Source organism: Methyloceanibacter caenitepidi (assembly GCF_000828475.1).
Classification (GTDB): domain Bacteria; phylum Pseudomonadota; class Alphaproteobacteria; order Rhizobiales; family Methyloligellaceae; genus Methyloceanibacter; species Methyloceanibacter caenitepidi.
The window spans coordinates 2,999,690-3,054,955 of record NZ_AP014648.1; the positions used below are offsets into that span (position 1 = coordinate 2,999,690).

Sequence of the window (55,266 nt, forward strand, 5' to 3'; positions counted from 1 at the left end):
GCGCCAGCGGCGGCGCCAACAGCGGCGCCCGTGGCCGCTCCGCCACCGGTAACGGCACCGACCGCGCCGCCGATCACGCCGCCTTTGACAGCGCCTTTCGCGGCACTTGGATCGTCCTCCGCGCTCGCAGGCGTTACCGCAAGGGCGGCAACCGGCAGCGTGGCGCCGAGCGCCAAAGCACGAAACGCTTTACTCATCGTCATTGTCCGTTTCTCCTTTTTCGTATGGCGCAAGGATTAAGATACCCCCCGGCGCAATCGCGGCCGTTGGGAAACCAACGCGAAAGCGCGGTTTTTAGTCCTTGTGCGTCCTATTGAAACGCGCGGCGCTGCGATTGGTTGCAGCCGATGCCCCCTGACGCACCGGGCTCCTTGGCTCTCACCTCACCCACCAGGGTGACCACGGGGCCGAAAACGCGGTATGCTGATCCGAGAAGACGACGCGGCAAGAAGGCCACGCGGTAAGGGCATGGAAGCACCCAGGTCACTCTCGCTCCCCTACGAGTTCGATGGGGCATCGGTCGGCGCGATCGCGCATCTGTATCGCGGCGAAGTGTACCGCAGCACGATCTGGCGAACCCGTCTCGACAACACGACAAACTGGGCCGTGGTCACGCTCGGCATTGCGCTCTCGATCACCTTCTCCAGCCGCGAGGCCTCGCCGCTGCCGCTCCTGCTCGCAGGCATTCTGTGCGTCGTGTTCCTGATCTTCGAAGCGCGGCGATACCGCTACTTCAACGTCTGGCGCGCCCGCGCGCGCTGGATGGAGAACAATTTCTATGCGCCGATGCTGGACCGGGACCACATGAAGCCGGCCACCGGCTGGCGCGAGGTGCTCGCCCGCGATTATCGCGAGCCGCATCATCACATCACCTTCGCGCGCGCCATTGGGCGGCGCTTGCGCCGCAACTACATCTGGATCCTCGGCATACAGACCATCGCCTATTACGGCAAGATCGCCATCGACCCGACACCGGTCACAAGCTTTTCCGAGCTCGTGCAGCGCGCGACCCTCGGCCCCGTCCCCGGCGAGCTCGTCCTCGTCGGCGGCGTGTTCTTCAGCGGCGGCTGGATCGCGTTCGCGTTGTGGACCCTCTACCGGGACCGCGCCAAGCACGGAAAAGGCCCCGCCCGCGTCGCCATGGGTTAGGACGGGGTGATTCAGCCCCGGGTGGCCATCCACGTCTTCTCTGCCGCCTCTCAAATTCGTGGATGCCCGGATCAAGTCCGGGCATGACAGGTCAGAAGACAATCGGGCACGCCAAGGCATCCCGTCGCGTAGACACGACAAGGGCTCGGCAGATTCTCTACGTCTCCTAAATCAGACCCGCGAAGCGGGACTTGCGGGGCGCTGGTCGGCCGCCGTCCTGTATTAGTATTGGGCAGCCTTCCGGCGCCCCGCATGGCGTATCGAAGTCGCCCCGCGACATGATTCACAAGCCGTGAAGCGACGCCTCGACGCCGCGGCGATATTGCAGCCCCCATCTCCACTTATCTCCTGCCGTTCGGTATGGACCCTTCGAAGGAAGGGCACGCCCGCATGGTGGGACCTTGGATGACTACGCCCAAGGCGGGAGGTAAGGGACCCCTGAGGCCGTTCCGTTGCTCATGATGCGGGGGTCCGGGGTGTTAGCCCATCTTTACCGCACCTTCCTCAGGCGCCGCGTCCCCCGCCCCGAGAGCAGACGGTCTGCAGCTCGCGTCCTCATCGAACGAGGGATGAAGGCAGTATACGGCAGTTTTTGGGGGTGGGGATAAGGTTTGGGCGCGCAGGCTAATCAAGTCCGGAGTGACACTTTCTTTCTTGCGCTACTAGCCTCCGGCCTACTTGAGCGCGCTCCTCTCTGCCTTGTCATAGCCCGGCTTGACCGGGTGATCCGATAACAACTGCCATTTCGGATCACGACGGGCGCCATCTACTGGATGGTCGCGTACGCGGGCATGACAGCCGACATCCGAGGGCGGGGATGACGTACTTGGCTGATTTCCGTTTCGTAGCAGAAGCAGATGGTGCCGAAACGTTGCACCTGCTCCACTTACGGGGACTTGCGCGGATCGTCGCCGGGATTGACGTAGGTGATGTCCCAGGGACCAGTCGCAATCAATAGAACGACGGACTCTTCATCGTTCCACAGATAGTGCGGATGGTCGGCCGGCAATATGAAGCTCGAACCTATATCGAGCAATTCGCCCTTCTCTCGGTCAAGCCGGTCCCCAAAGCCGTTTCCGACTCTCCCTTTCAGCACGGTCACGACCTCGGTGAAGGGGTGCGTATGAGCCGGGATCACATAGTTGGCGGGAAACTTGAGATACGCGATGAAGACGCCGGCTTTGCTGGGATCACCGACCACCAGAGCACTCCGGGCGCCGCGGGGGAGGATCGGTTCGTCTTTCCAATCAATCGTACCTTCTTCGAATACTTGGTGAGCATCTGCAACCATGCGTTCGATTTGCTGATCGCCCGCAAACGACGGGCTTGCCAACAAGCACAACATTGCGGTCGTCGCCAAAGTCTTCATCGAGTTCTCCTGATCCTGTCGTGTTCCACCTTCGTCACGCGCCAGTGGACTTCCATCATGCAATTACCAGTCGCGCAATTTTGTCGCCTTCCAACTGAAAGGCATGATCGAGTTCGACCGGACTGCCTGGGAACTCGCCCGAGATACGGCAGGTAACCACCGCTTGGTCTCCGCGGCGATCCAACGCGAGCACATCTTGCCGGAAGCTGATTTGTCCCACCTCTTCACGCCAACGCAGTATGTCGCGTCGTCCGCGATAGCTACGCCGCTCGTCGGTAACAACACCCTCATCGGTGAAGCAGTCAGCGATCTGTGTCGGTGTCGTGGCAGAGAAATAGCGAGCGATCGGTGCTGGGAGTTCGTCTGTCATCGCGCTGTTCCGTGTCATTGTTGTTGCGGCTATCTGTGATTAATCTCACCAGAAGACAAGTACGCACGAAAAAGTTGGGTACTCACCACTAGGTAAGGAAGATGGCCGCCAAGACATACACGCGCTTCACTGCCGCCGAGGGCGTCGAGAACGCCCTGAAGATGCTGGAAGGGCGCTGGAAGCTGATCATCCTGTTTCACCTGTTCGGAGGGCGCGTCATGCGGTTCTCCGAGCTTGAGCGCGCGATTCCGGAAGTATCCCAAAAGATGCTGATCCAGCAATTGCGGCAGATGGAGACCGACGGGATTGTTTGTCGAACCGTCTATCCGGAAGTACCGCCGAAGGTCGAATACGGCCTGACGGAGTGGGGCCAAGCCCTATGTCCGGCGTTGGACGCGCTGCTCACTTGGGCTGAGGAAGGCCCGGCAATCCCGGCTGGCGCGCCCGATCACTCATCGCGCTCAATCACATGAAGGCGGCGGACGGTCAGGTCGTCGATCTCCACTTCGCCGAGCTTGAGCTTGTCCGCCTGCGCCTCGCGGACTCTTAAACGGCCGATCGCGAGCGCGCCGATTGCCAGGGCACCGATAGCCAGCGCCCCGACCGCAAGCACGCCGAGCGCGACAGAGCCCGCGGCCACACCGCCCGCGGCGACGCCTTGCACCCGGACCGAGGGCACTTCGATATCGCGTGTCTCGTCACGTCGCTTCCACATCGCCCGCCTCTCAGTCGCCGCCCGGCGCCAAGAACGGCAGCATGTCCGTGTGGTGGCCGATCATCTTCCAGGCGCCGTTCTCCTTGCGGAAGACGTTGGTCGCCCGGATCGACACAGTGCCGGGCTTATCGCCCGTGTTGATGTTCTCGCCCTTCTCGTAGTTGTGCGTCACGCCGAGATCGCCAAGAACGGTGATGCGCATCTCCGCAGGCTCGACACGGCCGCCGAGTCTCTTCGCCGCCTGTATCTCCCACTCGGCGCGGATCGCGGGCCAGCCGTGCTGATAGCCGCCGTCCGGACCCATGTATGTGACATCGTTCGCATGGGACCAAACCGCGAGCATCGGGCCCGCATCGCCCTCGAACATGGCGTTGAGCGCCGCGTAGAACCCGGCCGCCGCCGCCGCGATCTCGTCTTGATCGGTCATTCCTGGGCTCCCTCGATGTAAATCTGCCCGCCCGTCCCGCGAGCCGTGCCCTCCTCCACCGCCCAGAACGCCCTGGCGGCTGGGGGCAAGCTCGACAGGACGCGCTCGAACGCCTGCGGTTCGACCGCGCGCCGGAGCGCGGCGGACACGTCGGAGATCGCGGATGGCGGCGCCAGATTGTGGTCGGGCCGGATCGCCTTGACCTCTCGGGTCAACGCAGCGCACGACGGAAACGGCGCAGGCGTACCCGACGGCCGCCAACCTTCCACGAAGATCGCGCGCGGCACTGCCGGCAGCACGCCGGCGAAGGTCAGCGCGTCCGCGACGCTCACATGATCGCGGAAGACATGCAGCACGGCGCGGAGCGTGTGATAGGCTTGGTTCACGGAGCTGAGCATGCAGGTGTCGCGCACGTCGACAAGCAGCGCCTCGAAATCCTTGGACGCACGCAGATATTCCGGCGGCACCGTCATCGGTCAGCGCCGCGGCGGATCGTTCTGGTCCACATAGACCTCGGAGCCCATCTCGCGGAACTTCTCGCTCATCTCGTCCATGCCTTTCTGGCGTTCCGCGTCGGTCAAATTGCCGATGCCGCCCGCATCGTTCAGCTTGGCGGCGTAGTCGCGCACCTGCTGGGTGATCTCCATGGAGCAGAATTTCGGGCCGCACATGGAGCAGAAATGGGCGAGCTTGTGCGCCTCTTTCGGCAGTGTCGCGTCGTGGAACTGTCGCGCCGTGTCGGGATCGAGCGAGAGGTTGAACTGATCCTCCCAGCGGAACTCGAACCGCGCGGTCGAGATGGCGTCGTCGCGGGCCTGCGCCGCCGGATGCCCCTTGGCGAGGTCGGCGGCATGCGCGGCGATCTTGTAAGCCATCACACCGTCCTTGACGTCGTTGCGGTCGGGCAGGCCGAGATGCTCCTTGGGCGTCACGTAGCAAAGCATGGCCGTGCCGAACCAGCCGATCATGCCGGCGCCGATCGCAGAGGTGATGTGGTCGTAAGCCGGCGCAATATCGGTGACGAGGGGCCCGAGCGTATAGAACGGCGCCTCACCGCATTCCTTGAGCTGCTTCTCCACATTCACCTTGATCTTGTGCATGGGCACGTGCCCCGGCCCTTCGATCATCACCTGGCAGCCCTTGTCCCAGGCGATTTTCGTCAGCTCGCCGAGCGTTTCGAGTTCTGCGAACTGCGCGCGGTCGTTGGCGTCGGCGATGGAGCCCGGACGCAAGCCATCACCGAGGCTGAAGGACACGTCGTATTTGCGCATGATGTCGCAAATGTCGCCGAAGCGCTCGTAGAGGAAACTCTCCTTGTGGCGCGACAGACACCACTTGGCCATGATCGAGCCGCCGCGTGAGACGATGCCGGTGATGCGATCCGCCGTGAGATGGATGTAGCCCAGCCGCACGCCCGCATGGATGGTGAAGTAGTCGACGCCCTGCTCGCACTGCTCGATCAACGTGTCCTTGTAGACCTCCCAGTCGAGTTTCACGGGATCGCCGTCCACCTTCTCCAGCGCCTGATAGATCGGCACGGTGCCGATCGGCACCGGTGAATTGCGGATGATCCATTCGCGGGTCGTATGGATATTACGGCCCGTGGAGAGATCCATGACCGTGTCGGCGCCCCAGCGGATCGCCCACACCATCTTCTCCACCTCCTCCTCGACCGACGACGTCACGGCGGAGTTGCCGATATTGGCGTTGATCTTGGTGAGGAAGTTGCGGCCGATGATCATCGGCTCGGATTCTGGGTGATTGATGTTCGCGGGGATGATCGCCCGCCCCCGCGCCACCTCGTCGCGCACGAATTCGGGCGTGACGAAGTCCGGCACGGCCGCGCCGAAACTCTCGCCATCGTCGAGCCGGGCTTGTGCCTCGTCGGCGGCGTGCTGCCGGCCGATGTTCTCGCGATGGGCGATGTAGACCATCTCGTCCGTGACGATCCCGGCGCGGGCGAGTTCCAGCTGGGTCACAGGTTTGCCGGGAAGACCGCGCAACGGGGCGCGCGTCACCTTGAACGCTTCGGCGAGGTGCTTGTCGCCCACGCCGCCGTTGTCCTCAGGCTTGATGGCGCGGCCTTCGTAGGATTCGACGCCACCGCGTGCGGCAATCCATTCCGAACGCACGGGATCAAGCCCGCGCTTCACGTCGATCTTGACGTTATCATCCGTATACGGCCCGGAAGGGTCGTAGACTTTGAACGTCTCGCCATTGCTCAAGGCGATCTCGCGCAAGGGAACCTGGACGTGGGGATTGCCTTCCGGAGCCGAATGCACCTTCCGGCTTCCGATCAGCGGACCGGTGGTCACTTGCGGGGACTGGATGAGGCGATGGCGAATGGAGTCGGGACGGTTCATGTTTTCATCTCAAGCAAAATATCCAAAGTAGCAGAGCACGGCGCCGATGATCAGCCAGACCACGCCGCCGATGGTTGCAGCACCCGGTTTGTCCAGCATGGCATAGCCGATCTTCTTGACCGCGCTGAAACAAAGCATACGGATGGCGCCGCCGATGACGGCCATCCAGCCGAACAGCGTGATGATGAGGCGCCAGTCTAAGGCCCACACATTGTGATTGAGCACAACGGCAAGACCCGCGGTCATCACGATAAAGCCGGTGACGTAGATCAGCGGAGGACTGTCGAGAAACTGCCGCGCCATGTCCCGCTGCGCCTCCGGGTTGACCAGAAGGCCGATCGCGGCCACGAGCATCACGGGGCCCATGAGCTGCGCCAGAAAGACCGATGTGTTCACCGCAAAATCTCCTGTCCCTTCGCCGGTGCAAGCCGGATCAGGTTCTAAGGGTCTCCGCAGGTTTGCGGACTCTCAGCCCAGCATGGGGCTCCCCTCGGATGAGGTTCACCTTACGCCGACCGCTCGCGCTTCGAAAGGGGGCAGCACGATCGTGATCGAAAAGCTCTGCCTTTCGCGCTCGCTTGGCGCTCCAGGAGGCTCATAGACCGGGCACAGACCAAGGTTCCGGCCCGCGACTTGCGGCCTTAGGCCGCTGGGTCTAAGGCTGGCCATGAATATGCCTTGCTTCCCGCCGAATAACGGGCGCTAGACGACGCCGGATTTCATTGGCCGCCGCGCAATACAGAGTGGACGAGAACGTGAGTCAGACCGCCAAGAGTTCCGAAAAAGCACAAGATAATTCCGAGGATGCCGAAAAGACCTCGAAGAACGGGGGCGCCAAGCTGCGCTGGATCGCGCTTGGTGTCCTGTTCGCGATCACGGTCATCGGCGTTTTCGGCTATTGGCGCTACGCGGAGATCTACCCCTCGACCGACAATGCCTATACGGGCGCCGATATCGTGCGGATCGCGCCGCTTGTCGCCGGCCAGGTGATCGAAGTCTATGTCGAGGACGACCAGAAGGTCTCCAAGGGCGATCCCCTGTTCGACATCGACCCCGTGCCCTATGACGCCGCCCTTCGCGGTGCCCGCGCCCAGTTTGATGCAGCCGCGGATGCGGCCGGAACCGAAGGCGAACCGCTGAAGGAAGCGGCGGGAGAGATGGAAGCTAAGCGCGTGGCCCTGGTCGACGCCTTGGGCCAATACCGCGCGGCCGAAAAAGCCCAGCGCGCGAAGGGCTCCTCGGACGCAGCGCCCAGTCCCGCCGTCGCAAAAGCCCTCGTCACGGTCCGCGAAGCGGAAGCCGCCTTTCAGACTGCCCATAAGGCGTTCAGCGAGGCGCAGGACAAGAACATGGTCGTCACCGTTCCCACGGCGAAGCTCCGCGGGGCTGCCGCGCAGCTCGACAAGGCGACCGAAGATCGCGTGAAGACACATGTGCTCTCGCCGGGTGACGGCTGGGTCTCCGATGTGCGGATCCGGCCGGGCGCGGTCATGGATGCCGGCACGCCGGCATTTCCGTTGGTGGAGGCCGGCCCTTGGTGGGTGAATGCGAACTTCAAGGAAACCGACCTCCAGCGCATCCGGAAAGGGCAGCCGGCGACCATCAAGCTGGATATGTATCCGGGCTACGCCATCGAGGGCACGGTTGAGAGCATCAGCCCCGGATCGGGCGCCCTGTTCTCGGTGCTGCCGCCGGAGAACGCCACCGGCAACTGGGTGAAGGTGACGCAACGCTTCCCGGTGCGGATCAGGATCGACGGCAAGCCGGATCCGAAACGGCCCTTGCGGGTCGGCGCCACCGCCACGGTAACAGTCGATACGACGGGCGACGATAAGACGGCGGGGGCACAAGCGGAACCCGCCCCGCAGAACACCGCGAGTGCGGGCACGCAATGACCGATCGGCCGCGCGGGGGGACCGGCGGCCGAAGCGCCGGAGGGCAGCGTCGGCCGGGCCGTACGCCGAGAAAATCGGCGGCGAAGACGGAATCCCTCAACTCCCAAAGCCCAAAGTCTCAGAGCCCAAAGTCTGAGAGCCCAGAGGCGGCGCGAGCGTCCGCACCTGCCAAAACGGCCGCCAAGACGCCACCCAAGACATCGGCGAAAAAGCCGCGCAGCAAGACGAACGCCGCGAAGCCTGCAGGCGGCGGCACCCGCCCCCCGGCTCCGAAACAGACCCCGCTCCCGCGGCCGCCAAAAGATCCGGACTCGCCTCCCGTGGCGCTTGTCGTCGCCGTAGTGCTGACGGCCATTCTGGAAGTGCTGGACATCACGATCGTCAACGTCGCCGTGCCCCATATGCTCGGCGCGTTCGCGGCCACGCCCGATCAGATCACTTGGATCCTGACCTCATACATTGTAGCGGCGGCCGTCGTCGTACCGCTCACCGGCTTCCTGTCGAACTGGCTCGGCCGCAGGCGGCTGCTGCTCGGATCGATCACCGGCTTCGTCATCTCCTCGGTCCTGTGCGGACTGTCGTGGAATCTGGAGAGCATGGTCGTGTTCCGGCTGGCACAAGGCGTGTTCGGCGCACCGCTCGTGCCGCTCAGCCAGGCCATTCTGATGGATGCCTTCCCGCGCGACAAGCAAGGCCAAGCGCTGGCCATCTTCGGCCTCGGCATCATGGTGGCCCCGGTCATCGGACCCTCCTTGGGCGGCTGGCTCACCGAGACCTATTCGTGGCGCATGGTGTTCTACATCAACATCCCGGTCGGGGTGTTGGCGCTCCTGCTTTCGGTCGGCTATCTGCCGAAGCGGTCCATCAAGGACATTACGACGGACTGGATGGGGCTCGCCCTCCTCATCGTCGCCGTGGGAACACTGCAATTGGTGCTGGACCAGGGGCATATGCGCGACTGGTTCGATTCCAAGCTCATCGTCGCTCTCACGATCATCTGCATCTTCACGACAATCGCCTTCTTCATGCGTGGCTGGAACAAGACGAACAACATCATCGATCTTTCGCTCCTGAAAGATCGGAGCTTCGTCGCCGGAACGCTGGCGATCACGCTGTTCGGCATCAGCCTGTTCGGCTGGATGGCGATCATGCCGCTCCTCACGCAACGTCTTCTCGGCTATCCGGCCGACCTCGCCGGCATGCTGTTCATTCCGCGCGGCCTCGTGAGCGCGGCCATGCTCGCCATCACGGGCGGTCTCCTAATGCGCTTCGTCGACCCGCGCTGGCTTATCGGCTGCGGCCTGATCCTGACGGCTGCAGGAACGCTACCGATGGCCTTCTTCAACCTTCAGGTGGATCCCTGGGCCATCATTGCGCCGACGCTGCTGGCGGGAGCGGGGACCGGCCTCTTCTTCGTGCCGCTCACGGCCGTTGCCTTCGCGAACGTGCCGAATTCAAAATACGACGAGGCGGCGGGAATCTATGCCTTGATGCGTGGAATCGGCGCATCGGCCGGCATCGCCATCGTGAGCTGGCTGTTCGTGCGCCAGGCGCACATTCACTTCGCCGAGCTCACCGCTCACATCACGCCCTATAACCGCGATCTCCTGCCCTATCTCACCGAGCGCGGGCTGACGCCGCAGGACCCGCAAGCGGGCGCAGCCGTGATGCAGGAGATCGCGCGCCAGGCGCAAATTCTCGCCTTCGACGATATCTTCTGGTTCATCGGGATCTGCACCATCGCCATCGTGCCGGTGATCTTCTTCATGTCCCGGCCGAAGACCACAGGTGTGGTGGTCGCGCACTAAGGGCGGCGCGGTCCGTACAGAGCGGCTAACGGCACCCCGGCTCATACGCCTTCACTGCCCGGCTATCGCTACCAGCAGACTTTGGCGCCCGACGTGCAGACCGATGGCGACACGACGCCTCGCCAGCACGTCGTGTGGGCGGTCGATGTGATGATGTCGGGCTTCTGGTAGAGGTCCGGCGTCACCTCCCCGCGCCAATATGGATTGGGCTTTGGCTGAGCCGGCGAGAGCGTGACCTGGCTCACACGCCACTTTGCCTTGACGCCTTCGATCTCGTTCTTCAGAGCGGTCAGAGACGCCTGGACGGCGAATGACTTGAAGGGCCCGTCATCTGTGGCAAACACAGTCGCACACCGAGCCTCAGCGCCTCCACTTTGTGCCATGACGAATCCAATCGCCGCGATTGTCAGTGCAAGAGCACGCCGATACGACCCCATCGAAGCCTCCTTGGAATGCGCTGGTCGCTACCAGCAGATCTTCGCGCCGGACGTGCACACCGTCGGCGAGACCACGCCCGACCAGCAGATCGTGTGTCCCTGCGATGTGACCACATCGGGCTTCTGATAAAGGTTCGGAGACACGGAGTCGCGCCAGTAAGGCTGCGGCTTCGCGCGCATGGGCGAGATGGACACGCTGCGGAGGCGTTTCGAGGCCTTGAATTCCGCAATCGCTTCCTTGAGGGCGTTCTGAGACCGGGCAACCGCCGTCCTCTTGTCGACGCCATCGGCTGTCCCGGACAACCCAACGCAGCCCGCTTGCGCGCTCGCGCCAAGAGACAGGCAGAACCCAGCCGCCAAGAATGCCAGTGCAACGGCGCGCCAATACGACCTCATCGAAGCCTCCTTAGGACGTGTAGGATGGGAAAGTTGTACGAGCCGCAATCACCCGATTCCAGCCGCTTGCGCTCGCGGCAAATGGGTTCTCCACTTCCTGTTACCCATCTGCCACAGTCTAAGGCCGTTTTTTAAGCGAATTGGTCGTCAGCGCACGTCCTGCGCTGCAATATGAAGGTAGGTCGACATGTCCTCCAAGCTCGTTGTTGTGACCGGCGCTTCCAGCGGGATCGGAGAAGCCACGGCGCGGCGCTTCGGCCAGGCCGGCGCGCATGTGGTGCTATTGGCTCGCAACGCCGACCGTCTGGAGCGCGCCGCGCACGAGGTGCGCGCCGCCGGCGGCACGGCGACCGCGCTCGCTATCGACCTGCAAAACAGGGCCGAAACGCTGGACGCGGCAGCACGCATCTCGGGCGATATCGGAACGCCCGACCTTCTCGTCAACAATGCCGGCATCGGCCGCTGGCGGCCCCTCGTCGAAACCGGCCCCGACGAAGCCGCGGCCATGATCGGCGTTCCTTACCTTGCCGCCTTCAACCTGACCCGCGCCTTCGTGCCTGCCATGATCGAGCGCGGCTCCGGCGGCATCGCCTTCGTGACTTCGCCCGCTTCCTATCTCGCCTGGCCCAACGCGAGCGCCTACATCGCCGCACGGCGGGCTATCGCCGGATTCGCAGAGTCGCTGCAGAGCGAGCTGAAGACGGCGGGCATCGTCGTCACCATCGTGGTGCTGGGAACCGTCGAGACCCCCTATTTCGACAACAATCCCGGGAGCCGCGAAAACATCCCGGAGCTCGACTCCCGGCTCGCGCCCGTGTTGACGGCGGACCAGGCGGCGGAGGCTCTGTTCCAAGGCACGGAGCAAAGGAAGCGGTTCGTCGTGAAGCCTGGAATTTACCGGGCCTTGTTCGTCATGAACGCGCTGTTTCCGAAAACGGTCGCGAGCCAAATCCGCCGCGCCGCCAAGAAGGGACGACGAACCGGCGCCTAGCGCCGCAGCATGCCGAGGCGCTTCAAGATCAAAAAGACCAAGCCCGACGCCCCGAAAAGCAGCAGCAGGGTCACGATGAAGCCCGAGCGGTCGTGTTCCAGCGGCAAACCGCCGACATTCATGCCGAAGATCGACGAGATCACGCCGGCAGGCAAAAACACCGTCGTCACGATCGTCAGCAGTTGAAGGTTGCGGTTGGTCTGGTCGGTCATACGCAGCGAAACCTCTTCCTGCAGCAGGTGCGCGCGGTCCCGCAAGGCGACCATCTCATGATCGAGCCAGTCGAGCCGCTGCGCGATAGGGCTCGTTTTCAGCACATGGGCTTGGCCCGCCGTTTGCGAGGTGTTCTGCTCGTACCGTCCAATCACGGACCGTTGCGTCGACAGCAGCCGATGCAGCCGCACCGCAAGACGCCGGCATTTGGCCAGACGCTTCGGGATGTCGTCGTCGAGATCGACGATCAGCCGTTCCTCGATGAGGTCCAGCTCGTCGCCGATAGTCTCGTACTTCTCCTCGACCCCTGAAGCGACTTGCATGAGGATCGACTCAAGCAGGGCCGTATGGCTCTTCGGACCTTGGCCCGAGCGAAGCGATTTGCGCACGGCTTCGATCGAATGCAGGCCGTCGCGACGCCCCGTGATCAGAAGCTTTTCCGTCGCCACGAAATGTAGAAGACCGAGTTCGTTGGAAAGCCCCTCGAGCCGGCGGACCAAGTCGCCAAAAACCCCATAGATGCATGCACCGTCCGCATGCAGCTGCTGGCGATCCTCAACCGACAACAGGAGAGACACGGCCGCCTGGGGAACGTCTTCGAGACGCGCACGCAGGTACGGCCCGACACGCGCGTCCGCCAGGTTGACGTGCACCCAAAGCCAGCGACCGTCTCCCGTGTCGCCGAGCCCGTTGGGCGGCAACATGCACTCGGAAAGTTCCTGCGATGTCCCGTCGGCGCTGAAGCGGAATGCCCAAACAAGCCCCGGGCAATGGTCCAGAGACGGTTCTGCGGCGGGAGGCTGTACCGAACCTACTGCGGACTTAGCGGCCTGAGTTTGCGACATGTTCTCCTCTTAAGCTGTGAGGAGAGACTCCAAACATTGCACTCTTGTGACAGTCGTTGGCCGCCCTGCCGGCGGGTGGAAGGCCTTAGGGCGCCGCGGGAATGGCGAGCAAGGACTTGAGGGCCGAGCGAGGCCTGGCAAGGTCGGCCAAGGTGTAGCCGTCAAGAACCTCCAGAAAGGCCTCTCCCGCTTTGTGAAGGGCTTTGCGCAGCACGCAGCACCGTTCGATGGCGCAGCCTTCGTCCAGCGGCGGGAAGCACGGCACCAGCGCCATATCCGGTTCCGTATGGCGCACCACGTCGCCCAGAGAGATGCGCTCCGGCCGGCGGGCAAGGCGCAAGCCGCCGCCCCGCCCCCGCACAGTCTCCACGTAGCCGGCAACGCCAAGTTCATACGCGACTTTTGTCAGATGGTTCTTCGAGATGCCGTACGCGCCGGCAACTTCGGCGATGGTCGCCAGATCCCCGTCCTTGACCGCGACGTACATCAGCAGCCGCAGCGCATAGTCGCTGTAGACGGTGAGACGCATGGCCATCTCCTTTCGGCTTAAACATATATTTCAAATATTGCTTTATCTCAAGCCGCGCGATAAAAGGTGCATCTACAGTATATCTTTCCGGTCCTGCGATGGAGTTGAATATGACGGACTGCCCCGGCGTGGATTGTATCCCCCAAGAGTCTAGCGAGGCTCCGCTGACAGAGAACGGCATCCGGCTTCTGGTCGACCGCTTCTACGACAAGGTGCGTCAAGACGCGTTGCTCGGTCCTGTCTTCGCGCGCGCCATCCCCGACGACGCATGGCCGGCACACCTGGCCACCATGCGCGACTTCTGGTCGTCGGTGATGCTCACCTCCGGCCGCTACCATGGGAACCCGGTAGCCGCCCATCGGCGCCTCGACGGCATCAAACCGGCACACTTCGAGCGCTGGCTCGCACTGTTCGGCGAGACTTGCCGAGAGCTGTTCGGCGACAAGACGGCGGCGGCGTTCGTGGACAAGGCAAATCGGATCGCCACGAGCCTCCAGCTCGCGATGTTTTACCGGCCCGAGAACGATCTGCTGGCGCCTCAGCGGAAGCTCGCCGGCAGGGCCTAGCGATGCTCCTCGACGCTCGTGGCGATGAGTTCTTTGTTGAAAGCCCGCAGCGCATGGGCCTGGGAGATCCTGCCGACGATCCGGCCGCGATCGTGCGGATCCACGACGGGCAGAGCTTCGGCGCCGAGCGTGTCGAAGGCGCGCAAGGCCGTTTCCAGCGTCTCGTTGGACGGGATCGCGTGTTCGCGATCGCTCTCGGGCAGTTCGGTCGGCTCGCCCTCTGCCAAGGGGCGCATGATATCCGACACGCGCAGATCCTTCATGATCGTGCGGTGAGGGCCCTCATGGAGGACAATGCCGCGCGATTCCAGCTGAGCCTGGAACAGAGAGCGGCCGAGGACGGCCTGGTTGATGCCGTTGGCGACGGCGACCGTGAGAAGCAGCGCAAGGCTCAGTTCGAAGCCGCCGGTGAGCTCGAACACCATCACCGTCGTTGAGATCGGCGCGCCGAGCACGGCCGCGGCTACGGCGCCCATCCCGAGAATGGCATAAAGACCCTCGCTGGAGCCGACCTCGGGGACAGCTGCGGCCGCGATCAGACCGAAGGCGCCGCCCGTCATGGCGCCGAGATACAGGGCCGGAGAAAACACCCCGCCGCCGAAACGCGAACTCAGCGTGATGGCCGTCGCCACGGTCTTGAGCCCAATCAGCAGCAGCATCATGCCGATGGTCAGCTGGTCCTTTAGCGCCGCATCCGTCGTGTCGTAACCAACACCCAGCACCTCAGGGAACCAGATGGCGATGATGCCCACCATCAGACCGCCGATCACCGGCCGCATGACAAGCGGGATCTTGACGTTGCGCGCCGCCCAGTCGGTGCTGAGGATGGTCAGCTGAAACACGACGGCGACGGCGGCCGCGACGATGCCGAGCAAGATGAAGGCCGGCACTTCGAGATAGGAGGCGATGCTGTAGCTCGGGACGATGAACGCCGCGACATTTCCGAACCAGGCTTGCGACACGATCGTGGCCACGACCGACGAGAGCACCAGCGGCACGAAGGTCCGGATCGAAAAGTGACCGAGGATGACCTCCTGCGCGAACAGCACGCCCGCGATCGGCGCGTTGAACGATGCGGCGACCGCACCTGCGGCGCCCGAGGCGAGCAGCGTCCGCCGCGCCGCGTTGGGAAGATTGAGGTTCTCCGAACAGGCGACGGCAATGCTGGCGCCGAGGTGGACGATCGGCCCCTCGCGGCCGGCGCTGCCGCCGCAACCGAGCGAGAGCGCGCTCGTCACGGCGCTGATCAGGCCCTGGCCGAGATGAAGCCCGCGTCCGCCGTTGACGCGCGCTTCCATGACGTCGGGGACCGCCACGGTTCGTTTGGCCGTCAACGCATAGCGCAGCAGCAGCCCGACAAGCAGACCGCCGGCGGCGGGGGCCAGCATGACGACCCACCACGGCTGGTGACGCGCCGCCGCCGCCACATGTTCCGACATGGTATGGAGCCACGGCAGTTGGAAGACGCCGATGGCGAGGCGGAACAGGATGGCCGCCACACCCGTCGCCAACCCGATCAGCGGCGCCAGAAGCCAGACGGTCGTCTGGCGTGTCTCCTGGAAATGCTTGAGATTGGGGATCGTCCAGCGTCGTGCCGTATCCAGGAGTTGGGCGCGTCTCAAAGCCATAGAATGGGTTTAAGGTTGCGCGCCTCCCCACTCAAGCAATTGTGGCGCTCCGTTCACGGATTCCGCCGCAAACGCAATGGCCCAAAGCCGCGTCCTATGGTGCCCCGGGAGGCATCTCCGCGAAGGTGGGGATATCCGGATCGAGGTAGCGCCAGGACGGGGCGCGACTCGCATAAACGATCATCTGCGGCTTGGCGATCTCCAGATCGTCGAGGCTGGACGCCCGCACAAGGATCTTGCCGGGCATGTTCGAATTTCGCGAAAAGATTGGGGAAGCGCATTCGGGACAAAACCCGCGACTTACGATGCTGCCGCTGTCGGCCGGGAAATCGAAAAATTTCAGCGTGCCGGTGACCGTGAAGCCATTCTCCGGAACCATCAGATGGGTAACGTGGTCGGTCCCGCTGGTCTTTCGGCAATCTTCACAGTGACATTGGCCAACGATAAGCGGCGGCGCCGCGCTTTGATAGCGAACCGCGCCGCACAGACAGCCTCCGGCGAAGCCGTCCGCGTTTTCCGTCGTCGATTCATCGTCCGCCATCGGTCCCTCCTTGCGTTTCCGGCGATGCCGAAGCCCTTTTCTCTGTCTCAGTCAGAGATACGGAGCCTGGGCCATGATAGCTCGTCACTTGTCACTTGCAAGTTAAGAGTGACATACTGGATTTCATGGATGATTCGCGATCAGGCTGCCCCGTCGCCATGACCCTCGATATTGTGGGGGACCGCTGGACGCTGGTGATCCTCCGCGATCTCTTCATGGGGAAGCAGCGGTTCTCCCAGTTCCTGGACTCGCCCGAGCGGATCGCCACGAACGTTCTCACCGATCGTCTGGTCATGATGGAACGCGAAGGGCTGGTGACGAAAGCGCTCTACCAGGAGCGGCCGAAGCGCTACGAATTCCGGCTTACGGAACGGGGAGAAGCGTTGCTGCCGGTGCTCCAGGCCATGGCCCGCTGGGGCAATCGATTCTTTCCCGACTCCTGGCGCGTGCCACAAGAGTTCCTTGACCGCAAAGCGCCTTGAATCCCCGCGCCTTCCCATAAAAAGCCCCAAAAATGGGGCCCATCCGACCTTAGTATTGTGCAGTGCACAATGCCCTTGAACTTCATTGTGCAGCGCAATATATACAGGCCGTGGTTCACCGGCGCTCACAATAGGAAAGGAGCACTGATATGTTGGAATTTGACAAGACGGCCCTCGACAAGGCCACCAAGGACTTCCAGAAACTGGGTAAGGACAACTACGAAGCCGTGGTTAAGTCCTATGGCCAGATGAACAAGGGTTTCCAGGACATCGGCACCAGCTTCACCGACTACACGAAGCAGGCGTTCGCCGAGGCGACCGCGACCTTCGAAAAGCTCGTCGGCGCCAAGTCGCTCGAGCATGCCATCGAGATCCAGTCCGAGTATGCCAAGAAGGCGTATGAGACCTGGTTGGCCGAGGTCACGAAAATCGGCGAGATGTATGCCTCCGTCGCGCGCGACGCGTACAAGCCGGTTGAAAAGGCCGTGGAGAAGACCACTGCCACGGTGACCGCGTCCTAATCGGCGGCTACCGCACGCAGTTGAAAAGGCCTGGAGGCTCCGCCTCCGGGCCTTTTTCTTTGCCGTATTTGTATGGGCCTGACTGGGACTGCGGCTCCGGCGCGCGTGCCCGCTAGGACGCCAGCTTCAGCGACTCGTCCTTGGCCGGTGACGGCGGCGTGCTCTCACCCATCGTGCGCATCTCGCCTGCCGGCAGCGCGTTGCCGCCGAACTTCTTCAGTAGGCGCTTCATGTAGCGGCGGAAGCGCAGGTGATGAATCTCAAACCGGTGCCACGGCGTGTCCTGGCGTTTGATGCCGTGGCCGATATCGGGGGCGCCCTGTCTCTTCAAATCCCGGAACCAAGCGGCGCGCTCAGGATCGTTCTCCTGGGCCCTGATGAAGGCGGCGATCAGACGCGCCTGGTGGTCCGCGACCTGCCACACCCCACCCTCGGCCGGATCAAACAGGCCAACCGCGAAAAAGTCGTCCCAGTCGCGGTGGAAGGTGTGGATGAACAACTTCGACCAGCCGTGCTCGTCCAGCACGTAAGAGTCGTCCATGAACGGGAAATGGACTTTGAAGCCCGTTGCCCAGATGACCATGTCGACTTCCTCCGACGTCTCGTCGGTGAAATAGACACGGCGGCCTTCCAGACGGTCGACGCCCGGCTTGGCGACCACGCGCCCGTGAACGAGATGGTCCAGATAGGTGTTGGAGGCAGTGGGGTGGGCCTCGAAGAGATCGTGGTCGGGCTTCGGCAGACCGTAACGCTCATGGGACCCGATCAGGACAAGCATCCCGAGCTTGTAGACCTTGTACATGATCTTGCGCGGGATCGGCGCACGGCTGATCCTGTCGATCACCGTATCGGTCGGCTTCCCGAATAGAAGCTTCGGGAAGAAATAGTAAGTGCGGCGCATGGAATGGATCGCCGCCTTCCCGCCATGCACGGCATCGTCCAGGATATCGACGGCAGAATTGCCGGCGCCCACCACCAGGACCCGCTTGTCCTTGAGCTGCGCCTTCGATTTCACGTCGTGGGAATGCAGCATCTCGCCTTCGAACGTGCCGGGATATGCCGGTACGGACGGGTGCCAATGATGGCCCGTCGCCATGACCACGCCGTCGTAGCGGCGAGGCTCGGCTTCTCCGGCAAGCGTGACCAGCCATCCCTCGTCGTCGCGTTCGATATGGTCGACCCGGGTGTTGAACGTGATGTGGTCGTAGAGACCGAACTCTTCCGCATAAGCTCGAAAATATGCCTGCGCCTGCGCCGCGCTCGCATAGACCGGCCAGTCCTCGGCGAAGTCGAAGTCGAGATAGCGGGTCAGCTTCTTGGAGGAATTGAGGTGGGTCGAGCCGTACACCGCATGGGGACTGTCGAGGTTCCAAATGCCCCCGACGTCGCTCTCCGCCTCGAAACAGTCGAAGGCGATGCCGCTCTCCGCGAACCGCTTGACCACGGGTAACCCGCAAGCACCGGCGCCAATAATGCAGTATCGCCTCACGTCACCTCCAAGAGCGTAGGTGCGGCAAAAGCACCCGAGACTAGCTCCATATTACGGCAGACCAAAGCACTCCAGACCCTGCGCATCAACCCATAGGAATTTGGTTCTGGCTCATTGATTTGGCTCAAGTCGCAGCCTCTCCGGGGAAGCTCTCTAAGGGAAAAGGGGCATTTCGCTTGTGCCTGAATTCGATGGAAGTTACCCGTATGGTCACCGGCCGCAATACCCAGCACCGCGAGTTGAGGGATTTTCATGGACAGTGAGCAGGACGTCACTATCAAGAACTGGGACGGCACTTGGACCTACCACCCCCGCGTGAAGGCCAGGCCCGAAAGCGTCGAGGATCTCATCGAGATCGTCACCGACCCGGTGCGCTTTCCCTCCCCCGTTCGCCCCGCCGGCTCCATGCACTCCACCGCGCGCATGAACGGCGACGACGAGGGCGGCACCATGGTCGACATGACGGCCATGAACCGCATCCTCCACTTCACGGACGACACGGTGACCGTCGAGGCCGGCGTGACCCACGGCGACCTCGCCAAGGCCCTCAAGGCGCGCGGCCTCCAGCCCTACATCACCACGGAAATCGGAAACACGACCCTCGCCGCCTTCGCCTGCGCCGCCACAAAGGACAGCTCCTTCCCGGGCGAATATGGGCAGGTCAGCTCCTACGTCGTGGGAATTCGCTACGTGAACGCCGACGGCGAAATCAAGGAGATCACGGAGGCGAACGATCCTCAGGAGATGCAGCTCTTCCGGACGAGCTACGGCATGTTCGGCCTCATCTTCGAGGTCACCATCAAGGTGCGTCCCACGCAAGCGCTCGAGGTGCGGCACTACGGACTCAGCATCGACGAGTTCCGCAAGTTTCTGCCCGTCTACAAGGCGCGCGGCCACGCGGTCATGTACTACATCTACCCCTACGCGCGACGGGTCGTGGTCGAGTTGCGCAAGCAGCACCCCGACAAGAAGCCCACCTCGCGGCTCCGCTGGCAGTACCGCAACAAGTTCTGGAAGCAGTGGGCTCCCGCAGTCGCGACCTGGATCGACACCAACATCAAGAACAAGAAGTGGCGGGCCTCCGCGCACGATGCCTTCTTCTTTCTGCAGCGGCAGTTGATGGTGCGGCTCATGCGCTACAATCACAGCTGGCCGCATGCGCAGATCATCACCTACCCCCGCAAGCCGAAGGTGTTTTACCTGTTCAGCATGTGGTCGTTCCGCGAGACCGACTTCTTCGACATCCTCGAGCGGTATTGCGACTTCTGCATCGCCTACGAGAAGGGCACAGGCTTCCGCTGCAACCTGCCGTCCGTCGGCTACGTGATCAGCCGGGACTGCGAGGCCTTGTTCTCCTACACCTGGGAAGGCCCGGGCATGAGCATCGATCCCGCCTCGACCGGAGGGCGGGAGTGGGAAGAGTTTCTCCACGCCTATAACGATTTCTGCAGCGAGCATGGCGGGACGCCGCTCTTCAATCAGACGCCGTTCCTCACCCGTGAGATGGTGCGCCACTCCTTTGGGGCGCGTCTGCAGAAATTCGCCGCCGCGCGGGCCGAGCGCGATCCCAAAGAGCGGTTCCTCGACCAGCACTTCCGCGATCTTCTATCTTAGCGGCCGAACAAAACGCCACGACCACGAGGCCTGCACCAATGGAGCAGATCAGCATTCCGGGACTTCCCTTTGCCGCATCGCGCATCGCGCTCGGCACCTGGGCGATCGGCGGCTGGATGTGGGGCGGCCCCGACGATGACAATGCCATCGCCACGATCCACCGCGCCCTCGATCTCGGCATCAACCTCGTGGACACGGCGCCGGTCTACGGCTTCGGCCACTCCGAGGAGATCGTCGGGCGTGCGCTCGAGGGACGGCGGGACGATGTCCTGATCGCCACCAAGGTAGGACTCGACTGGAGCAGCGGGCGCCCGCGCCGCAATTCAACACCGGAACGTCTGCGTCAGGAGCTCGAGGATTCGCTGCGGCGGCTCCGAACCGACGTCATCGATATCTACCAAATCCACTGGCCCGACGACGCGACGGCGTTCGAGGTCACGGCCGAAACGCTCGACGAATTCCGGCGCGAGGGAAAAATTCGCGCCATCGGCGTCAGCAATTTCGATGTCGCGCAAATGGAGCGCTTTCGGACCAGGGCGCCGATTGCGACAGTCCAGCCGCCCTACAATCTCTTCGAGCGCGGCGCTGAGGATGCGGTGCTGCCCTACGCCAAGACCCACGGCATCGTGGCGCTGACTTACGGTGCGCTCTGCCGCGGGCTGCTGAGCGGGAAGATGACCGAAGACACCACGTTCGAGGGCGACGACCTGCGCAAGATGGACCCGAAATTCAAGCAGAGCCGGCGCGGGCAATACCTCGCCGCCGTTGCCGAGCTCGACACGCTGGCGCGTGACAAGTTCGGCAAGTCCGTTCTGGCGCTCGCCGTGCGTTGGATTCTGGATCAGGGCGATACGGTCGCGCTTTGGGGCGCCCGGCGGCCCGCCCAGCTCGACGCCGTGCCCGAGATCATGGGCTGGCATGTCGACGCCGAGACCATGGCGGAGATCGACGCGATTCTCGCCAAGACGGTCACAGACCCCGTCGGCCCCGAGTTCATGGCGCCGCCGCGCACGAAAGTCGCCTAGGTCGGGCGGAGAATGCTCAGCCTGATGTAGCGGTTCGGTCGAGGCCGATCCCGGTCTGACGCTGATAGAGGATCAGGTCGAGCGAAGGCGCCTCGCCCGTGAGCTTGGTCAGCAGGCAATGCGCCTGGCCGCGGTGATGGGTCTGATGATTGAACACGTGCGACAAAGCGGAACTGAGCGGCTGCACGACCCTGGCGGGCTGAACGATCGTGCCGTAGTGGACGTCGCTCGCGGCGTCAGCGTCAGTCAGACCGCCCACATAGGCGGCGATGCGCTCATCCTCCACACGCCGCGCTTTGCGCAACGGCTCGAACTCCTCATACAGGATCGCATCGAGCGACGGCGGCAGCGCGCCCTCGCCCGTGAAACGGTGCATCCATATGCGGTCCGCCACCAAAATGTGGTTGAGCGTGCCGTGCATCGACTTGAAGAAAGCACCCTGATCGGCGCGGTAATCCGCATCGGATAGGCGCGAAGCCGCATCGTAGAGTCGCTCGTTGGCCCACGCGTTGTAGCCAGCGAACATCACGAATGTCTGGCGCATCGCTACGCCCCCGTCGCCTTGATGAACCAGCGCACGAGCGGGAAAGACGCCGCGCGCGGCAGGTTGCGCACCGTCTTGAGGAAGAGCGCCACCTGGGGCGGAAAGGCGATCTCGTAAGGCCGCTTCGGCAGCTTCTCCAGGATCTTCCGCGCGCAGCGCTCCTTCGACATCACGAACAGCTTCTTCTTCGGGTCGTAGGAGGCATTGAGTGGCGTATCGACGAAGCCCGGATTGACGAGCGTCAGATCGACGCCTGTGCCCCGCAGCTCCAGCTTCAGGCTCTCCGCGAGATTGATGACCGCCGCCTTGCTCGCCCCGTAGCCGCCATTGCCCGGCCAGCCGGCATAGCCGAACAGCGAGCCCATGATGGCGAGATGGCCCTCGCCTCGCTCCAGCATGGCTGGCAGCACGGCCGCGACGCCGTTCAGCACGCCGTCCACGTTGAGCGCCATCGTCTGGCGGAAGCCCTCCGCGTCGATATTGCGGATGTCGAACGGCACGTACATTCCAGCGCCCAGCAGCGCCAAATCGATCGGCCCCAGCTCGGCCTCGACCTTGGCCGCGCAGGCCTTGAGCGCTTCGACGTCCAGGACGTCCGCGGGAAAGGCCGTGATGTTGGCGCTGGACGCCGCAAGCGCATCGAGCTTCTCGCTCGGCCGTGCGGTCGCCGCGACTTTCACGCCCGCATCGGCCAGGCGCCGCGCGATCTCTCCGCAAATCGCGCCCGATGCGCCCGTGATCCAGGCGGTTTTCCAAGGATAGGTCTTGTCGGCCATAGGGTCCCCGTTTGGCTAAGTGTGGCGCGCCCCGGGATCGATACTGCCCGGCCGCATCGTGCGCAAGGCGGCATCATGCCCAAGGAGGTATCATGCCAAAGCCGGGTTTTCCGCCGCGGCACGCGGTCTTGCCCTACTGCTTCCCTGTCTGAGAAAGTCCGTCCCAGTCGGCGGGCGGTGGCGACTTGGCGAAAGCTTCGCAGCGGGCGCGCATGATCCTCGCCGGCTCGTCCTCCGGCTTCTGCTTCAGGATAGCGGCAAAAGCGGCCGCGGCGGCTTCCCACTCCCGGCTGAAATACAGGTCCATGGCCTCGGTACAGGCCTGCGCCAGTGCGATCTCGTCTTCCGACAAGGCGGCGCGCTCGCCGATCAGGGCGTAGATCACAATCCCCTCCTGACGCCCCTTGACCGCGACCTTGTCGATCGGCCGGGTGACGATGACATCGTCCACCGCGCGCCGGGTCACGTCGCTGATGAGAATGTCCGTCCCGTAGATCTGGTTCAGGCCTTCGAGCCGGCTCGCGACATTGACCGTATCGCCGATGGCCGTGTAGTCGAGCCGGTCCGGACTGCCGAAATTGCCGACCATCGCCGAGCCGGTGTGAATGCCCGTACGGGTGCGCAGCGGGGGAAACCCCTCCTTCGCCCAAACTTCGCAAAGACTTTCCAGCTTTCCACGATTGGCGAGGGCCGCACGGCAAGCGCCCAGCGCGTCGCGGCCGTGGGAACGCGGCGCGCCCCAAAGGGCCATGATGCCGTCGCCGATGAATTTGTCGACCGTTCCGCCATGATGAAGAATCTGCCCCGTCATCTCGTCGAGATAGCGTGCGAGAATTTCCACGAGCGTGTCGGGCGGCAGAGTCTCCGACATCGAGGTGAAGCCCTCGAGGTCGGAGAAATAGACTGTGATCTCGGTGCGGGCGCCACCGAGCTTCGCCTCTTCGCCGGACTCCAGCAGTAGACGGACCAAATCGGCCGGCACGTATTTTTGAAACGACCTGAGGCCCGTCTTCATTTCCTCGACAGCCGTCGCAAGCGTGCTGATTTCGCGAATGCGGCTCTGTACGGGCGGTTTGGGATCGAGGCGGAACTGTCCGATCCTGCGGGTCTCGTCCGCGATGGCGCGGAGATAGCCGGCGATCCGCTTCGATAGAAGGACGGACAGTGCCGCTGCGACCAGCACGCCCCCGAGGCCGAGATAGACCATGAGTTGGGCCATGCGTTGAACGTCGCCGAAGATCTCGTCTTCGGGCAGCGCCATGCCGATGATCCAGTTGGGTCCGCCTTCGCGGCCAAGATGCCGATAGCTGCCGAGATAGGTGCGGCCATCTGCTTCGAACGTGATGTCCTGCAACGACGCGGGAACGCCGGTCAGATCGGCGCCGAGCGGCTTGAGGAAGTTGGCGACGCGCGGGTCCGCAATGTCCTCGGCGCGGATCGTGACACGGCCGCCGCCGTCCGGCGCCGGTTGCGTCAGATCGATCCGCTTCGCTTCGTTAGGATCTGCCGCGGCCGGATGGGCGATGACGCGTCGCGCGCCGTCGTTCGTGACCTCCAATAGAAAGGAAATGCCGGCCGAGCCCAGCTTTATGTCGCGCAGGAACCGGCTCAGCGCGTAAAGGTCGAAATCGGCCGTCAGGACGCCGACAAACTCCCCGTCGGGCCCCACGGCCGGCACGGCCCGGCTGACCCCCGGAACGTCGAGCGCTTCGCCCGAGCCGAGGAACACATACGACTCCGTCCAGATCGGCTGTTCGGCCTTATACGCTGCCAGGTAATAAGGCCGCTCATAAGGAGGCGTCCGCTTAGAATTGGGAATGTCCCGCAGCTTCGACCACGTCTCTCCGGGCACCACCGTGAACTCCCGGAGATATCGGCTTCCGTCATCCTTCGGCGTCAGCCACAGCACGCTGAGATCGCCGTTCTTGTCTCGGAAGGCGTGGTAGTACTTCCCGCTCGGCATGCCGAAGGACATGTAGGACAGGCTCGGACGCGCCTCCAGCGCCGCCGCGAAATAGGTGCTGAGCCGCTTCTCGTCGTCCGGATCAATCCAGCCTTCGGTGATGAGCCTGCCGACGGTGTCCGCCTCGTCCTCGGCTACGTCCAGCGCATGCTGCACGTGCTGTTCAACCCGCTCGGACGCCTGAGTGAGAACCTGTGCACCGAGATCCTGCACAGCGAAGCGCGCATACAGATACGCCGCCGTCCCGAGCAGCGCTACGGCCGTCAGCAGCACGGCCAGCATCAGTGTGAGAAGTGTGGCCCGAAAGCTAATGCGCACGATTTGAGGACCTTGCACTGACACCGCCGTCCCGGCAATTGCGATTAAGACCTCGATTTCGTACCGCGCCCGCTCCTTAGGACGCAACACGGAGCAGTTGCGTGTCTCGGCTTGGCCGCTCTCCTACCCGGCGAACGGATCGCGCACGAGGATCGTGTCGTCGCGCTCCGGGCTCGTGGACAGAAGCGCCACGGGCACGCCGGTCAGCTCCTCGAGCCTGCGGACATATTTGATGCATTGCGCCGGCAGTTCCGCCCAAGACCGCGCACCCTGCGTCGACTCGGTCCAGCCGTCCATTTCTTCGTAGATAGGTTCGACACGCGCCTGCGCCCCTTGCGCCGCCGGCAGGTAGTCGATCTCGGCGCCGTCGAGCTTGTAGCCGACGCAAATCTTGAGCTTGCCGCCCGGAATGTCATCCAAGACATCGAGCTTGGTGAGCGCGATCCCCGTGATCCCGGCGACCTTACAGGTCTGCCGCACGAGGCACGCATCGAACCAGCCGCAACGGCGTGCCCGGCCCGTCACTGTGCCGAACTCCGCACCGCGCTCGCCGATCAGCTTGCCCGTGTCGTCAAACAGCTCGGTCGGAAAAGGTCCCTCGCCCACGCGCGTCGTGTAGGCCTTGGTGATGCCAAGCACGAAGCTGATCGCGCTCGGCCCGATGCCCGAACCGGTCGCCGCTTGCGCCGCCACCGTGTTGGACGAGGTCACGAAGGGATACGTGCCGTGATCGATATCGAGCAGCGCCCCTTGCGCGCCCTCGAACAGGATTCGCTTGCGGTCGGTCTTGGCCTTGTCGAGCAGCGCCCAAACCGAATCCATGTAGGGAAGGATCTTGTCGGCAACCTGGGTGATTTGGTTGCAGAGCTCGTCCGCCGAGATCTCCGGCTCTCCGAGGCCGCGCCGTAGCGGGTTGTGATGGGCGAGGATGCGTTCCACCTTCGGCTTCAACACCGACAGGTCCGCCAAGTCCATGACCCGGATCGCCCGGCGTCCCACCTTGTCCTCGTAGGCGGGACCGATGCCGCGCTTCGTCGTGCCGATCTTCCCGGCGCCCGCGGCAGCCTCGCGCAGCGCGTCCAGTTCCCGGTGCAGCGGCAGGATCAGTGTGGCGTTCTCGGCGACGCGAAGATTGTCGCGGGAGATGGTCACCCCGAGTTCCTCGACGCGCGCGATTTCCTCGGCCAAGGCCCAGGGATCGACCACGACGCCGTTGCCGATCACCGAGAGCTTGTTCTGGCGCACCACGCCAGAGGGAAGCAGGGAAAGCTTGTAGGTCTTTCCGTCGACCACCAGCGTATGACCGGCGTTGTGTCCGCCTTGAAAGCGCACCACGACATCGGCGCGCTCGGACAGCCAGTCCACGATCTTGCCCTTGCCCTCGTCGCCCCATTGGGAGCCGACGACCACGACGTTGGCCACGATGAAATCCCCTAAATCCTGGATGAAACACAGAAACGGCCCCGCGAGAGCGCAGGGCCGTATGCCGTTATAGCCCGGCTCGCGGGCCGATGCGAGCCTTGGGATGCGAGCCTTGGAACGAACCTTAGGCCAGCTCGCCCAGCGCCTCCTTCTCGCACGCGAAGGCCCAGTCGAGCCAGGGCAGCAAGGCTTCGACATCAGACCGCTCCACCGTGGACCCGGTCCAGATCCGAATGCCCGGCGGTGCCGTGCGGTAAGAGGCGATATCGAAGGCGACGCCCTCTTTCTCGAGCCGCTTGACCATACGCTTGGCGAACCCGGCCTGCTCGTCCGCCGGGAGCGCTGTCACGGCCGGATCGACTAACGTCAGGCAAATCGATGTGTTGGAGCGTGTCTCGGGATCGACGGCGAGAAAGTCCACCCATGGGGTCGCAGCGACCCACTTCGATATGGTTGCCGCGTTGGCGTCTGCGCGCGCGATGGTGCCCTCGAGGCCGCCGACGCGCTCAGCAAACGCAAGGGCCGCCAAATAATCTTCGATGCACAACATGGACGGCGTATTGATGGTGGAGCCCTCGAAGACGGACTCCATCAGCTTGCCGTCCTTGGTCATACGGAAGAGTTTCGGCATCGGCCATGGCGGCGTGTAGGTTTCCAGCCGCTCGACCGCGCGCGGCGAGAGGATCAGCATGCCGTGCTGCGCTTCGCCGCCGAGCACCTTCTGCCAGGAATACGTGGTGACATCGAGCTTTCGCCAATCCATGTCCTGCGCGAAGACGGCGGACGTGCCATCGCAAATCGTCAGGCCTTCGCGCGTTCCTGATATCCACTCAGCGTTCGGCACCCGCACACCCGAGGTGGTGCCGTTCCAGGCGAATACGACGTCGCGCGCGAAGTCGACTTGGGCGAGATCGGGAAGCTCGCCGTAGGGGGCCGTGAGAACGCGCACATCGCTCAGCTTGAGTTCGTCGACGATGTCCGTCACCCAGTCCGCGCTGAACGCTTCCCAAGCCAACACATCGACCCCACGGGGACCGAGCAGATTCCAGAGCGCCATCTCGACCGCGCCCGTATCGGACGCCGGCACCAGCGCGATTCTATAATCGTCCGGCAATTTCAACAGCGCGCGCGTGCGATCGAGCGCCTGCGCGATCCGCCCCTGCGTGTCTTTCTGCCGGTGATTGCGCCCCAGCAACGCCCCGCTGAGCGCATCGAGAGACCAGCCCTTATGCTTGGTGCACGGGCCGGATGAGAAGCGCGGATTTTCGGGACGACGGGTAGGCTTGTTCGACGATGTCACGGGAAGGCTCCAACAGGGTCATCACCAAGCGGCCCCTGTTCGCGCTGCTTGGCGGAATGCCGTGCACTTATCGCGCCGCCATTCGGCCCGTCAAGCTGACCTTTCGGTCGCGCACCCCGCCAGAGCAGACGGCCGAAAGAAAACCGCCCGTCGCAAGCGACGGGCGGTCAGGCTGTCAGTCGGCTGGACGATGGGCTACTTGAACGCGACCGGCATCGGGGCGGGAACAACCGGTGCGTGGCCCAGTTTCCAGCGCATGCCCAACATGAGGTCATGCGAGGTCACACTGCCGAGATCCACGCCAGCATAGGAGCTGGTGCCGTCGTACGCCGTCACGGTCCCGCTCTTCGCTTCTCCGAGATCGGTGTAGCGATAGGACAGGTCGAGCGTCACGGACTCGTTCACGTCATAGGCGATACCGCCATAGACGGCCCAAGCGAAATTCGTCTCCGTGTTGTCGGCACCGTAGGCAACGCCGCCGTTCGGGACGTTGACGTCCTTGAGGCCAAGCACGGAAACCGAGGCGATACCGATACCGGCACCGACATAGGGCGTGAAGCACCAATAGGTTCCGAGATCCGCGTAGGCATTCCACAGACCGACCCAGCTCTCGATGTCGGCTGTGTATTCATTGGTGCCGGGCAGGAACGTACCGTCGGCGTCATTGCTGGCCCGGCTGAAGGTGCCGTTGCCGCCCGGATATTTGTCCTGGGCGATGAAGAGTGATTTGCCGCGATACTCTGCCGTCATGTCGAAGCGGAGCCAGTTGTTGAACTGGTAGCCGACACCGAGGCCGAACAGCGGCGAGCTCTTGATGTCTTCATGGACGACCGTGAAGTCGTTGAACTGGAAGAGTTCGGAGCTGATGCCATCCACAACGGGATTGGCGGCGCCGATGAAGCCCCTCAAATAGATCGGTCCCGTGCAACCGACGCACGGCGCCTCGATAACGGGCGGCGGCGGCGGAAGGCCGAGATCGGCCGCATGCGTCGCCGTGATCGGCGTCATGGCCAATGCACTGGCGAGAAGTAGTGAACGTGTCTGTCCCATCTGATTACCCCTTTCGACTGCAGCCCTGGCGAAGCTCGGCCAGTCGGGCCGATTCGCATTGGCTGTCTCGTGTGGGGACTATCGAGGGGTTTGGTTAATGGACCCCTAATGGGCGGCTCAAACCGGCACAACCTGAGCGCACCCGCGCGCGTGTGCGGCCAAAAATGCCGGTTTTCCGAGGTATTTCAGGACACGGAGGGTTCTCAAGCGGCGGCGGCGTCCGAGAGGGCATGGACGATGTCGGAGACCACCGTTTTGACGAGTCCCTCGTCATCGCCTTCGGCCATCACACGAATCACGGGCTCCGTACCAGACGGACGAATGACGAGACGGCCGGCGTTGCCGAGCCTCGTCTTCCCGTCGTTGATCGCGCGCTGCACGCCGACATTGTCGAGCGGCTGGCTGTTCTTGTAGCGCACGTTCTCGAGAACCTGGGGAAGCGGCTCGAAGCGCTTGCAGACCTCACTCACCGGGCGGCCGCTCTGGACCACCACGGCCAGGATCTGGAGCGCCGTGACCAGGCCGTCGCCCGTCGTCGAGAAGTCGGACAATACGATGTGTCCGGACTGTTCGCCGCCCACGTTGTAGCCGTGCTGGCGCATGTGTTCGGTCACGTAGCGGTCGCCCACGGGCGTGCGGGCCATGCCGAGACCGAGGTCTTCCAGGTAACGCTCGAGACCCAGGTTGGACATGACCGTGGCGACGATGCCACCGCCGGCGAGCCGTCCGCGCCGGAGCCAGAATTCGCCGATCACCGCCATGAGCTGATCGCCATCGATGATGCGGCCTTTCTCGTCAACGATCACGACGCGGTCCGCATCGCCGTCCAACGCGATGCCGATATCGGCGCGAACCTCCTGAACCTTGCGGATCAGGTTTTGCGGCGATGTCGAACCGCAATCCTTGTTGATGTTGAGACCGTTCGGTTCGACGCCGATCTTGATGACCTCGGTTCCAAGCTCCCATAGCGCCTCTGGCGCGACCTTGTAGGCCGCGCCGTTCGCGCAGTCGATGACAGCCCGGATTCCATCGAAGCGCAGATTGCGCGGCAAGGTGCGCTTGGCGAATTCGATATAGCGTTCGCGGGCGCTCTCGATACGCGTCGCACGGCCGATCCGTTCGGCCGATGCGAGCAGGCTCATCGAATCGCCCTCGATCAAAGCCTCGATCTCGCCCTCTTGCTCATCGGAGAGCTTATAGCCTTCCGGCCCGAATAGCTTGATGCCGTTGTCGAGGTAGGGATTGTGGGAGGCCGAGATCATCACGCCGAGATCGGCGCGCAGCGAGCGCGTCAGCATCGCCACGGCAGGCGTCGGCATCGGCCCGAGCTGAAATACGTCCATCCCGGCCGCGGTGAAACCGGACACGAGCGCGGACTCGATCATGTAGCCCGAAAGGCGCGTGTCCTTGCCGATCACCACACGGTGGCGATAGGAGCCGTTGGTGAACAGCTTGCCAGCGGCCATGCCGACCTTGAGCGCGACTTCCGACGTCATCGGATGCGCATTGGCGCTGCCACGGATACCGTCCGTGCCAAAGTAGTTTCTGGCCATCCCGGTTATTCCCCCATCCTTGCCGCCTGGCATGCGCTCCCCGCCGCCCAGCTCATTCTTTGGAATATACCACTCGCCCGACGCGAGACGTGTCTCGGCGGTACCCTCGTGCGAGAGGACGGATTATGCGCTCGCGAATGGCCAAAATGGGTTCAAAAAATGTAAGCAAAAGTTACATTCCGAAGGACCCAAAATGGCGGTTTTCCCTTAGTTTTCAGCGCCAAACATTGCAGCCCGCCAGACGCCGAGGGCCTGGCTGGTCCCCGCCACGTCGTGCACCCGGAAGAGTTGCGCCCCCTGCGAGGCCGTGGCGATAGCGGCGGCGTGGCTTCCCGGCTCTCGCGACTTTGGTTCGGCTCCCTGACCGAACCCGCGAATGAACTGCTTGCGCGACGCCCCGATCAGAAGCGGCACGCCCAATCCGTGGAAGAGACTGGTATTGGCAAAGAGCGCGAGATTGTGCTCGAGCGTCTTGCCGAAGCCGAGACCGGGATCGGCGGCGATGCGCGCTTTCGGGATGCCGGCGGCGACGCAAGTCTGGATGCGGGCCTCGAGATAGTCGAACACCTCCAGTACCACGTCGTCGTAGCTGGGGTTGTCCTGCATCGTCTTGGGCTCGCCTTGCGCATGCATCAGCACCACGTCCATGCCCATCTCCGCGGCCGCCTGCAACGAGTCTGGATCGTAGGTGAAGGCCGAAACGTCGTTGAAGATCTTGGCGCCCGCCTTGGCTGCCGCGCGGGCGACATCGGCCTTGCGCGTGTCGATGGAGATGATCGCGCCGTTGCCTTTCAGGCCCTTTAGTACGGGAATGACACGGTCGAGCTCTTCGTCCACGGCGACAGTGTCGGAGCCCGGCCGCGTGGACTCCCCGCCAATGTCGACGATAGCCGCCCCGTCCTTCTTCAGCTGCGCCGCATGGGTCACCGCGCCCTCGGTCTCGTCGTAGAGGCCGCCGTCGGAGAAGGAGTCCGGCGTCACGTTCACGATACCCATGAGGGCCGGGCGTGACAGGTCCAGACCCGCGAAAGGCGGGCGCGGTTGCATCACCTGGTCGAGCCGCGCACGTAGGTCAGGATCGCCAGCCTCGCTCAGCATGGGCACGGAGAACATAAAGGCCTTGGACTTCTTGGGCTCGCCCTCGATCAGCTCGACACTTGTGAAGGCGATGGCACTACCGGCAAGAGGCAGCGCAAGCCCGTCCTCAATGGCGGCATAGGCCTGCGGTCCATAGAGAAAACCGAGCGGCCGGAGATAGATCTTTCTGTCTGACATAGGTGAGCCTTAGCACAAAGCATCATGCCCGGCTTGGGGCCGGGCATGACTGAAAAAAATTGCCTGTGAGCGCGTAGAGCGGCCTAGGTCGGCTGGGGCTCCATGCCGCCCGCATCCGGTGCCGGCGGCTTCTTGCTCCGACCCGCGACTGGCACGGCAGACTGCGGCCCGCCCTTCTCGGTGTCGTCGGCGGGGAAGTCCCGGACCGGCGGCTTGCCGTTCAGCAGATCCTTGATCTCCTGACCGGAGAGCGTCTCGTACTCCAGAAGGCCACGGGCGATCGTGTGCAGATCGTCCAGGTTCTCGGAGATGACTTTCCGGGCCGTCTCGAAGCCCTCGTCCACGATGCGGTGAATTTCCTCATCGACCATGGATTGGGTCTCGTCGGACAAATGCTGCTGCCGGGCGATGGAGTGACCGAGGAAGACTTCCTCCTCGTTGTCGCCATAGGCCAAAGGTCCGAGCTTATCGGACATGCCGAATTGCGTGACCATGGCCCGGGCAAGCTGGGTCGCCATCTTGATGTCGGAGGACGCGCCCGAGGTGACCTTGTCGTAGCCGAACACGACCTCCTCGGCGACGCGGCCGCCCATGGCCACCGCGACGTCCGCCTTGAGCTTGGCGCGCGTGTGCGAGAGCAGGTCGCGCTCCGGCAGACGCATCACCATGCCCAGCGCGCGGCCGCGCGGAATGATCGTCGCCTTGTGCACCGGATCGGACGCAGGCTGATGCAGCGCCACGAGCGCATGACCGCCCTCGTGATAAGCCGTCAACGTCTTCTCTTCCTCGGTCATGGCCATGGAGCGGCGTTCAGCGCCCATCATGACCTTGTCCTTGGCATCCTCGAACTCGTGCTGCGTGACGAGGCGCTTGGACCGGCGCGCGGCCAGTAGCGCGGCCTCGTTGACGAGGTTCGCAAGATCGGCGCCCGAGAAGCCCGGCGTACCGCGCGCGATGACGCGCAGGTCCACGTCCGGCGCCAACGGCACCTTGCGCACATGAACCTTGAGGATTTTCTCGCGGCCGATGATGTCGGGACGCGGCACGACGACCTGACGGTCGAAGCGGCCCGGACGCAACAACGCGGGATCGAGCACATCGGGACGGTTGGTCGCGGCGACAAGGATGATGCCCTCGTTCGCCTCGAAGCCGTCCATCTCGACCAGCAACTGGTTCAGAGTCTGCTCGCGCTCGTCGTTACCGCCGCCGAGACCGGCGCCACGGTGACGGCCGACCGCGTCGATTTCGTCGATGAAGATAATGCACGGCGCGTTCTTCTTCGCCTGATCGAACATGTCGCGGACGCGGCTCGCGCCCACACCGACGAACATCTCGACGAAGTCGGAGCCCGAGATCGTGAAGAACGGCACGTTGGCCTCGCCGGCGATCGCGCGCGCCAGAAGCGTCTTACCGGTGCCCGGAGGGCCGACCAGCAGCGCACCGTGCGGGATGCGCCCGCCGAGCTTCTGGAACTTCTGCGGGTCGCGCAGGAATTCCACGATCTCCTGCAAATCTTCCTTCGCCTCGTTGACGCCGGCGACATCGTCGAAGGTCACGCGGCCATGGCGCTCAGTGAGCAGTTTGGCCTTGGACTTGCCGAAGCCCATGGCGCGGCCGCCGCCGGACTGCATCTGGCGCATGAAGAAGATCCACACGGCGATGAGCAGCAGCATCGGGAACCAGGAGATCAGCACACCGAACAACGAGGGCACGTCCTCTTCGGACGGCTTGGCCGTGATCTTCACGCCCTTCCCGTGCAGCGTTTGAACAAGGCTCGGATCGTCTGGCGCGTAGGTCTGGAAGGTGCGGCCGTCGGAGAAATGTCCGGTGATCTTGTTCCCGGCGATGGTCACATCTTGAACGCGACCGCCTTCGACTTCTGAAAGAAGCTGAGAAAAGCTGATTTCGTTGCCGCGGACCTGGACGCTGTCGCTTTGGAACAAGTTGAACAGGGCGACCAGCAACAGGCCGATGAAGACCCAGACGATGAAGTTACGGAAGTTCGAGTTCATACAGTGACCTGATGGATTGAATGTCGCGGCACACGGGGATGAGGGGTTATCCGGCCCCCGCACGGGACGGCATAGTTAAGCCCGATTAACATAGGAACGGGCAGCACTTTTGCCAAGTAAAGCTAACGGCAAGTCATGGACGCTTTCTGAACGATTCCAGCGGGAAACGCCTGAAATTTAGCCAGCGGGGACCGCCGCACACCCCGGCAAGCGCGCCGGAGCCTAAGGCGTCCTCCAAAGGAATGTCGCCCGGCAGTCAAACCCTGCTTCATGGCGCGACAATGGCGCGGGCAGCGGAGCGCCGCCTTGACCGAAATCAGGCAACAGCAGCCGCCCATCTCCAAGGCGGCAAACCGGGAGCGTACAGACCGCCAGGCGAGGCAGGCAGAGCGCCCCCTCCTCGTCTTTCAGGAGCGCCTCGATCCCGCCCTCGCCCAGCGCCTCGACGGTTACGGCTTCCGGCTCGCCCGCACCGAGCTCAAGGCGGAATCGGTTGTCCCAGAGGAGGCGCTCGCCGGGCCGAAGCGCGCCGCGCGGCAGGCCTGCTTTGCGAACCTCGCGGAACACAGCAACCCGCCCGCGGGCTGGAACGATCCGGCAGCGCCCCAAGGTCTGCGCCTTGTCCGGCTCCGCGCGCAGCCCGTCGACGAGCGCTTCGAGCTTGGCGAGCCGCAAGGGCTCGCTCGAACCTCCGACCGCGGCAACGAGCCGGTCAAGCGCCCGCAGGCCCACCTCCTCGGGCGCTTCCAACAGTGCGGAGAGGGAGACCGACGCATAGCCGGCGGGGCTCCGCTCGCAGTGTGCGTCGAGGAAGGACCCGGCCGCCGCCTCGAGTGCCGAGCGCGCCCGGCGCAGACGCCGCGCCGACAGAGCGATCGCCTCCGGCTCGAGGCCGATCTGCGCCAGCGCCGCCATAGCCTCCCGCAGGCGAACGCGCTCGAACCGGGCATCTTCGTTGCTCGGATCGTTGCTGAGGGGCAATCCGGCCGCCTCGGCGGTCGCGACAAGCTGCGCCTTGGAGGCTTCCAGCAGCGGCCTCAGGAGCGTCAGGCCGGCCCACTCCCCCTCCTTCGGGATCGCCGCAAGCCCATCGAGACCGCTGCCCCGCTTGAGCCGCATCAGGAACGTCTCCGCTTGATCGTCGAGATGATGGGCGGTCACGAGCACCGGGATGTCGCGGGCCGTGCAGTAGGCCGCCATGAGGTCGTAGCGCGCCGCCCGGGCGCGTGCCTGGAGGCGCGCGTCGATGGGCCCATGCCGCCAGGTCAGGATGGCGTGCGGTGCCCCCAGCCTTTCCGCGATCTCGGCCACCCTCTCGGCCTCGGCCCGGGAGCCCGGCCGAAGGTCGTGGTCCACGGTCAGGGCCACGGGCGCGGCCAGCCCGTGCCGGAGGGCGAAGTCCACACAGAGGTGTAGCAGGGCAACGCTGTCCGGCCCCCCAGAGACGGCGAGCGCAGTGCGCCCATAGCGCGCCAACGGCGCCAGGAACCGGTCGGTCTCGGCCTCGGTGAGCGGAGTGGCTGTCATAGGGCCCAGCATTGGCGCAAGGCGCCCCATCCGGCAAGTCCAGGCAGTCGCGCAGGAGGTGTCAGCGCAAGGTCGGCGGCAGGGTGACGACCGTCCGCGCCCGGCGGTTACGCGCCCGGCATGAGAGAGCGTCGCAGTTGGCGACCAGGCGCTCCCGGCCATAGGAGACGGTCGGGATCGCCGCGGCGTGGACGCCGTTATTCTCCAGATACGTCTTTACGGCCACGGCCCGCTCGGCGCCGAGCATCAGATTGTGCTGGGAATCTCCCCATTCGTCCGCATGCCCCTCCACGAGAATACGATAATCGGGGTTGGCCCGCAGCCAGCGGACCTGGCGGCTAAGGGTCGCTTTCGCGGCCGGGGACAGTTCGGAACTGTCGCCGTCGAAATAGACCACATCGCCGGCGGAGGCTGCGAATTCCGCGGACCCGGCAGGACGCGCAGCGGTATCGACCTTGGCCGATGCCTCGGCGACGAGCCCTCCGGCATCGCCCGCGCCGGCGGCGCCGAGCGAGTACTCCTGCGGCGGGGTCGTTGGACCGAGACAAGCGGATAGACACGAAGACAGGAAAAACGCGCCCACAAGGGCGCCGGCGCGGCCGAAGCCACCGCACAGACGCATAACCGGGTACTCCCAACACACTTGGTTTTGGGAGGAGCCTAGGGGCCAAGCTGTTAAAGTGGTGTTAGCCGTTTAAGGAGGGGGAAAGCAAAACCGCAGCGGGCACGAAATGGCGCCGCACTCGGAAAGCCCCGTCATGACCGGGGCTGAAATCGCAGAAGCCAAAACTGGGCCCCAAAAAGGAAAAGGATGCCCAAGGCGCCGAAATCTCTAGCGCGCTGGACATCCCAAATCCCGTAGTGAAACCCGAGAGTTTCCGCAAATCCGAGCGCCGACGGCGCTCAGGATCTGCCATACCGGTGTTAGCCGAGCTTCAGCGGCTCAACAACAACGGCCTTCTCGTGGTGGCCGAAGCAACCGCCGAGCGAAACGGCAGCAGCAACGAGCATGACAGCGGCGATAACGCCCTTCAAACCCTGCATGGTCTTCTCTCCTTTGGTTAATACGGCAAGTGCCGTCTTTGCGTGTACCGGTGCAGCGCATTCAGATCAAGATCGGACTGAGGTCTCCATACGGATTTGCCAGCCCATGATGCGAAAATGCCACGCCGAATCTTGTCGTTCGTCAAGGGCAAGCTATCCCCCGCTGATACGCGGATCAAGGCGCGGTTAACCACGTTGGGTGGTTGGCGTTAAGGAAAGGTAACCATGTGTTGCACAGCCGACACAAGTGGGCCCCAAACGCCGAAAAACAAAGCAAAAACGCAAAAAAAGCGGCCGTTGAAATGCGCGCTCGCCGTGGCCGAATCGCATCACATGGGAGTGGGCCCAACGGATGGGATGACCCGCGGCCCGTATCACCTGATTTGGCTGCTGGAATCCAGACGGAGGAGCACGTGCCGCGGGGCAAGAGCGGCCGGAGCCGCCCATGCCGCAGCGCAGCAAAATCGTCCTAGATGGCCCTGTCGATCTGCCGCGATAGGATGGCGGAGAACTCGTCGGCGAAGCCTCGCAGGCGCGCCGTATAGCGGGCCCGCTCCACGTCGAACTTCAAGGCAAAGATCTTGGCCGGAATCGCCACGAGCCAGCCCAGTGCCGCCGCCAGAAGGCCCTGGGCAACCCCTGGGGACACTGAGGCCAGGCTGGCGAGATCGCTGCCCGCTGCCCCCTGGAAGGCCGACATCAGGCCCCAGGCGAGGCCAAACAGGCCGACAAGAGGCGCAGCAGCGGCAATGGCGGGCAGCACTGTCAACCCGCGCCCCAGGCCTTCCACGTCCCGCGACAGGGTGACGTTGGTCACCGCCTCGATGCGGTCCTGGACGCCGGTCATGGGGCGAGCCGCCGGCTGGCCGTTCTCTGTTTCCGTGGAGCGCTTCCATTCGCGCATTGCCGCCACGAACAGCGAGGCCATGCCGCCGTTCCGGCGCTGCGCCAGTGCCTGATAGAGTTCGTCCAGCGCCTGGCCCGACCAGAACACCTTCTCGAATTTGTCCGCCTCTTTACGCGCCCGCGCGAACTGAATCAGCTTCCTAACGATTACGGTGAGGCCCCAGACCAAGGCGATCAGAAGCGCGGCGATGGCCAGTTGCACGCCTAGCGGCGCATCGAGGATCAGCCCCAGCACAGTCGGGCCGATCATCGATGGATCGCTAACGGCGAGCGCGGCATCGGGATTCATCGCAATCCTCTCAAGCACGGCCCCGAGATCAAAACTCTCGCAAGACTCGAATTCCAGAAGTCCCACTCTCGCGGGACATCAAAATGGTTGTAAAAACCGACGGTTAAAACCCCCAAGCCCCTACCAAGTTCCGGTGCGGCGGCCCTTAGGTTCAATCGCGCACCTTAACGAAACGTTCAAGCGCATCGCGCACTAGCCGCCCCAGCCGTTGCGGCTTCCCGGCTTTGGAGACCAGCACCACGGACACTTTGAGGCGCGCCAGCACTACATCGTCGCGGCGCACCTCCTGGGATAGGATCAGCGTGGCGCCCCCGATCTCCGCGCAATGCGTCACCACCTCGAGCACCTCGTCGATATGGGCGGGTCTTAGATAATCCACCTCGATACGGCGCACGACGAACACGGCCGGATCGCCCTCAACCGGGTTCTCGAGGCTGCGGTGATCGATGCCGAGATTGCGGATGAAGTCGGACCTGCCCCGCTCGGCGAACTTCAGGAAGTTGGCGTGATAGACGAGCCCGGTGAAATCGGTGTCTTCGAAATAGACGCGCACGGGCAGAATGTGGCGGTCCCCCTCGATCCGTCCGGCAAGATCGGGCCACTCTGTCGACCGTTCCCCGCTCAACCGTCTTCGTCCCCGTTTTCGTCGTTCGTGAAGAGCATGCCTTGTGCGGCCTGCGGCGGCGCGGCGACGCCAAGATGCTGGAAGGCCTGCCCCGTCAGCACCCGGCCGCGCGGCGTGCGCGCGATGAAGCCCTGCTGCAGCAGATACGGCTCAATGATTTCCTCGATGGCGTCGCGCGGCTCCGACAGCCCTGCGGCGATGGTCTCGATCCCGACGGGACCGCCGCCGTAGTTCACGGCGATCAGGCGCAAGTAGCGGTGATCCAGCGCATCGAGCCCGCGACCGTCCACTTCAAGCTGCGACAGCGCGCTGTCCGCCAGCGCCGCGTCCACGGCCCCGTCGCCTTGCACGGCTGCGAAATCGCGCACCCGGCGCAACAGACGCGCCGCCACGCGCGGCGTGCCCCGCGATCGCTTCGCGACCTCCATGGCGCCGTCTTCCGTCAGCGGCAGTCCCAAGAGCCGGGCGCCCCGGCGCACGATCTCCTGCAGCTCGCTCACCTCGTAGAACATGAGCCGGATGGGAATGCCGAAGCGCTCGCGCAAGGGCGTCGTCAAAAGCCCGGTGCGCGTGGTGGCGGCGACAAGCGTGAAGCGCGCGAGGTCGATGCGCACGGACCGTGCCGCCGGTCCTTCGCCGATAATAAGATCGAGCTGAAAGTCCTCCATGGCGGGATAGAGGATTTCCTCCACCGCCGGGCTCAGGCGATGAATCTCGTCGATGAAGAGCACGTCCCGCTCTTCCAGATTGGTGAGGAGCGCGGCGAGATCGCCCGCCTTCGCTATCACTGGGCCGGAGGTTGCCCGGAAATTGACCCCGAGCTCGCGCGCCACGATCTGCGCCAGCGTCGTCTTGCCGAGGCCGGGCGGCCCTGCGAACAGCACATGATCCAGCGCCTCGCCTCGCGAGCGCGCTGCATCGATGAAGACCTTGAGATTGGCGCGGACCTTGGCCTGACCGATGAACTCGGACAGCGTCTGCGGCCGAAGCGCGGCTTCCGGCTGATCGTCGTCGCGTTTTGCTGAGGCCAGGACCCGCTCGGTCATTGCGACAGCTCCTTCAGCCCCAGCCGGATCAGTTCGGCGGCGCCCGCCTCATTGCCGGCCATTCGGATGGCGGCGCTGACGGCGCTCGCGGCCTCCCCATGGGCATAGCCGAGATTGGTGAGCGCGGACACCGCATCGCGCGCGGCGAGCCCCTCGGGCAATTCCGTTACTGGAGACGGCACGCCGCCGGGCACGGAGATGGCGGGGGCGAGCGCCGGCATCTTGTCCTTCAATTCGGCGACGATCCGTGCGGCGACTTTCGGTCCCACGCCTTGGGCCCGAGACACGTGAGCCTTATCCTGTAGCGCCACCGCGTTGGCGAGGTCGGCCACAGTGAGCGACCCAAGTACCGCCAGGGCCACCTTGGCGCCCACGCCCTGCACGGTCTGCAGCGCGCGGAACCAGGCGCGCTCATGCTCGGAGGCAAACCCATAAAGGCGCACGCCGTCCTCTCTCATATAGGTGTCGATGGCGAGCGACACGGGCTGGCCCACGGGCGGTAAGGCGCCGAGCTGACGCGCGCCCATGGTGACCTCGTATCCGACGCCGCCCACGTCGATGATAGCGGTCGACACAGACACCGAATCGACGAGCCCCGTCAGCTTGCCGATCATGGCGTCGTCCTCTGAGCCCGCGAGCGTTTGGCCTGCAAGTTTTTGACCTGCAAGTCCGCCCGCGCCACGGCCGCTTCGAGCTTGGACCAACTCCGCGAATGTGCGTGGGTGATGGCGATAGCGAGTGCATCGGCCGCATCGGCGCTGCCGGGGTCGGCCTTAGGCAGCAGGTATTTCACCATGGCCCGAATCTGGTCCTTGTCGCCGTGGCCCGCGCCGATCACGGTCTTCTTGACGGCGTTGGGCGCGTATTCGGCGATTGCGAGCCCAGCCATGGCCGGGACCAGCATGGCGATGCCGCGCGCCTGGCCGAGCTTCAAGGTCGCGGCCCCGTCCCGGTTCACGAAGGTCTGCTCGATGGCCGCTTCCACCGGGGCCATCTCCGCCAGCACGCCCGACAGCCCATCGAAGATCTGCCGCAGCCGCACGCCGAGACTCTCGGCGGCGTCGGACGACACCGACCCGCAGGCGATGAAGCCGAGCTTCACCCCATCCGTGTCGATGACACCCCACCCCGTGTTTCGTAACCCAGGATCGATGCCGATAATGCGAATCGCGCCCCTCATCCCCGAATCGTAGCACAGCGCGAGACATTGGCAGGCGGCTCGCGTAGTCGAAATTCCCCCGATTCGGGAACGGACGGCGGGGTACGGCGTTGGACCCTCTGGTATGGGTAGCTTCCCTTGTGCGCATGACCTATCGCCGAGGTTTGCGGCCCCTGCCCAAGGGGGAGCACCGCCATGGCCGGCGCGAAACGCGAAATCACCGACCCTGTCGAAGCGGCCAAGCACGGCATTGGCAGCTCGAAGCGTCTGATCGCCGCCACGCTGGACGACCTCAGCGCCCACCACAGCTGGCTCGAGACCTATCACCGCGACGAGCGGCTGCGGGCCGAACGTCTGCGCCGCCGGGAACTGCGCGAGCGGCTGGAGCGCGGCGTTCAACACGCCGTGGCCAGGACAAAACGCGCTGCGCGCATATCCTATGTCGCCGGCCACCGCATGGCGCGCTTCACGAGGCGGCATGCTCTTGTCTTCGCGCGCTGGGCGTCGCCACGGCTGCAGACACTCGCTCAGCACGCCGCGGAGACAACTGCGGCGGCGTGGCGCTGGTTGGCGCATCACACGCCCATTTTCACGCGCCGCGCTTACGCCACCGCGCGGGACGGCTTCAACTGGTCGGTTCAGGCTTCTGAGGAGGCCGGTCACATCTTCCGGCAGCGTGTGGCCATGTTCGCCGACGAAGCCGCGGCCGAGTTTTGGCTCCGCTCAGCCCCCATGCGCCGCCGCGGTAGGATCGAATGGGTCCGGGCGCGGCTGCGCGCGCGGCGAGCCCGCGCCGAGGCTGAGATGCGCCTCGCGGGCGCGTTCGCCACCTCGCGGACGCTTGCCCATGCCCGCAAGAGATTCCATCGCTGGGCCATCCGGGGGCTCCGGATCGGCGCGCCTGCAGGACGGCGCACATACGCGACAGCACTCCGCATCGAGCACGATTTGTCCAACCGCATCATTCGGGTCGCGCCGGAATTCCGCCGGCTCCTGCGCGCCCATATGCCGGCGACCGACATGCCGGCGAAGGCGGCCGCCTCCGAACCAAGCCGCGCCCTGATCGTGCGGCCAAGCACTGCTCTCGCCTGCGTTGCACCGGCCCAACACAAGCTGCCCGTGCGGTATCACGCCTAGGGCCGTGCGCCTGCCCGTTGCTACCGCTCCAGGAAACGCGCCTTCAGATCCTTGGTTCGAGCGGTGGTGTGGTCGAGAAGACAGAAGACCACGGCATTTGACCGGCCTGTGCCGCCAAACCACTCGTAGCCGACGGCCTCGCAGTCCTCTTCCTTGAACTTGATCCAGTCGCGCTGCGAGGCCAGGAGCGCGTCTTTCCAAGCCTTTAGATCCTCGGCGGTCATGTAGTCGTTGTCCTTGAAGGTCGCCATGACCTGCTTCCACGCCGCGTTCAGTTCGGCGTCGGCCTTGTCGTATTCCTTGCTGACGCACTCGCCGATCTCGATCGTGGTTTGCGCGTTCTCGCAGATCGACGTCTCCTCTGCGAACGCTGAGCTCCCGACAAGCAGCCCCGCCGCCAAGATCGCCGCTAAGGTCATCGGTATCCAAACGCGCATCTTGTCCCTCCGCTGACGATCTGCGATCTCGCTTTACTATCCCCCGTGCCCGTGGCGCTTCTCAAGCGCTGTCTGTGTCCGCTTCGGGCTCACGCACTTCGGGCAGGAAGACAGTCTGCAGCAAGCCGCCGCCGGGCCTGTTGACGATCTGAATGCTGCCGCCCGCCCGCGTCACGATCTCATGGGCGATGGTCAGGCCGAGCCCGGCGCCGGGGATGTTTTGACGCCGCGCGGGATCGGCCCGGAAAAACGGCTCGAATACCTGGCCGAGGACTTCTTCGGGGATGCCAGGGCCGTCGTCTTCGATGGTTACCATGGCGTTGGTACCGTCGCCGCCGACGCCGACCCGTGCGCGAACGCCATGCGTTGCCGCGTTGATAATGAGATTGCGTAAGGCGCGATTCAGTTTGAGGCGCCCCGCAAAGACGTTGACCGGATGGGTTGCCGCCAAGGTGACGTCGAAGTCCTGCTGTTTCAGTTCCGTACAGATATTTTCGACGAGATCGTCAAGCTGTATCCGCTCCGGCGCCTCTGCGCCCGTTTCCTCGCGCACGAGCAGGATGGCGCTATCGGCAATGCGCTCCAACTCATCGATGTCGTTGAGCCATTTCTCCCGCTCCTCCTCGTCCGACACGAACTCGGCGCGCAGGCGCATGCGGGTGATGGGCGTGCGCATATCGTGTCCGGCGGCCGCCACGAGCCGCATTCGGCTCTCCATCGCACGCTTCAGTCGCGCCGACAGGGAGTTCAGCGCCCGCGCCGTCGCGCGAACCTCCGCCGGGCCCTTCTCGGGCAGTTCGGACATCATGCCGTCCGGTCCTACGGACTCCACGGCGTTCTCGAGGAACACGAGCGGACGCACCATGCGGCTCGAGGCGAAAACCGCCACGGCCGTCGCGCCCACGGTGATGAGAAAGAGCCAGCGCAAAAGCCCCCACCACGGCACACCCTGAGGGGGCAGCCGCGTGATCGGCATTGGGAACCAGCCTTTGTCCTCCAGCGGAATCCACACAGCCAGCGACCCGGGGCGCCAACGGCGGGAGTGCGTCACGACCACATCGAGGTCGTAGCCCCGGTCTCGCAGCTTCTCCCGCAGGGCGTCCGTCGTGCGGCTATAGGGATGGCCGCGCGGTTCGGGGCGCAGGCGCACGGAATCGGGAGACTTCTCGGCCAATTCGGAAACCAACGCGACTTGCTTGGCCGCGATATCGAGGGCCCGCCCCGACCGGGGCGGCGGGCCGAGCAGCAAGAACAGCACGAAGGTCATGAGCGCCATGACCGAGACAATCGCGATCACGAGAAGGACCGCGATTTTCACGCGGAGCGTATTCATGCGGGGCCTTCCTCGGTGTCGACCTTCACGGCGAGCTGATAGCCGCCATTGCGGACCGTCTTGATGAGCTGCGTGCCGCGCCCACCCAGCTTCCGCCGCAGCCGGCTGATGAGCACGTCGATGGACCGGTCGAACCCGTCGCCCTCGCGTCCCCGCGTCAGGTCGAGCAACTGGTCGCGCGACAAGACGCGCCCCGGTCGCTCAAGAAACGTCTTGAGGAGATCGAACTCGGCCCCCGTCAGATCGACATCGCCATTCGGGCCGGTGACGGACCGCGTTTGCGGATCCGCCGTGTAGCCCTCGAAGCTGTAGACCTTCTCAATCGGCGCCTCGGCGGGCGCATCCCCGCGGCGGCGCAAGACCGCCCGTACGCGGGCGATCAGCTCGCGCGGGTTGAACGGCTTGCCGAGATAGTCGTCCGCGCCGATCTCGAGCCCGATGATGCGGTCCACATCCTCCTTGAGGGCCGTGAGAAGAATAATGGGCACGTTGGACCGGGCAGCCCTGAGATCGCGGCAGGCATCCAGGCCCGAACCGTCGGGAAGCATCACGTCGAGGACGACGAGATCCACATGGTGGGTCGCCAATTGCTCATGCAGTTCGCGGCAGCTGGCGGCCAGAAGCACGCGGAACCCCTGGCTCTCCACATAGCGTGCGAGGAGTTTCCGGATTTCGGGGTCGTCGTCGACGACGAGGATTCGTGGCGGCGTGGTCATGGAAGCGTCTTCTAGCGCCTCTCCGCCCCGGCCACGAGACCCATGTTGTTACGAAAGTGCATGGATCGGTCCCCAGCAATGTTTCGACACAAATTTGCAGGGGCCGGAAACGTTCCGATACGCGGGAGACCTAGGCCCGCAACGTAAGCCCTCTAAATTTCGGTTCAGCAGCAACAGACAAGGATGCACGTCAAATGAAGCTGACCAAGACACTTGCGGCCGTCGCGGTTGCCGGCGCTCTCAGCGTCGCCGGCCTTACGGCAGTCACCCTGGCAACCGGCACCGAGCGGGCCTGGGCCTATCCCGGATCCCACGGCGACGGACCGAAAGGCAAAATGTGCGAGCGCGGCAAACACGGAAAATATGGCCACCATAGCCGCGACCCCAAGGGTCCTGACCGTCTGGCCGCGCGCCTGAGCGCGATGGAGACGCAAATCGGCATCCGGGCCGAACAGCTGGACGACTGGCGCGATTTCACCGATGCCCTGCAGGCGACCATGAAGCCGCCGTTCATGCGTCCGGGCGGCCCCGCCAAGATGGCGCCGGGCGAGACGCCCGCCCCGTTCTCGATGGCCGAGGGGCTCGCCGACCGTACGATCGAGCGCGGCGAGGACGCCGAAAAACTGAAGGCCGCGGTCGCCAAGCTCAGGACCACCCTCACGCCGGAGCAGCTCGAGAAGGTCTCGCAGATCGAGCAGCAGTTCCGTGACCGCATGGCCCGGCATCATGGCTGGAAGCACGGCAAGCGCGGTCCTGGCGCCCCTAAGCCGCCGGCAGCCGCGCCCGATAGCGGCCCCGGTCCCGATGCTCCCGATGGACCCGACGAGGATGAGGACAACACTTAAAGGCCTTGCACTCTCCTAGGCCTGAGCCTCCTGGCCGTGCGCTTCCCCACAGTCATGGCCGGGAGAGCGAAAGGCGGGAGCCCTTCCGGGGCTTCCGCCTTTTCATTTGAGCCGCCCATCCTTCTCCGCTTGCTTTGACGCCCCGAGGCGCGCCGCCGCTCACTTTGCGGCCGGCATCGGGACCGCATTGGCGAACAACCCCTCACCCCATTCATGGAGCGGATTGCCGAAGTCGGACACCGTGTGGATGGCCCTCCCCTTCCGGGCCTCCCATTTCGCGCCGTAGGTCTCGTAGGGAAAGTGCCGCAGATAGTAGTCGCAGGTCTCTTCCCAATGATCGACCGACAGCGACTTGCCATAGTGCTGGCAGTACAGATCCGTCTTGACGGAGGTCATGCCTCGAGGCGTGCGCCCGTCGCCTTCCGCAAAGCCGATAGCCTCGCGGTTGCGCCAGAACATGAGAATGTCGCGTTGCTCGGGACCGTAGAAGCGCCGGAAATCCATCAGCGCGCGGTCGGATGAATAAGGGGCCTGGTCCTCGGCCGTCATGTACGCGTCGAACAGCCGGACCCGCAGCGCGTCGACATCCGGGCCGAGCCCCCGCAGATAGGCGCGCACATCGCCGGTCACGCGCTCGTCCGGATCGAAACAGAACATCCAGTCGTGAGGCAGTTGCGTCCGCGCCATCTCGAGCAGCAGCCCGCGATGGCGTCCTTCGGCCCGCTTGCGCGCATCGACATCTCGTTCCCATGCCTGGTTGGCAACGATCAGGGCGACCTTCGGATGGGCACGCAACAGATCGACCGTCTCGTCCGTGCTGGCGTCGTCATACGCGATGACCGCGTCCACATGGCTCGCGAGATAGTCCAGAGTATCGGGGAGGATCAGCGCTTCGTTGCGCACCCGCGTCATGGCGACGAGCTGGTGGGATTGCCCCAGCAGCGCCTCGTTTCCCACGATGACGCTCTCGGTCTCCCGAACCTGCCAATTGCCGGTGCCCGCTGACGTCATGCGCCGATCACCTTTTCATGCGCCTGAGGCCTTACCGGCTCACAGAAAAAACCGATCGACCACTGCCAGGATCCAAACCATTGCGGTGATGGCGATCACGCAGAATACGCCGGCGGACGCCAGATCCTTGGTGACCTTGATGGCCTCATGCCGCTCGGGATGCACATGGTTGCAGAGCCGCTCAATGGCTGTGTTGAGAAACTCCGCGGCGAGCATCAGGGCGATACTCCCCATCAGCGCCGCCCAGACCCACAAATTGTCGGCGATGAAGATCGAGACCGGCAGCGCGAGCACGCCCAACGCCACCTCCTGCTTGATGGCCGCCTCTGTCGCCAAGCCCTCGCGAAAACCGCCCATCGTGTTCCAAAAGGCGCGGCCGATGCGGACGAGACCGCCCTTTCCCGGCAACGCAGCCTGTCCGTGCACGGGCCGGGAGGCGGTGCCTTCACGCGGCGGAATGGCGTCCATCATATTGCCTTTCGCAGCCTCAGGCTGCCGTCAGCTTCTGCAAAACCTCGTCGGACAAATCGAAATTGGCGTAGACCTGCTGCACGTCGTCGGAATCTTCCAAGGCGTCGATCATGCGCAAGAGCGTCCCGCCGGCGTCCTCGTCGATCGGCACTTCCAGCTTCGGCCGCCATAGGATCTGCATGCTGCTCGCCTCGCCGAAGCGATCTTCCAGCACCTTGCCGACCTGGTGTAACTCGTCAGGCGTACAGTAGATCGTGTGACCTTCCTCGGTCGTCTCCACATCGTCTCCGCCGGCCTCGATGGCTGCTTCCAGCATGTCGTCGGCCGACCCCTTGTCCAGATCATATTGGATCGCGCCCACGCGGTCGAAATTGAACGAGACGGAACCCGTTTCGCCGAGATTGCCCCCGTGCTTGGAAAAGATAGAGCGCACTTCGCTGGCGGTACGATTGCGGTTGTCGGTCAGGGCCTCGACGATCACGCCGACGCCCGCAACGCCAAAGCCCTCGTACCGAACCTCTTCGTAGTTGTCGCCGCCCGCCTCCTGGCTCTTCTTGATCGCGCGGTCGATATTGTCGTTGGGCATGTTCTGAGCCCGCGCTGCCTGGATCGCGGTCCGGAGGCGCGGGTTCATCGCCGGGTCCGCCATGCCCAGCTTTGCCGCCGTGGTGATCTCTCGCGCGAGCTTGGAGAACAGCTTCGAGCGCTTCTTATCCTGAGCTCCCTTGCGGAACTGGATATTCTTGAATTTGGAATGGCCTGCCATGGCCTGTTCCCTAGTCGCTTCGGCCCGTTTCGGTCAAGCCCTTGGAACTTGAGCCTGTGGGCGGATCAGGCCCTGGACGGCCTGGCGATGGATGTGCCGGCCTGCATTAGGCAAAAAAGAAGCCGCCCCGAGGGGCGGCTTCCGTAAGTGTCGTCTGGATTGGTGGATTAGAAGAAGATGATGCCACCAACCTGGAACAGATCGTAGTCTTCGAAGCCCTGGCTGACGTTCCGGGTCGTGCCCGTTGCGCCATTGACGCCGATGAAGTCGATGTCGGCTGCCTGGTGCTGCCAGCGAGCGAACACGTGCATCGCTGCCGCGTCGATCTCCTGGACCGCGCCAAGACCCCAGCGCTGGATTTCCGAACCCGTCACGTACAGGCCGTTGACGAAGTTGCCGTTCACGTCCACGCCACCGGCGCCGCAGAAGTTGGAGGCCGTGCCGCCGACCCCGGCGAAGCTGGCGCAGTTGTTCGTACCAGCAACACCGTTGAAGCCGTCGTTATACTGGCCGTACTCGCCGTAAAGGACCGTCGCGCCGAGCGGGTTCCACGTCCGCTTCAGGAAGCCCTTCAAGTACCAGGAGTCCCAGCTCGGGATGCCCTGCTGCACGCCGTTGTAGTTCACGTAGTTCGCGTCGATCTCTTCGTAGTTGTAGTAACCGTAGATACCGAGACCGGTCGGAGCGTGCATGACCGTACCGCCGAACTGGTTGATCGAGGTCGACCCCGTCTGGTTCGCGCTGAACAGGTTGCCGTTCGACTGCGTGTACGAATATGCCGCCGAAATCTTAAAGTCACCCCAGTCGCCCGTGTAGAACACGGCCAGGTCCCAGATCTCAGGCGCATCGTTCACCGGAGCAGCCCGGAAGCTGTTCGAGTAATCGTCCGTGTAAGACGCCTCGATCCGGAAGCCCCCAAACGTCGGCGAGTCGTACCGGATACCGCTCTGCGGAGCACCGTAGCAGTCGCCGCCGACCGGACCGACCAGCGAACAGTTCAGGAAGTTGCCCCAGGTCATGCCCGAAAGGCCGTTGAACCCGGAAGCGCCGTTCTTCGGACGAAGCAGGAACCCGCCGCCTTCGAAGAACACCGCGTTCGATTCGATCACCGTGCCGGAAATGTCGGCCAGAACAGCCGCGTTATCCGACGCAGGGCTCAGATAGCCCAGGTTGATCGTGCCGTAGTCGTCGCTCTTGATGTACATGTACGAGTACAGCGTCTGGATGCTGCCAAGGCTCAGCGAATCCTGGGCAAACTGGTTCGAAAAGATACCGAAGTTGTTGCCGTTCAGCAGATTGCCGGCCCACGCGCCAGGCGTCGTAACCGTCAAGTTGTAACCGCCCGACCACCCAGGAGCGATCGTCGCAGAACCCGTGATCGCAAAACGGGAACCAAGGTCGACGTCCTTCGTGCCAACCCAGCTGTCCGTCAGCGCGCCGTCATCCCACCAGTTCATCGACTCGATGACCCAGCCAGATACCGTCACGGATACCTTCTTGTTCCCCTTCTGCACCGCAGATGCTTCAAGCTCGGCTACCCGCTCTTCAAGATCCGCGCAGCAATTGCCGCCGTAGCCCTGCGCACTCGCAGGCGCAGCGCTCAGAGCGTAAACCCCAAGCCCAAGCGCGGCTGCAATGGCAATGCGGCTGGATGTTCTTGTCAGTCCCCCAAACATCTCCATGTCCTTCCCCCGTTGTCTTAGCCGTTCCGCATGACACGTGAAAAATAGCGAGTCGCGGAAATCTCCCCGCCTTTATACGTCGCAGGGCCGCGACGATAAATCGCGAAAAGGCCCGTTCGTGCCGATTTTGACTCTCTTGTGACATTTTAGTCCCGGTCTTACCAAGTCTCGGCCCGCGCGTGCCCGTCGCCTATCGGCCGCTTAGGAAAGCCTTAACCCTAATGCGTTGAAATATAACGGCTTGGGTGCTCGAAAGCCCGTGCTGGATTGGGGGGATGAAATGGCAATCAAGCTATCCGAACTTGGCAGATCACAGGGAGAACAGGCAGAATTGCCTGCCGAGGAGCCCGGTGTCGCCAATGTCTGCGGGCGGGCCGCCGAGCACATGTCCAAGGCCCGGATCGCCCTGGACGGCGAGTCGTTCGACATGGGCCGCGCCCTCGAGCATCTCGACGACGCCATCTCCTGTCTGCAGGGGCTCTCGCGCCGGGCGAAGGCGCCGTCAGCCACGGACGGAAATACGGTCGTGGCCTTTCAGCCCGCCAAGGAACGGCGTTCGGCCTAGGCTTCTTCGTCCCAGAAGGCCGGTTCGGTTTGAGAGAGCCGGCCACCCAGACGCACCGGCCCGATAGCCCGGGCAAGCCCCGTTGCGTCATCCACGTCGATCGCCACGCCACAGACCGTGGCGTCACCCTTGGACGGCGCAAATCGCCGCGAGGGTATCTTGCTCAGGAAGCGGCTGATCGGCTCTTCCTTGTCCATGCCGAGTACGGAATCGAAATCCCCGCACATGCCCGCATCGCTCATATAGGCGGTCCCGCCCGACAAGATCTGGTGGTCCGCCGTCGGGACATGGGTATGCGTGCCGACGACGGCCGTGGCCCGGCCATCCACGAAATGCCCGAGCGCCTCCTTCTCGGACGTCGCTTCCGCGTGGAAATCGATGAAGATAACATCGGCGCCCGTCTTGAGCGGGCAGGCCGCGAGCTGCTCGTCGATGGCGCGGAACGGATCGTCCAGGTCGCCCATGAACACGCGGCCCATCGCGTTGACCACCAGAACATCGGCGCCGTTGGCGGCCTTGAAGAGGCCCGCGCCCTTGCCCGGCGTGCCGGCCGGGAAGTTGAGGGGGCGCAGCAGGCGGTCGTACCGCTCGATGAACACGAGCGCCTCGCGCTGGTCCCAGACATGGTTGCCGGTGGTGACCACATCGGCCCCGGCATCCATCAACTCGTTCAGGATCGTCTCCGAAATGCCAAATCCGCCGGCCGAGTTCTCGCCGTTGATGACGACGAAGTCCGCGGCGTAGCGCGCGCGCAATTTCGGCAGGGTCTCGAGGACCGCCACACGCCCGGCACGGCCGACGACATCGCCTAGAAAAAGAAAACGCATGAAGACGGGCGCATCCGAGCTGATTTGACCATGCGGGGGTCAATACAGAATTGTCAGGCGCCCCGCCACCCTGCGGATACAACCGAACGCCGGTCCAGGGCGGCCGGCGCTGGCGAGACGCGCCGCATGCGGCTGCGGGCGCGCCGCTGGGGTAATGGGGGCCGCGGTGGCCGTCGGAGCGAAGATCCCGGGTGTCCCTACTTAAGTAGGTGGGCGCCGAGTGACAGAGACCACGATCTCCGTCAGGGTCAGCTCCCATGGAATCTTATAGGGCCCTGGAATAAATGCTCCTAACGCACCCCGCAGCCCGGACCCATTATTATAGGGAGTGCAACGGCCTGGGAACAGATGTCGGATAGACGGTATCGCACGCGTGGCGCGCCCGTGGGCGCCGGGGCCTAGTGTCCGCCGCCGGGATTTTCCGTAATCCGTGAATTGAGCCCCTCGAGCCGCACCGCCGCCTCACCGATCTTGGCGAAGAGCTGGGACTCGATCGACCGGGCGTTCTCGTCCGACGCCGATTTGTCGCGCCGCGCCTCGGCGAGCTGCGCGCGCAGGTTCTCCACATCGGCCCGCAGCGCCCACAGCTCGTCCGTGACGACCAGGGCAGCCATGAGAATGAGACGATCGTCGCCCACTTGGCCGAATTTCCGCCGCATCTCCTCCACATGTGCACCGATATACTCGGCCAGTTCCGCGAGGTGACTTTCTTCGCCTTCGTTGCATTCCAGCCGGTAGGTCCGGCTGTTCAACGTCACAACGACTTGCCCCATATGCTGCTCCTAGCCTCCTGCCAGCCCGTCGCGGACCTACCCCTGCATCGCGGGGGCCATGTCCTTCAGCGCGCCCACGACGGCGTCGAGCCGGTCGGACACTTCCTGGTTCGCCGCCTTCAGGCGCCGCACGCGGGTGCGCTCGACCTCCAGATCGGCCAGAAGCTGGTCGCGCTCGTCAGTCAAAAACTTGACCTGCTCGCGCAGTTCCAAAATCTCCGCCGAATGGGCCTGACCCTGGTCGTCCGCAAGAACGCGGGCCAGATTTCCTTCAAGCGCGTCCAGCGCTGCATCAAAACGCGCGAGGGGATCGCTTGGGTCCAATTTCATCATGGTTTGCGCCATCACGTTCGCCCTCCCAGCCAAGCGCCATCGATTCTCGCGAAAGCCAGCTGTCTCAAAAGCCATGTTCTGCATATGGAACAGTCGGCTGGCGAAATATGTGGTGACGCCATGTTCAATCGGAAACGGCGCGCCGACAAGCCTCTTCTCACGCAACCCTGTGCAAAGTTTGACAGTCGCGCGAGGGCTGTGATTTGAGACAAGCCCTCGCGACCCGCCTCCCCGCAACAATCCATGCCCCCGCGCAGACACCGATCATGTCAAAACTGAAGCCCCGATGCCGCCTCTACCTTCAGGTAGCGCCGCCGTTCACAGCCAGGCAGAACGAGTATCTTTCCCAGGCATTAGCGGAGCTTTCGCCCGCTTGCGTGCTGATCCGCAGTGACGGCGCAGCGCTCGACCCGGCCGTCCTCGACGGGCTCATCGACAGGATCCAAGGCGCAGGCGCCGCCTGCCTGATCGAAGACGGCATCGCCGCGGCCGAGGACCTTGGAGCGGACGGCGTTCACATCGCCGCGGACGAAAAAATTTACGCCGACGCCCGGAAGAGCTTGGGTGAAAGCGCCAATATCGGCGTGGCGTGCGGTCTTGGCCGGCACGACGCCATGGCCCTGGCCGAATCGGGGGCGGACTATGTGGCCTTCTCCGCTTTGGATGCAGACGACTTCGACGCGCTGTCGGACACGGTTGCGTGGTGGGCGGAAATTTTCGTGGTGCCGTGTGTCGCCTGGGACATCGGAGATGTGCGTGAGGCCGTGGCCCTAACCGAACGCGGCGTCGACTTCATCGCGCCGCCGTCCTCGATCTGGGACGGCGACGACCCCCTCGCGGTCTTGCGCGACATGGACGCGGCCATCGGCAGCATTCGGAGAGAGGCATGAGGAAATTCCATACCGGTCTCGTTGCACTGACGCTCGCCGCGATGGCTCTGGCCGGCCTGGCGGTCACGGCCCAGGCGGAAGAGAGCGCGGCCTATGTGGCCTTCGCCGCCGGTAAGTATCAGGAGGCGCTGGAGCTTGCGCAAAAAGAGGCCGAAGCGGGGTCCAAGGAGGCCTACACGCTGATGGGCGAGATGTACGCGGGCGGCCTCGGTGTCCCTCAGGACTACACCAAGGCCGCGAACGCCTATGCCCAAGGCGCCGATCTCGGCGATACCAACGCCCAGCTTTCGCTCGGTCTCCTGACGGCGAAGGGGCTCGGCACGCGAAAAGACGCCCGCATCGCGGCCAACCTTTTCGAACAAGCGGCCAACGGGGGCAACCCGGCCGCCCAATACAATCTCGCGCTGATGTACCTGCAAGGCGACGGCCGCGAGGCCAGCGAAGCCAAGGCCGCGGAGTGGATGGAAAAGGCCGCCGAGAGCGGCAATGCCCAGGCCCAGTACGATCTCGGCGCCTTCTACCAGTTCGGCCGGGGCGTTCCGCTCGACGAGCAAAAGGCGGCCGAGTGGACCGGCAAGGCCGCCGACGCCGGCCTGTCCTCGGCGCAGGTGGAATACGCCACGATGCTATTCAAAGGGCGCGGCGTTGAGAAGGACGAGGAAAAAGGAGCTGCCCTCTTCTCTCTCGCGGCCAAACAGGGCAATCCCGTCGCCCAGAATCGCCTGGCGCGCCTTTACGCCAACGGTGTCGTCTACCCGCTCGACCTGGTTGAGGCAGCCAAATGGCACCTGATCGCACGGGACGCCGGCGTCAGTGACTTCAGCCTCGACGTCATGCTGACCAAGCTGACCCCGGAGCAGCGGGCCCAAGCCGACCGTTTCGTGGACGCCTATGAGGGCGCCACGGTCAGCGAAGTGAAGCCGCTCGACGAAGCCCAGCCCGCCACCGGCCTTGACAGCGGCCAGGAGCAAAGTCTTAAACCCAGTCCAAGTTCACAGACGGCAAGTCCGCAGAACGCTGCCCCGGAGGGCGCGGCCGGCACGACACAGCCCAAATCGCAGACCACGACACACCCGAAAGGGACCCAATAGGCACACCATGAAGATCAACGGTAACGAGATCAGGCCCGGCAACGTCATCCAGCACAAAGACGGCCTGTGGGTCGCGGTGAAGACCCAGGCCGTCAAACCCGGCAAGGGTCCCGCCTACGCGCAGGTCGAGCTCAAGAACCTGATCGACGGCTCCAAGCTCAACGAGCGCTTCCGCGCCTCCGAAACGGTGGAACGCGTTCGCCTCGAGCAGAAGGACCACCAGTTCCTCTTTGCCGAAGGCGACATGCTGACCTTTATGGACCTTGAGTCCTACGATCAGATTCAAATCGCCCGAGACCTTCTCGAAGACCGCGCCGCCTTTCTACAGGACGGCATGACGGTGATGGTGGAAAGCCACGAGGGGCGTCCGATCGGCGTCGCGCTTCCCGACCAGGTCACGCTGGAAATCGTCGAGGCGGATCCGGTGGTGAAGGGGCAGACCGCGGCCTCGTCCTACAAGCCGGCCATGCTCGAAAACGGCGTCCGCGTGATGGTTCCGCCGTTCATCGAGGCGGGCGAGAAGATTGTGGTCGATACGAACGAAGTCGCCTACGTCCGCCGCGCCGAGGCGTAAGCACGCGAGCATCGCCCGCCTGCCGGGCCGACGCCGCACGCACCACTAGAGGCTTAAGGAGCCCCATGCCCGCTTCCGCGTTGATGAACGTCATGATCGGCGCTGCCCGTAAGGCGGGCCGCAGCCTCGCCCGCGACTTCGGCGAGGTGGAGCACTTGCAGGTCTCCGTCAAGGGACCGGCGAATTTCGTGACCGCGGCCGATCTGCGCGCCGAGGAAATCATCTTCGCCGAGCTCTCCCGCGCCCGGCCGGGCTACGGCTTCCTCATGGAGGAGCGCGGCGAGATCAAAGGTCCCGACGGCACCCATCGCTGGATCGTCGATCCGCTCGACGGCACCACCAACTTCCTGCACTCGATTCCGATCTTCGCCATTTCCATCGCCCTCGAACGCGACGGCGAGCTCGTGGCCGGGCTGATCTACAACCCGGTCATGAACGAGACCTTCACCGCCGAGAAGGGCCAAGGCGCCTTTCTCAACGACAAACGCATCCGTGTCGCCGCGCGCACCGAACTCGCCACCTCGGTGATCGGCACGGGCATTCCCCATAGCGGACGCCCCGGCCATGAGCGCTTCCTCGGCGAAGTCGAGACGGTCATGGGAACGAGCGCCGGTGTCCGCCGCACGGGCTCGGCGGCCCTCGACCTCGCCTGGACGGCCGCAGGGAGATTCGACGGGTTCTGGGAGAACAACCTGCACCCCTGGGATATGGCGGCTGGCATCGTCATGGTGAAAGAGGCGGGCGGCTACGTCACCGACACAAACGGTAAGGACAAGATCTTCGAAACCGGCGGCATCGTCGCAGGCAACGAGACGATCCACTTGAAGCTCCTGAAGCTGCTGAAGGCTGCAAACGCATCGGCCGCCTCGCCTGCGAAGGCCGGTTAGCAGGGCGCCAAGCCTCCCGGCATGTAGAATTGCCGTGCCTGCCGGGCGGAACTCCGCCTTTAGCTTGCCGTTTTGCCTGTCAAACTAATCGCGTACTCTTGGGTTTGAGTGAAACTTGCGCGAATCGCGCGAGCCTTTCGAGCATAGGATGCATCGCTGGAGACCATGAACGGACTCCCGCAAAGACCCAAGCACGGACCCCATTACGGACCTCATCACTGAACTATGGCACGCAAGACCTATCGGACTAAGCTTTCGCGCCCGCAGATCTTCCTCTGGCGCATGTCGCTGTTTCTGGTTCTGGCCGTCCTACTCGCGATCATCCTCGATGGTCAGACCGGCCAGCTCCGCACCAGCTTCATGGCCAATCCGGGTCTGAACGGCCTCATCATCGGCGTCCTGATCGTGGGCTGCGTCTACGCCTTCCGCCAGGTGCTGCGGCTTTACCGGGAAATCAACTGGGTCAACAATTTCAGCATTACGGATGCGAGCACGACCAAGACCAACCCGCCCGTGCTGCTCCTGCCCATGGCGACTATGCTGCGCGACACGACCGGGCATTTGAGCCTCGAGACCGGGTCGGCGCGGACGCTCCTCGATTCGGTCGCCTCTCGTCTCGACGAACAGCGGGAGACCACGCGCTACCTCGTTGGGCTCCTCGTGTTTCTCGGTCTGCTCGGCACGTTCTGGGGCCTTCTGACGACCGTCAGTTCCGTGGGCAACACGATCGGGGCGCTGGACACCAG

General features: G+C 64.0%; 59 protein-coding genes, 1 other RNA gene and 1 riboswitch (2 of these 61 only partly in view). Of the genes, 18 read left to right on the top strand and 42 right to left on the bottom strand.

Annotated features, from left to right (window positions below):
* Nucleotides 1-203, bottom strand: partial view of a glycine zipper domain-containing protein gene (locus GL4_RS14385; protein ID WP_052464613.1) — the 5' portion only. It extends 61 nt beyond the left edge of the window; only the first 203 of its 264 coding nucleotides appear in the window; the start codon lies at nt 201-203; its stop codon lies off the left edge, out of view.
* 265 nt (nt 204-468) lie between these two features.
* Here GL4_RS14385 and GL4_RS14390 point away from each other — a divergent pair, with 265 nt between their 5' ends.
* Nucleotides 469-1,149 (top strand): DUF2270 domain-containing protein, encoded by a 681-nt coding sequence (locus tag GL4_RS14390; RefSeq protein WP_045370256.1) that lies wholly within the window; start codon nt 469-471, stop codon nt 1,147-1,149.
* Between the two features lie 886 nt (nt 1,150-2,035).
* Here GL4_RS14390 and GL4_RS14395 read toward each other — a convergent pair.
* A complete protein-coding gene (locus tag GL4_RS14395; RefSeq protein ID WP_244462628.1) occupies nt 2,036-2,440 on the bottom strand; it encodes a cupin domain-containing protein in 405 nt (134 codons plus the stop codon).
* 133 nt (nt 2,441-2,573) lie between these two features.
* Nucleotides 2,574-2,888 carry a nuclear transport factor 2-like protein gene (locus GL4_RS14400; RefSeq protein ID WP_045370259.1) on the bottom strand — a complete coding sequence of 105 codons (315 nt, stop codon included), beginning with the start codon at nt 2,886-2,888 and terminating at the stop codon, nt 2,574-2,576.
* Nucleotides 2,889-2,989: 101 nt separating this feature from the next.
* Between GL4_RS14400 and GL4_RS14405 the strand changes: the two genes are divergently transcribed.
* The gene (locus GL4_RS14405; RefSeq protein ID WP_045368527.1) at nt 2,990-3,361 is read left to right on the top strand and encodes a winged helix-turn-helix transcriptional regulator; all 372 of its coding nucleotides are present in this window, start codon (nt 2,990-2,992) and stop codon (nt 3,359-3,361) included.
* On the opposite strand, the gene GL4_RS14410 is transcribed toward GL4_RS14405, so the two are convergent.
* From GL4_RS14410 to GL4_RS17620, 5 genes are all read right to left on the bottom strand, one after another.
* Complete coding sequence (locus GL4_RS14410) at nt 3,337-3,603, bottom strand: hypothetical protein (RefSeq protein WP_045368528.1); 267 nt, start codon at nt 3,601-3,603, stop codon at nt 3,337-3,339. The genes GL4_RS14405 and GL4_RS14410 overlap by 25 nt on opposite strands.
* A gap of 10 nt (nt 3,604-3,613) precedes the next feature.
* Nucleotides 3,614-4,030 carry a YybH family protein gene (locus GL4_RS14415; protein ID WP_045368530.1) on the bottom strand — a complete coding sequence of 139 codons (417 nt, stop codon included), beginning with the start codon at nt 4,028-4,030 and terminating at the stop codon, nt 3,614-3,616.
* Nucleotides 4,027-4,503, bottom strand: a complete 477-nt coding sequence (locus GL4_RS14420; RefSeq protein ID WP_045368532.1) for a DUF2267 domain-containing protein — start codon at nt 4,501-4,503, stop codon at nt 4,027-4,029. Before GL4_RS14420 ends, GL4_RS14415 begins: the two co-directional genes overlap by 4 nt.
* 3 nt (nt 4,504-4,506) lie before the next feature.
* Nucleotides 4,507-6,393 (bottom strand): phosphomethylpyrimidine synthase ThiC, encoded by a 1,887-nt coding sequence (gene thiC / locus GL4_RS14425; protein ID WP_045368533.1) that lies wholly within the window; start codon nt 6,391-6,393, stop codon nt 4,507-4,509.
* Nucleotides 6,394-6,402: 9 nt separating this feature from the next.
* On the bottom strand, nt 6,403-6,789 hold the full coding sequence (locus tag GL4_RS17620; protein ID WP_045368535.1) for a hypothetical protein: 387 nt from the start codon (nt 6,787-6,789) through the stop codon (nt 6,403-6,405).
* Nucleotides 6,786-6,894, bottom strand: a riboswitch (TPP riboswitch). It overlaps the preceding gene by 4 nt.
* Before the next feature lie 242 nt (nt 6,895-7,136).
* Between GL4_RS17620 and GL4_RS14435 the strand changes: the two genes are divergently transcribed.
* Nucleotides 7,137-8,288 (top strand): HlyD family secretion protein, encoded by a 1,152-nt coding sequence (locus tag GL4_RS14435; protein ID WP_052464617.1) that lies wholly within the window; start codon nt 7,137-7,139, stop codon nt 8,286-8,288.
* Between the two features lie 320 nt (nt 8,289-8,608).
* A complete protein-coding gene (locus tag GL4_RS14440; protein ID WP_045370262.1) occupies nt 8,609-10,096 on the top strand; it encodes a DHA2 family efflux MFS transporter permease subunit in 1,488 nt (495 codons plus the stop codon).
* 68 nt (nt 10,097-10,164) lie between these two features.
* Here GL4_RS14440 and GL4_RS14445 read toward each other — a convergent pair whose 3' ends face one another.
* Nucleotides 10,165-10,440 carry a hypothetical protein gene (locus GL4_RS14445; RefSeq protein WP_045368536.1) on the bottom strand — a complete coding sequence of 92 codons (276 nt, stop codon included), beginning with the start codon at nt 10,438-10,440 and terminating at the stop codon, nt 10,165-10,167.
* Nucleotides 10,441-10,560: 120 nt separating this feature from the next.
* Entirely contained in the window at nt 10,561-10,929 is a 369-nt protein-coding gene (locus tag GL4_RS14450; RefSeq protein ID WP_045368537.1) for a hypothetical protein, read from the bottom strand.
* Between the two features lie 187 nt (nt 10,930-11,116).
* On the opposite strand from GL4_RS14450, the gene GL4_RS14455 reads away from it, so the two are divergent.
* Nucleotides 11,117-11,920, top strand: a complete 804-nt coding sequence (locus tag GL4_RS14455; protein ID WP_045368538.1) for an SDR family NAD(P)-dependent oxidoreductase — start codon at nt 11,117-11,119, stop codon at nt 11,918-11,920.
* Here GL4_RS14455 and GL4_RS14460 read toward each other — a convergent pair.
* Nucleotides 11,917-12,837 (bottom strand): CorA family divalent cation transporter, encoded by a 921-nt coding sequence (locus GL4_RS14460; RefSeq protein WP_052464619.1) that lies wholly within the window; start codon nt 12,835-12,837, stop codon nt 11,917-11,919. The genes GL4_RS14455 and GL4_RS14460 overlap by 4 nt on opposite strands.
* A 226-nt stretch (nt 12,838-13,063) precedes the next feature.
* Nucleotides 13,064-13,507: an RrF2 family transcriptional regulator gene (locus GL4_RS14465; RefSeq protein ID WP_045370264.1), complete on the bottom strand. Its 444-nt coding sequence runs from the start codon at nt 13,505-13,507 to the stop codon at nt 13,064-13,066.
* 110 nt (nt 13,508-13,617) lie between these two features.
* Here GL4_RS14465 and GL4_RS14470 point away from each other — a divergent pair, with 110 nt between their 5' ends.
* A complete protein-coding gene (locus tag GL4_RS14470; protein WP_045370265.1) occupies nt 13,618-14,073 on the top strand; it encodes a group III truncated hemoglobin in 456 nt (151 codons plus the stop codon).
* Here the strand turns inward: GL4_RS14470 and GL4_RS14475 are convergent.
* Nucleotides 14,070-15,701: a chloride channel protein gene (locus tag GL4_RS14475; protein ID WP_045368540.1), complete on the bottom strand. Its 1,632-nt coding sequence runs from the start codon at nt 15,699-15,701 to the stop codon at nt 14,070-14,072. The two genes, GL4_RS14470 and GL4_RS14475, sit on opposite strands and share 4 nt — an antisense overlap.
* Before the next feature lie 94 nt (nt 15,702-15,795).
* Entirely contained in the window at nt 15,796-16,242 is a 447-nt protein-coding gene (locus tag GL4_RS14480; RefSeq protein WP_045368541.1) for a GFA family protein, read from the bottom strand.
* A 125-nt stretch (nt 16,243-16,367) separates the two neighbouring features.
* On the opposite strand from GL4_RS14480, the gene GL4_RS14485 reads away from it, so the two are divergent.
* Both GL4_RS14485 and GL4_RS14490 read left to right on the top strand, forming a co-directional pair.
* The gene (locus tag GL4_RS14485) at nt 16,368-16,724 is read left to right on the top strand and encodes a winged helix-turn-helix transcriptional regulator (protein ID WP_045368543.1); all 357 of its coding nucleotides are present in this window, start codon (nt 16,368-16,370) and stop codon (nt 16,722-16,724) included.
* Between the two features lie 149 nt (nt 16,725-16,873).
* Nucleotides 16,874-17,245 carry a phasin family protein gene (locus GL4_RS14490; protein ID WP_045368548.1) on the top strand — a complete coding sequence of 124 codons (372 nt, stop codon included), beginning with the start codon at nt 16,874-16,876 and terminating at the stop codon, nt 17,243-17,245.
* A 112-nt stretch (nt 17,246-17,357) separates the two neighbouring features.
* On the opposite strand, the gene GL4_RS14495 is transcribed toward GL4_RS14490, so the two are convergent.
* A complete protein-coding gene (locus tag GL4_RS14495) occupies nt 17,358-18,689 on the bottom strand; it encodes a flavin-containing monooxygenase (protein WP_052464621.1) in 1,332 nt (443 codons plus the stop codon).
* Nucleotides 18,690-18,986: 297 nt separating this feature from the next.
* Between GL4_RS14495 and GL4_RS14500 the strand changes: the two genes are divergently transcribed.
* A complete protein-coding gene (locus GL4_RS14500; RefSeq protein ID WP_045368554.1) occupies nt 18,987-20,348 on the top strand; it encodes an FAD-binding protein in 1,362 nt (453 codons plus the stop codon).
* Between the two features lie 38 nt (nt 20,349-20,386).
* Nucleotides 20,387-21,373 carry an aldo/keto reductase gene (locus GL4_RS14505; protein ID WP_045368556.1) on the top strand — a complete coding sequence of 329 codons (987 nt, stop codon included), beginning with the start codon at nt 20,387-20,389 and terminating at the stop codon, nt 21,371-21,373.
* 16 nt (nt 21,374-21,389) lie between these two features.
* On the opposite strand, the gene GL4_RS14510 is transcribed toward GL4_RS14505, so the two are convergent.
* The 16 genes from GL4_RS14510 to ruvC all read right to left on the bottom strand — a co-directional run bounded on the left by GL4_RS14510 (nt 21,390) and on the right by ruvC (nt 40,203).
* Nucleotides 21,390-21,917, bottom strand: coding sequence for a DinB family protein (locus tag GL4_RS14510; RefSeq protein WP_045368558.1), 528 nt, complete (start codon nt 21,915-21,917; stop codon nt 21,390-21,392).
* 2 nt (nt 21,918-21,919) lie between these two features.
* The gene (locus GL4_RS14515) at nt 21,920-22,693 is read right to left on the bottom strand and encodes an SDR family NAD(P)-dependent oxidoreductase (RefSeq protein ID WP_045368560.1); all 774 of its coding nucleotides are present in this window, start codon (nt 22,691-22,693) and stop codon (nt 21,920-21,922) included.
* 133 nt (nt 22,694-22,826) lie between these two features.
* Complete coding sequence (locus GL4_RS14520) at nt 22,827-24,974, bottom strand: adenylate/guanylate cyclase domain-containing protein (RefSeq protein WP_156137637.1); 2,148 nt, start codon at nt 24,972-24,974, stop codon at nt 22,827-22,829.
* Between the two features lie 123 nt (nt 24,975-25,097).
* Nucleotides 25,098-26,396 carry an adenylosuccinate synthase gene (locus tag GL4_RS14525; RefSeq protein ID WP_045368564.1) on the bottom strand — a complete coding sequence of 433 codons (1,299 nt, stop codon included), beginning with the start codon at nt 26,394-26,396 and terminating at the stop codon, nt 25,098-25,100.
* 124 nt (nt 26,397-26,520) lie between these two features.
* Nucleotides 26,521-27,696, bottom strand: a complete 1,176-nt coding sequence (locus GL4_RS14530) for a phosphoserine transaminase (protein WP_045368566.1) — start codon at nt 27,694-27,696, stop codon at nt 26,521-26,523.
* Between the two features lie 195 nt (nt 27,697-27,891).
* Nucleotides 27,892-28,746 (bottom strand): outer membrane protein, encoded by an 855-nt coding sequence (locus tag GL4_RS14535; RefSeq protein ID WP_045368567.1) that lies wholly within the window; start codon nt 28,744-28,746, stop codon nt 27,892-27,894.
* A 203-nt stretch (nt 28,747-28,949) separates the two neighbouring features.
* Nucleotides 28,950-30,299: a phosphoglucosamine mutase gene (gene glmM / locus GL4_RS14540; protein WP_045368571.1), complete on the bottom strand. Its 1,350-nt coding sequence runs from the start codon at nt 30,297-30,299 to the stop codon at nt 28,950-28,952.
* Nucleotides 30,300-30,506: 207 nt separating this feature from the next.
* Complete coding sequence (gene folP, locus GL4_RS14545; RefSeq protein WP_045368573.1) at nt 30,507-31,574, bottom strand: dihydropteroate synthase; 1,068 nt, start codon at nt 31,572-31,574, stop codon at nt 30,507-30,509.
* 83 nt (nt 31,575-31,657) lie between these two features.
* Nucleotides 31,658-33,586 carry an ATP-dependent zinc metalloprotease FtsH gene (gene ftsH, locus GL4_RS14550; protein ID WP_045368574.1) on the bottom strand — a complete coding sequence of 643 codons (1,929 nt, stop codon included), beginning with the start codon at nt 33,584-33,586 and terminating at the stop codon, nt 31,658-31,660.
* Between the two features lie 222 nt (nt 33,587-33,808).
* A complete protein-coding gene (gene tilS / locus GL4_RS16960) occupies nt 33,809-35,113 on the bottom strand; it encodes a tRNA lysidine(34) synthetase TilS (protein WP_052464625.1) in 1,305 nt (434 codons plus the stop codon).
* A 61-nt stretch (nt 35,114-35,174) separates the two neighbouring features.
* Nucleotides 35,175-35,735, bottom strand: coding sequence for an OmpA family protein (locus GL4_RS14560; RefSeq protein ID WP_052464627.1), 561 nt, complete (start codon nt 35,733-35,735; stop codon nt 35,175-35,177).
* Between the two features lie 891 nt (nt 35,736-36,626).
* Entirely contained in the window at nt 36,627-37,418 is a 792-nt protein-coding gene (locus tag GL4_RS14565) for a MotA/TolQ/ExbB proton channel family protein (protein ID WP_244462629.1), read from the bottom strand.
* Between the two features lie 85 nt (nt 37,419-37,503).
* The gene (locus tag GL4_RS14570; protein ID WP_045368576.1) at nt 37,504-37,977 is read right to left on the bottom strand and encodes a YbgC/FadM family acyl-CoA thioesterase; all 474 of its coding nucleotides are present in this window, start codon (nt 37,975-37,977) and stop codon (nt 37,504-37,506) included.
* Nucleotides 37,974-39,023: a Holliday junction branch migration DNA helicase RuvB gene (gene ruvB / locus GL4_RS14575; RefSeq protein WP_045368578.1), complete on the bottom strand. Its 1,050-nt coding sequence runs from the start codon at nt 39,021-39,023 to the stop codon at nt 37,974-37,976. The genes GL4_RS14570 and ruvB overlap by 4 nt, the downstream gene beginning before the upstream one ends.
* On the bottom strand, nt 39,020-39,637 hold the full coding sequence (gene ruvA / locus GL4_RS14580) for a Holliday junction branch migration protein RuvA (protein ID WP_045368579.1): 618 nt from the start codon (nt 39,635-39,637) through the stop codon (nt 39,020-39,022). The genes ruvB and ruvA overlap by 4 nt, the downstream gene beginning before the upstream one ends.
* Nucleotides 39,634-40,203 carry a crossover junction endodeoxyribonuclease RuvC gene (ruvC, locus tag GL4_RS14585; protein ID WP_045368582.1) on the bottom strand — a complete coding sequence of 190 codons (570 nt, stop codon included), beginning with the start codon at nt 40,201-40,203 and terminating at the stop codon, nt 39,634-39,636. The genes ruvA and ruvC overlap by 4 nt, the downstream gene beginning before the upstream one ends.
* A 174-nt stretch (nt 40,204-40,377) precedes the next feature.
* Between ruvC and GL4_RS14590 the strand changes: the two genes are divergently transcribed.
* On the top strand, nt 40,378-41,319 hold the full coding sequence (locus tag GL4_RS14590; RefSeq protein ID WP_045368584.1) for a hypothetical protein: 942 nt from the start codon (nt 40,378-40,380) through the stop codon (nt 41,317-41,319).
* 20 nt (nt 41,320-41,339) lie between these two features.
* Here GL4_RS14590 and GL4_RS14595 read toward each other — a convergent pair whose 3' ends face one another.
* The 3 genes from GL4_RS14595 to GL4_RS14605 form a co-directional block, all read right to left on the bottom strand.
* Nucleotides 41,340-41,756, bottom strand: coding sequence for a lysozyme inhibitor LprI family protein (locus GL4_RS14595; protein WP_082025695.1), 417 nt, complete (start codon nt 41,754-41,756; stop codon nt 41,340-41,342).
* Nucleotides 41,757-41,817: 61 nt separating this feature from the next.
* Nucleotides 41,818-43,089, bottom strand: a complete 1,272-nt coding sequence (locus GL4_RS14600; protein ID WP_045368589.1) for an ATP-binding protein — start codon at nt 43,087-43,089, stop codon at nt 41,818-41,820.
* The gene (locus GL4_RS14605) at nt 43,086-43,805 is read right to left on the bottom strand and encodes a response regulator (RefSeq protein ID WP_045368592.1); all 720 of its coding nucleotides are present in this window, start codon (nt 43,803-43,805) and stop codon (nt 43,086-43,088) included. Before GL4_RS14605 ends, GL4_RS14600 begins: the two co-directional genes overlap by 4 nt.
* A gap of 194 nt (nt 43,806-43,999) precedes the next feature.
* On the opposite strand from GL4_RS14605, the gene GL4_RS16965 reads away from it, so the two are divergent.
* Nucleotides 44,000-44,650 carry a Spy/CpxP family protein refolding chaperone gene (locus GL4_RS16965; RefSeq protein ID WP_052464630.1) on the top strand — a complete coding sequence of 217 codons (651 nt, stop codon included), beginning with the start codon at nt 44,000-44,002 and terminating at the stop codon, nt 44,648-44,650.
* A 159-nt stretch (nt 44,651-44,809) separates the two neighbouring features.
* Here the strand turns inward: GL4_RS16965 and GL4_RS14615 are convergent, their stop codons facing one another.
* The 4 genes from GL4_RS14615 to GL4_RS14630 all read right to left on the bottom strand — a co-directional run bounded on the left by GL4_RS14615 (nt 44,810) and on the right by GL4_RS14630 (nt 48,574).
* The gene (locus tag GL4_RS14615; RefSeq protein WP_045368594.1) at nt 44,810-45,661 is read right to left on the bottom strand and encodes a glycosyltransferase family 2 protein; all 852 of its coding nucleotides are present in this window, start codon (nt 45,659-45,661) and stop codon (nt 44,810-44,812) included.
* Between the two features lie 39 nt (nt 45,662-45,700).
* Entirely contained in the window at nt 45,701-46,132 is a 432-nt protein-coding gene (locus GL4_RS14620) for a diacylglycerol kinase (protein ID WP_342016312.1), read from the bottom strand.
* A 16-nt stretch (nt 46,133-46,148) separates the two neighbouring features.
* Nucleotides 46,149-46,898 carry a YebC/PmpR family DNA-binding transcriptional regulator gene (locus GL4_RS14625; protein ID WP_045368597.1) on the bottom strand — a complete coding sequence of 250 codons (750 nt, stop codon included), beginning with the start codon at nt 46,896-46,898 and terminating at the stop codon, nt 46,149-46,151.
* A gap of 167 nt (nt 46,899-47,065) precedes the next feature.
* Nucleotides 47,066-48,574, bottom strand: a complete 1,509-nt coding sequence (locus GL4_RS14630; RefSeq protein WP_208430886.1) for a porin — start codon at nt 48,572-48,574, stop codon at nt 47,066-47,068.
* A gap of 286 nt (nt 48,575-48,860) precedes the next feature.
* Here GL4_RS14630 and GL4_RS14635 point away from each other — a divergent pair, with 286 nt between their 5' ends.
* Complete coding sequence (locus GL4_RS14635) at nt 48,861-49,145, top strand: hypothetical protein (RefSeq protein WP_045368600.1); 285 nt, start codon at nt 48,861-48,863, stop codon at nt 49,143-49,145.
* Here the strand turns inward: GL4_RS14635 and GL4_RS14640 are convergent.
* The 4 genes from GL4_RS14640 to GL4_RS14650 all read right to left on the bottom strand — a co-directional run bounded on the left by GL4_RS14640 (nt 49,142) and on the right by GL4_RS14650 (nt 51,078).
* Nucleotides 49,142-49,972, bottom strand: a complete 831-nt coding sequence (locus GL4_RS14640) for a TIGR00282 family metallophosphoesterase (protein ID WP_045368601.1) — start codon at nt 49,970-49,972, stop codon at nt 49,142-49,144. The genes GL4_RS14635 and GL4_RS14640 overlap by 4 nt on opposite strands.
* Before the next feature lie 154 nt (nt 49,973-50,126).
* A non-coding RNA gene (gene ssrS, locus GL4_RS17295) (6S RNA) lies at nt 50,127-50,284 on the bottom strand.
* A gap of 86 nt (nt 50,285-50,370) precedes the next feature.
* The gene (locus GL4_RS14645; RefSeq protein ID WP_045368602.1) at nt 50,371-50,745 is read right to left on the bottom strand and encodes a cell division protein ZapA; all 375 of its coding nucleotides are present in this window, start codon (nt 50,743-50,745) and stop codon (nt 50,371-50,373) included.
* A gap of 36 nt (nt 50,746-50,781) precedes the next feature.
* Nucleotides 50,782-51,078 (bottom strand): DUF4164 family protein, encoded by a 297-nt coding sequence (locus tag GL4_RS14650; protein WP_208430887.1) that lies wholly within the window; start codon nt 51,076-51,078, stop codon nt 50,782-50,784.
* Between the two features lie 266 nt (nt 51,079-51,344).
* Here GL4_RS14650 and GL4_RS14655 point away from each other — a divergent pair, with 266 nt between their 5' ends.
* The 5 genes from GL4_RS14655 to GL4_RS14675 form a co-directional block, all read left to right on the top strand.
* Complete coding sequence (locus tag GL4_RS14655) at nt 51,345-51,968, top strand: thiamine phosphate synthase (RefSeq protein ID WP_082025696.1); 624 nt, start codon at nt 51,345-51,347, stop codon at nt 51,966-51,968.
* The gene (locus GL4_RS14660) at nt 51,965-53,059 is read left to right on the top strand and encodes a tetratricopeptide repeat protein (protein ID WP_052464635.1); all 1,095 of its coding nucleotides are present in this window, start codon (nt 51,965-51,967) and stop codon (nt 53,057-53,059) included. The genes GL4_RS14655 and GL4_RS14660 overlap by 4 nt, the downstream gene beginning before the upstream one ends.
* A gap of 7 nt (nt 53,060-53,066) precedes the next feature.
* The gene (efp, locus tag GL4_RS14665) at nt 53,067-53,633 is read left to right on the top strand and encodes an elongation factor P (RefSeq protein ID WP_045368606.1); all 567 of its coding nucleotides are present in this window, start codon (nt 53,067-53,069) and stop codon (nt 53,631-53,633) included.
* A 65-nt stretch (nt 53,634-53,698) separates the two neighbouring features.
* Nucleotides 53,699-54,520: an inositol monophosphatase family protein gene (locus GL4_RS14670; protein ID WP_045368609.1), complete on the top strand. Its 822-nt coding sequence runs from the start codon at nt 53,699-53,701 to the stop codon at nt 54,518-54,520.
* A 282-nt stretch (nt 54,521-54,802) separates the two neighbouring features.
* Nucleotides 54,803-55,266: the start of a flagellar motor protein MotA gene (locus tag GL4_RS14675; RefSeq protein WP_244462630.1), read on the top strand. 484 nt of this gene lie beyond the right edge of the window; only the first 464 of its 948 coding nucleotides appear in the window; its start codon is at nt 54,803-54,805; the stop codon falls past the right edge of the window.

Excerpts from the sequence above, each read along its gene's own strand:
- GL4_RS14405 (WP_045368527.1), top strand. The coding sequence starts at position 2,990 with ATGGCCGCCAAGACATACACGCGCTTCACTGCCGCCGAGGGCGTCGAG.
- GL4_RS14510 (WP_045368558.1), bottom strand. The coding sequence starts at position 21,917 with ATGCGCCAGACATTCGTGATGTTCGCTGGCTACAACGCGTGGGCCAAC.
- GL4_RS14515 (WP_045368560.1), bottom strand. The coding sequence starts at position 22,693 with ATGGCCGACAAGACCTATCCTTGGAAAACCGCCTGGATCACGGGCGCA.
- GL4_RS14455 (WP_045368538.1), top strand. The coding sequence starts at position 11,117 with ATGTCCTCCAAGCTCGTTGTTGTGACCGGCGCTTCCAGCGGGATCGGA.
- GL4_RS16965 (WP_052464630.1), top strand. The coding sequence starts at position 44,000 with ATGAAGCTGACCAAGACACTTGCGGCCGTCGCGGTTGCCGGCGCTCTC.
- GL4_RS14470 (WP_045370265.1), top strand. The coding sequence starts at position 13,618 with ATGACGGACTGCCCCGGCGTGGATTGTATCCCCCAAGAGTCTAGCGAG.
- GL4_RS14480 (WP_045368541.1), bottom strand. The coding sequence starts at position 16,242 with ATGGCGGACGATGAATCGACGACGGAAAACGCGGACGGCTTCGCCGGA.
- GL4_RS14505 (WP_045368556.1), top strand. The coding sequence starts at position 20,387 with ATGGAGCAGATCAGCATTCCGGGACTTCCCTTTGCCGCATCGCGCATC.
- efp (WP_045368606.1), top strand. The coding sequence starts at position 53,067 with ATGAAGATCAACGGTAACGAGATCAGGCCCGGCAACGTCATCCAGCAC.
- GL4_RS14595 (WP_082025695.1), bottom strand. The coding sequence starts at position 41,756 with ATGCGCGTTTGGATACCGATGACCTTAGCGGCGATCTTGGCGGCGGGG.
- GL4_RS14650 (WP_208430887.1), bottom strand. The coding sequence starts at position 51,078 with ATGATGAAATTGGACCCAAGCGATCCCCTCGCGCGTTTTGATGCAGCG.
- ruvA (WP_045368579.1), bottom strand. The coding sequence starts at position 39,637 with ATGATCGGCAAGCTGACGGGGCTCGTCGATTCGGTGTCTGTGTCGACC.
- GL4_RS14400 (WP_045370259.1), bottom strand. The coding sequence starts at position 2,888 with ATGACAGACGAACTCCCAGCACCGATCGCTCGCTATTTCTCTGCCACG.
- GL4_RS14560 (WP_052464627.1), bottom strand. The coding sequence starts at position 35,735 with ATGCGTCTGTGCGGTGGCTTCGGCCGCGCCGGCGCCCTTGTGGGCGCG.
- GL4_RS14450 (WP_045368537.1), bottom strand. The coding sequence starts at position 10,929 with ATGAGGTCGTATTGGCGCGCCGTTGCACTGGCATTCTTGGCGGCTGGG.
- GL4_RS14415 (WP_045368530.1), bottom strand. The coding sequence starts at position 4,030 with ATGACCGATCAAGACGAGATCGCGGCGGCGGCGGCCGGGTTCTACGCG.
- GL4_RS14645 (WP_045368602.1), bottom strand. The coding sequence starts at position 50,745 with ATGGGGCAAGTCGTTGTGACGTTGAACAGCCGGACCTACCGGCTGGAA.
- GL4_RS14590 (WP_045368584.1), top strand. The coding sequence starts at position 40,378 with ATGGCCGGCGCGAAACGCGAAATCACCGACCCTGTCGAAGCGGCCAAG.
- GL4_RS14670 (WP_045368609.1), top strand. The coding sequence starts at position 53,699 with ATGCCCGCTTCCGCGTTGATGAACGTCATGATCGGCGCTGCCCGTAAG.
- ftsH (WP_045368574.1), bottom strand. The coding sequence starts at position 33,586 with ATGAACTCGAACTTCCGTAACTTCATCGTCTGGGTCTTCATCGGCCTG.
- GL4_RS14630 (WP_208430886.1), bottom strand. The coding sequence starts at position 48,574 with ATGTTTGGGGGACTGACAAGAACATCCAGCCGCATTGCCATTGCAGCC.
- GL4_RS14660 (WP_052464635.1), top strand. The coding sequence starts at position 51,965 with ATGAGGAAATTCCATACCGGTCTCGTTGCACTGACGCTCGCCGCGATG.
- GL4_RS14535 (WP_045368567.1), bottom strand. The coding sequence starts at position 28,746 with ATGGGACAGACACGTTCACTACTTCTCGCCAGTGCATTGGCCATGACG.
- GL4_RS14395 (WP_244462628.1), bottom strand. The coding sequence starts at position 2,440 with ATGGTTGCAGATGCTCACCAAGTATTCGAAGAAGGTACGATTGATTGG.
- GL4_RS14485 (WP_045368543.1), top strand. The coding sequence starts at position 16,368 with ATGGATGATTCGCGATCAGGCTGCCCCGTCGCCATGACCCTCGATATT.
- GL4_RS14490 (WP_045368548.1), top strand. The coding sequence starts at position 16,874 with ATGTTGGAATTTGACAAGACGGCCCTCGACAAGGCCACCAAGGACTTC.
- ruvB (WP_045368578.1), bottom strand. The coding sequence starts at position 39,023 with ATGACCGAGCGGGTCCTGGCCTCAGCAAAACGCGACGACGATCAGCCG.
- GL4_RS14620 (WP_342016312.1), bottom strand. The coding sequence starts at position 46,132 with ATGATGGACGCCATTCCGCCGCGTGAAGGCACCGCCTCCCGGCCCGTG.
- GL4_RS14460 (WP_052464619.1), bottom strand. The coding sequence starts at position 12,837 with ATGTTGCCGCCCAACGGGCTCGGCGACACGGGAGACGGTCGCTGGCTT.
- GL4_RS14500 (WP_045368554.1), top strand. The coding sequence starts at position 18,987 with ATGGACAGTGAGCAGGACGTCACTATCAAGAACTGGGACGGCACTTGG.
- GL4_RS14475 (WP_045368540.1), bottom strand. The coding sequence starts at position 15,701 with ATGGCTTTGAGACGCGCCCAACTCCTGGATACGGCACGACGCTGGACG.
- GL4_RS14625 (WP_045368597.1), bottom strand. The coding sequence starts at position 46,898 with ATGGCAGGCCATTCCAAATTCAAGAATATCCAGTTCCGCAAGGGAGCT.
- tilS (WP_052464625.1), bottom strand. The coding sequence starts at position 35,113 with ATGACAGCCACTCCGCTCACCGAGGCCGAGACCGACCGGTTCCTGGCG.
- GL4_RS14465 (WP_045370264.1), bottom strand. The coding sequence starts at position 13,507 with ATGCGTCTCACCGTCTACAGCGACTATGCGCTGCGGCTGCTGATGTAC.
- GL4_RS14605 (WP_045368592.1), bottom strand. The coding sequence starts at position 43,805 with ATGACCACGCCGCCACGAATCCTCGTCGTCGACGACGACCCCGAAATC.
- GL4_RS14390 (WP_045370256.1), top strand. The coding sequence starts at position 469 with ATGGAAGCACCCAGGTCACTCTCGCTCCCCTACGAGTTCGATGGGGCA.
- GL4_RS14600 (WP_045368589.1), bottom strand. The coding sequence starts at position 43,089 with ATGAATACGCTCCGCGTGAAAATCGCGGTCCTTCTCGTGATCGCGATT.
- GL4_RS14655 (WP_082025696.1), top strand. The coding sequence starts at position 51,345 with ATGTCAAAACTGAAGCCCCGATGCCGCCTCTACCTTCAGGTAGCGCCG.
- folP (WP_045368573.1), bottom strand. The coding sequence starts at position 31,574 with ATGTCAGACAGAAAGATCTATCTCCGGCCGCTCGGTTTTCTCTATGGA.
- thiC (WP_045368533.1), bottom strand. The coding sequence starts at position 6,393 with ATGAACCGTCCCGACTCCATTCGCCATCGCCTCATCCAGTCCCCGCAA.
- GL4_RS14410 (WP_045368528.1), bottom strand. The coding sequence starts at position 3,603 with ATGTGGAAGCGACGTGACGAGACACGCGATATCGAAGTGCCCTCGGTC.
- GL4_RS14640 (WP_045368601.1), bottom strand. The coding sequence starts at position 49,972 with ATGCGTTTTCTTTTTCTAGGCGATGTCGTCGGCCGTGCCGGGCGTGTG.
- GL4_RS14420 (WP_045368532.1), bottom strand. The coding sequence starts at position 4,503 with ATGACGGTGCCGCCGGAATATCTGCGTGCGTCCAAGGATTTCGAGGCG.
- GL4_RS14635 (WP_045368600.1), top strand. The coding sequence starts at position 48,861 with ATGGCAATCAAGCTATCCGAACTTGGCAGATCACAGGGAGAACAGGCA.
- glmM (WP_045368571.1), bottom strand. The coding sequence starts at position 30,299 with ATGGCCAGAAACTACTTTGGCACGGACGGTATCCGTGGCAGCGCCAAT.
- GL4_RS14615 (WP_045368594.1), bottom strand. The coding sequence starts at position 45,661 with ATGACGTCAGCGGGCACCGGCAATTGGCAGGTTCGGGAGACCGAGAGC.
- ruvC (WP_045368582.1), bottom strand. The coding sequence starts at position 40,203 with ATGAGGGGCGCGATTCGCATTATCGGCATCGATCCTGGGTTACGAAAC.